We start from the raw sequence: 57,671 nt of genomic DNA, 5'->3' as shown, positions 1-57,671 counted from the left end.
TGATGCTGGGTAAACAAATTCTAATTCTCCAATTTACCAAATCTCAAACGGTTTGTGACATTGGAAATTGTGATTTGTTTAGGATTTGGAAATTGGAGTTTCGAATTTAAATAAGAGGAGGTGTATTATGAATATAGTATTAGCTTTAATGTTTGGGGCTTATTTTTGGGGCTCCAATGTCTATTATGGGGCAGAAACAGATAGAGTAGAATTGACGAAGGGACCGGATTGGATGAAGAGATTTGAATCCTATACTAAGATTAGTGGCAGCAACAGGGAGTGGAATACCGTCTCATATAGTGATTTTATGATAGATACAACTCTATGTTTTTGGTCTTCACCAGCTCATCAGGGTACACCTAAAGTTGCTTCTGATGGTGAAGATTATTTTGTTATATGGAGTGATGAGAGGGTATTGCAAGATGTTTATGGCACACGTGTTTCTGCTGAAGGTGAAGTTCTTGACCCTAACGGGATTAAGGTAGGTGGGACAGGTGCTGTTGGTAACTACCTTGTTGGCATGTTTCCAGTGGTTGGATATGGGGATGGTATTTATTTATGTGTGTACGAAGACTTAGATATTGGGGGGACATGGGTTTGGGATTTATTTGGTGTACGGATACGGGCAAGCGATGGTTTAGTACTTGACACACTCCGCTTTAACATAACAGATTCACCAAATCGTGCTGGAGGTATGGCTCATGTAGCATTTGATGGCACTAATTTTCTTGTTGTATGGCATGATTGTGTTCCTGGTGGAGGAGATGATGAGATTAGAGGTGCAAGAGTGACACCTGAAGGTGTTGTATTAGACTGGCCTAATGGGTTTTTGATTTATAAATCTACTGTGGGTAGAAGTTTTTATTCAGATGTTGCCTTTGATGGCGAAAATTATTTAGTAGTATGGACTGAGGAAAAAAGCAGTTACTGGTCAACTTATGGGACAAGGGTAACACCACAAGCTGAAGTCCTCGACCCACAAGGGTTTGCAATATGTGATATGCCTGGTCAACATACATTTATGCCACGCGTTACATTTGGTGACCCTTATTATTTTGTTGTATGGGAAAGCCTTGGTGAAGATTATGGAGTGAGAGTTAATAAAAAAGCACAAGTGCTTGACTCCTTGCCAATTAGAATCTCACCGACTACATATTATACACCTTTTGCATCTGTTACTTTTGATGGTATAGATTATTTTGTGACTTGGCCAGTCCAGAGTGGTCAATATAAGGGTTGTTATGGGGCAAGGGTAAGTAAAGATGGTATATTACTTGATGCTACACCAATTAAGATAGAAAATGTCACGCCTGCATATGTGACTGAAGTTGCATCAAATGGGTTAAATTCTTTTACAGTCTGGACTGAAGCGCGATATGACTCAAGGGATATATTTGGGGCAAGAGTAAATCAGGCTGGTGTTGTTCTTGACACTAATGGGTTTATTGTATCAACTCAATCAAATATTCAAGAGATGCCAGTAGTTGCCTATGATGGTGTAAATTATTTATCTGCATGGAGTGAGCATCGTAATTCGTGGGATATATATGGTAAAAGAATTACTCAACAAGATGGCTCAATTGGTGACCTTATTCCCATATCAACAAGGAATTGGATTGAATACTGGCCTACAATAGCATTTGCAGATTCAAGTTACTTAGTTGCATGGCATGCTTTTCCATCAAGTTGGGATATTTGGGGTGCAAGGGTTACACCATCAGGAGAAGTGCTTGACCCAAATGGTATTACTATAGGGGCATGGGCAGGTAATCAGGGCTATCCATCAGTTGCATATGGTGGTGTAAATTGGCTTGTAGTATGGGATGATAGTAGAAATGGGAAAGAAGACATTTATGGGGCAAGGGTAAAGAAATCGGGTGCAGTTATGGACATATTTGGTATTCCTATTTCAACTGCACCACTAGAACAATGGTTTCCATCAGTTGCATTTGATGGTGATAATTATTTTATTGTATGGCAAGACTGTAGGACTGGTATTAATTTTGAGATTTACGGTGCACGCTTAACACCGGGTGGCACATTACTTGACCCTGATGGCATCTGCTTGTTCCCCAGCGGATTGGGACGCTCATGTGTGCTACCAAGAATTTGTTTTGGTGGCACTCATTATTTTGTTACCTGGATGGATACAAGGAATGGGAATTGGGATATTTATGGCGGAAGGGTGACTCGTGAAGGGGTAGTACTTGACCCATCGGGTATACCAATTTGTACTAATAGTTCAGCACAAGGGTTTCAGAGCGTAACTTTTGATGGTACTAATTACATTGTTTTATGGGAAGATTGGCGTAGTGGTACTAATTGTGACATATATGGGGCAATCATTGATACAAGTGGTGAAATTATTGAAACAATAGTTGTATCAGATAAACCGGTTACAGAGGTAACACCAGCCATTGCAAATGGTCCTTCTAACAAAGCATTGTTTACTTATTCAAGATATGCCTCTTCACCTTACGAAGTTTTACGGGCTTACGGTAAATACTATCCATTCATTGGAGTTGAGGAGGCTATTTTGGATAAAACTACACTCTTACTCAAAATCACACCAAATCCATTCACCCAAACTACAGTCATCAGTTATCAGTTACCGGTAAAGAGTAAAGTATCGTTAAGGGTTTATGACATTTCAGGTAGATTAGTAAAGACACTGGTTGATGAAGTCAAAGAAGTTGGCTACCACTCTACTGTCTTAGATGCTAAACTCATGAGAGAAGGCATCTATTTCTGTAAATTAGAGTATGGGGGTAGAGTACTCACCCAGAAGATGGTGTTATTACGATAGCAACTCATTTATATGGTAAGCACCTGTGGATGGCTGCAATAACAGATACACCAGCTTATTACTTTCTTTACAAATTTTATTTCCAGTAAAAAGCTTGGTTAGATAATCTATATCTAAAAGAAGCTACTTTCTTATTTTAAATATTTTGTATTTTCATAACTCGCAGGGAATAAAAACTTGACTTTTTAGAATTACAGGATAAATTTTATAAATGAGAAAGAGCCAAATAGGTATATCTTTATTTGATGTTGGGATAGGTGGGTTTGCATATTATATAGCCTTTGTCTTAAGGTTTTCAAGTTTTACTTTTCCAGCTGATTTTCCTATATTTTTAAAAACTCTACCAATTGCAATCCTTATAAAGTTTGTTATATTTAACTACTTTGAACTCCATAAAGGAATCTGGGAATATGCTTCTATCCAAGACTTGATTGATATTCTCAAAGCTGCCACCCTTACTACTTTATCAATAATTTTTGTAATTTTTGCACTATCTCGAGGAGTAGGGTATCCGCGTTCAGTCCCTATTATAGATTGGTTCCTTACTGTAATATTTGTGGGTGGCTCCAGGTTTATTATAAGGATAAGAAAGGAGGCTCTTAAGCCTTCTATTACTCGTTCTAAGCGTGTCTTAATTGTAGGTGCAGGAGATGCAGGGACAATGATTTTAAAGGAGATGAAAAATAATCCAAGTATTGGTTACAATCCAATTGGGTTTGTTGATGATGACCCTTTAAAGCAAGGCAGGGCAATCCACGGAGTTCCTATAATTGGCAAACAAGATAATATTCCAAATCTTGTAAGTAGATATAAGGTACAGGAAATTATTATTGCCATACCATCTGCATCAGGAGACGAGATGCGTAAAATTGTTGAAAAGTGTAAGCTTTCGGGTGTTAACTTTAAGACATTACCTGCACTTGGTGATATAATAAATGGAACTGTATCCATATCACAAATTAAAGATGTAGATGTCACAGATTTACTCAGACGCAAGCCAATAGAGTTAGATACAAAATTTATCTCTCTACATCTATCTGGCAAAAGGATTATGGTTACAGGTGCAGGTGGCTCAATTGGGGCAGAACTTTGTCATCAGATAGCAAAATTTAATCCAAATAAGCTCATATTGGTTGATATAGCGGAGAGTCCGCTTTTCCTTGTTGAGCTCTCGCTTAGACGTAAATTCACGAATTTGGATATAGTCTCATTCTTAGCTGATATAAAAGATACTGCAAGGATTGAGGAAATAATAAAAACTACAGGACCACAAATAATTTACCACGCAGCTGCTTACAAGCATGTACCAGTCTTAGAAAAAAATATAAACGTAATTGAGGGTGTAAAAAATAACATATTGGGTACAAAAAGGCTTGCCGACCTTGCCCTCAAATATACGATAGAAGAATTTGTCATGGTTTCAACAGATAAGGCAGTCAACCCAAAAAACATTATGGGCATCTCTAAACGAATAAATGAGCTTTATATTCAGTCTCTATCAAATGAATCGGGTACAAAATTTGTATCCGTAAGATTTGGTAATGTGCTTGACTCTACTGGTAGCTGTATTCCTATATTTAGGCAGCAAATAAAAGAGAACGAGTCTATCACTATTACACATCCGGATGCAAAAAGGTATTTTATGACTCTACCTGAAGCTGGTCAACTTATTATTCAGGCAGGCGCTATGGGGAATGGGGGTGAAATATTCATATTAAAAATGGGCGACCCAATACCTATCATTGACCTTGCACAAGACCTTATTGCACTGTCCGGCTTACCCAAAGATAAAGCTAAATTCTCATTTATAGGTTTAAGACCGGGTGAGAAAATTGAAGAAGAACTTATCGGAAAAGGTGAAAAAGTTCAATTAACTCACGATGAGAACATACTCGTTGTCAGCTCAGATAATCATATCTCTCACTCTGAGCTCTTAAAGGAGCTCAATGAACTTGAACAGTATGTAACTACACAAAATACAGAACTTGTTATCAAAAAATGTAAGTCCATTATAGATAATTATTCATGAGATTGCTTCGTTAATGCTTGCAATGACATTTTGGAAAGTCGAAAAATGACAAATATAGCAAAGATACTAATACTTATTGGAACATTTCTTATTTTATTTGGGGGAGTAACTCTTATTCTTGGAAAGATTGGATTCAGCAAACTACCCGGGGATATTCGCATACAGCATGAAAATTTCTCATTCTACTTCCCAATTACATCCTGTATATTGTTATCTGCAGTGATTACTTTAATTCTATCTTTATTTTTAAGAAAGTAAACCCATAGAAAAAATGGATGATATTGAATCTTTAGTAAGTGATTGCATCAACGTTGAGGAACACTCGTATCGAAACGGAATCCCTGTAATATGTGGAACATTACTTATAGAGGCAGAGCAGGCATTTAAATTAATAAGTGACAGGCTTAAGGGATTTAATTTACTGCCAGTGTTTAGGAAAAAGGAAGGGAAAATTGAACTCAGAATAGTAGAGCTTCCTAAAATAAGAGAAGAGAAACGATGGGTCAACCTTGTACTCCTAATTGCTACTGTTATCACGACTGTATTTGCAGGTAGTTTCCTTTCAGGTGTTAATCCATTTGAAAATTTGAAATATATCTCGTATGGTATTCCGTTTTCTTTTACCCTGCTTCTAATTCTTGGTTCACATGAACTTGGACACTACTTTGCTTGTAGACATCGTAACATAAGTGCAACCCTACCATACTTTATTCCGGTGCCACCGCCAATTTTTCCACTCGGCACATTTGGGGCTATTATACGAATAAAAGCACCAATATCAGATAAAAAGGGGTTAGTTGAAGTTGGGGCAGCAGGTCCGGTTACTGGGTTTATTATGGCTATCCCAATTACTATAATTGGATTGAAGTTATCAAAATTTATACCAGCCTCTCAAATAAAGGGTGCGATATTCCTTGGTAATTCATTGCTTTTCTGGACACTTACAAAATTGTTTGCTTCACATCCACCTATTGGGTATGAACTATCACTACATCCAATAGCTTTTTCTGGCTGGGTTGGTATGTTTGTGACTGCCATCAACCTTTTACCATTGGGACAACTTGATGGTGGTCATATAAGTTATGCCCTGTTGGGAGAGAGGGTCAAATTTATACCATGGATTATGATTGGGCTAATGCTTGCACTTGGAATTTACTGGCCGGGCTGGTGGATGTGGTCAATACTTATTCTTGTAATTATCGGCATTAAACACCCACCACCACTTAATAGTATCACTCAATTAGACTTACAACATAGAATCATTGGTGTAATAGCATTGTTTATATTTGTTATTACTTTTATACCAGTCCCATTTCGGGTATGATAAAAAATGTTTTAGTTGACAAAAAGCTATCATTGATATAATCTGTTTAAATCAATGAATAATAGAGCACTTTTTTTTGTATTTATTCCTTTTTTGTTCCTCGCGGGATGCAGAAAAGAAAAAGGTAAAGTTTTAGCAAAAGTAGGTAAAACTATTTTTACTGAGGAAGAATTTTACTTAATGATTCCTCCTCAGTATATAAGTATGCTTACCCCTGCTCAGAAAAAGGAGATATTAAAAAATTGGATAGATACCGAACTCTTGTATCAGGAGGCTCTAAAAGAGAAAATAGATAAAGAGTCACAAGTTAAGTCAAGAATTTATGAGATGGGACGCGAAATAATTGCAAATGAATTCCTTGAGCGGTACATAACTAAAATGGGAGGAGTTGATGATTCAGAAGTCATTGCATATTTTGAGCGTCACAAAGAAGAATACAATACAGAGAGACAGGTTGCCCAAATAGTGGTTAGGGATGAGTCTCATGTATATGAAATAATTGAAAAACTTAATGAAGGGAAACCATTCTCAAAACTAGCAGCTCAATATTCAATTGACCCGTCATCAAAAAATGGTGGCTTAGTAGGATATATAAGGCGTGGTGATATGCCAAATTTACCAGAGTTTGAAGATGCTGTATATTCAATCAAGGAAGTTGGAGCTATAAGTGAACCTATTCGGACAGTTTATGGGTACCATATAGTAAAGTTACTTGATATAAGGAAAACAGATAAAGAAGTAGATTACGAAAATATAAAAGATAATATAAGGAATTTGTTAATCCTATCCAAACAAAAGAAAATAGTAAGCGACCTTTTAGTTAAACTTCGTAAGGAAAAAGTAGTAGAGGAAAATTATGGGATACTTGAATAAATCTTTAATAATAGTTTTATGTTTTTTCTTTATTCCGGCTATAGTCGGAACAGAAACTATTGATAGAATAGTAGGAATTGTTGGAAATAAAGTGGTAACTCAATCGGAACTCGACGAGGCTATGCTATTAACTCAACTTACTCCTTCTGACTCACTTAGGTTAAAAATACTTGAGCAGCTAATTGAGCGTAATCTACTATTGATTCAAGCAGAAAATGAGACATTAGAAGTGAGCGATGAAGAACTGTCAGCTACCGTAAGCTCTGCTATGCTTGAATTACGGGGTAGGTTTCTATCAGATGAAGTTTATAAAGATGAACTTAAAAGGACAGGCCTTACAGAGGAAAGTTTGATTGACAGATATAAAAAAGAGGCGAGAGAAAATTTACTTATCCAAAAACTGTTTCAAAAGAAATTTGGTAAAGAGTTAGCAGTTAGTGATATTGAAGCTATCAATTTCTATAATACTTATAAGGATTCAATCCCACCTGAACCAGCAAGCATAAGGTTCTTAGGTATAATTGTTCCTTATAGACTTTCTTCAAAAGCCCAATCCATTGCAGAGAAGAAAGTGAATAAAATCTTAGACCGTATAAAAAGGGGTGAATCATTTGAAAAGCTTGCAAAGAAGTATTCAGATGACAAAGTTACAAGGAGTCATGGAGGTGACTTAGGTAGTTTAAATATAAGAGAGTTAGCCAAAGAGTTCCAAGATGTTGTCTCAAAATTAGATGTTGGTGAAACAAATGTTGTACAGACTGCAGATGCGTATCACATTATAAAATGTGACGAAAAATACGGTGACATACTTCATCTAAGAGACATTGTGATAAGAATATATCCAACTCATTCAGATTCTCAATCTACCAAGCAAACATTAGAGTTAGTAAAAGAGAAGTTGAAACTTGGTGAACCAATTGAAGGATTAGATGTAAAAATTACGGCCAAAGGCGAAGAGTTCATCCCTTTGTATAGTACTCCATTTTCTGTACCCCTCGAGTCAATAAATATAGGTGAAATTTACACTTTTAGCAATCCATACGGATTTGAAGTAATTAAACCTATAGAACTGCAGCCTGAACGTAAACTAAACTTTTATGAGATGAGACAGGAGCTAAAACAATTTATACATCAGAGAAAATTAGTCAAATTTTATAGTAAACTAATATCTGAGCTTAAACAGGAAATATTCGTAAAAGTGATGTTGTAAAAATGCAGGAGGATAAATGCATGCATTTGTTTTTACAATTCACATACTTGTGGCTATCTTTATAATTCTTGCTATCCTAATGCAACAAAGGGAGGGCGGGCTTTCAACTGTTTTTGGTGGCGGTCAATCAATATTTGGAGGAAGGGGGGCAGCTCCATTCCTCACGAAGACAACTATTGTACTCTTTATATTGTTTCTGCTAACCTCGTTTAGTCTCACCTTGATGTCAGGTAAGACTAAACCTCGTTCTGCAATAGAGAGGGCAGTCAAAAAAGGTGAAGTTGCGCCTATTCCTTACGAGGAAGAATAGATGAAGGCAATTGTTGAAATTGCTGGTTTTCAGTACAAAATAAAAGAGAATGATACTATAAAGGTACCCAAACTACATGGCAAAGAAGGAGATAAAGTCAATTTTCCAGTCCTGATGCTACTTGGAAAAGATAAAAATATAATTGGTCAACCTTATGTAAAAGGAGTATTTTGTGAGGCAAAAATTCTTGGACTTAGTAAGGAACCCAAAGTAATTGTATACAAATACAAGTCTAAAAAAAGGTATCGTCGTAAGAAAGGACACCGTCAGCCATATACTATGCTACTGATAGACAAAATAGCCGAAGTCGATAAACCTACATAAAAAGAAGAACCTGCACCTAAGGAATCACTACCGCCAAAGACACTCACAAAAAAGTTTCAGCAAAAGAAGCTTATGCCAAAAGCTAATATGGACAAGAAACGAATTAAGGAATGAATCAAAGAGTTTTTACTATACCCTCTTTGAGCAACTTTTACTTGCAGACTGGGTTTTAAATCAAAAAATCTTATCACTTTCCTAAAATCATCCTAATGGATATCCCTAACAGAGCTATACCAAATATTTTCTTTAAGAAAGGGTCAGAAATATGAGCTGCTATATCAGCTCCCAAAAGACCACCTATAAAGAAGCCTAAACAGGTAAAAGCGGCTATCTTCAAGTTTACATATCCTTTGTTATAGTATACAAGCGCAGCAAGTAATCCAATAGGAGGGACTAATAATGCAAGTGTCGTCCCTTGAGCTTGGTGTTGACTTAACCCAAATAGATATACTAAAGCTGGAACTATTATGATACCACCCCCAATTCCAAGTATTCCAGCAAGTGTACCAGCCACTAAACCGAGTATTACATACGCAATGATATTAAACATTCTTATCCCCCTTTTGTAATTTTGGAATAGCTAAATCCTTCACTCCTTGTTTAGATAGTTTGGCTTCAGGCAAATTTTCCTGTATAAGTTCATGTATGATTTGAGCATATTTAACTTTCTCCCTTACCCAATTAGCTAACATCTTTTCATCAACCCATGGCTTGTAAAGAGCACCGGGTCCAGCTGCACATGCTGGTCCTGGCTCTATTTTAAAATAGCATGGTGCACAGACACGAGCAAACTCTGGACTGTCATAAATACGAATATAGCCACCAAAAGATTCAGTGAGCACAACATGGACATCTATCGGTATATCAACTGCTTTACGGATGGATGCAAATTGTGGTAAGCTAAGGTCAGCTACCGGATTAAAGCTATCTGCCCCAAGTAGTTGCAGCACTTTGCCACCCGCTGCATTGGCGTGTCCGGCATAAATTGAGACTTTAAAAATTACATCCTTAGGTATATCACCTCTTTGTCTCAGTAGATTAAGTAACCACAACTCACCTTCATCTATCACAAGGAAGCCACGAAATCCAATCTCAATGCATCGCATAATATCTGAAATTACTGCCCGTAGCTGGTCTGAGCCCCTAAATCTTAATCCAGAAAAAGCACCTTCAGGTGTAACAAGTTGTCGTCCCGTATCCCAAGCTGAACGTGGTCCGGGAGCGATTATGACTTCCAATTTAGCATCATGAGCAATCTGGGCAAAATCTTTAAGTTCAAATTTATCAAGCAATGTAGCACCCATAACTACTGAGACTGCACGATGTATAGGCACTTTACGCTTGTTCATCTCATCAACAAGAGCTTCAAGTACATTTACACGCTCTACACCTGATATTTCCATACGATACCAGGCACCATCTGGAAAACGCTTGGTGCTGGTAGGCAGGTCATAAGCATCTTTACCAGGAATACCCACCTTTTCCATAAGACTAATTACATCTTTCAACTTGAGGTGATACCTCTTCATCTCGCCCTCCTAATTTTAATTGATAGTGTATGCCTAATTTGGAATTTGTCAAGCCAAAACTAAAAATTGAAAGATACGGTCTTAGCGGAAGTTGGCAACTATGGAGCTTGTTTAGAAACTACTCCCTCATTGCATTGTATTTTGAGATAATTTGTAGATTAGTTCGTGTAGTAATAATTGTGGGTCTGCCTTTCCTGTTTTGATTGCAAGGTCTGTCTCAAATAAATATGAGAATACATTGAGTAAGTCTTCGTTAGACCATAGTTTTGTTTGTTCTTTATATCTTGGTAAGAAATGTTTATGTATTCCAAACGACTCATCCGGTTGTTCTTTTAACTTAAGTAGTTTATCAAAGTGCGTCCGAATGTGCCACACTATTTTGGTGGGCTCTTCACCAAGTTCAAACAGTAATTTAAGCGTTCTATATGCTACCTCACTCTTCTTCTCTCCTATTGCATGTATTAAATCAAATATAGAGCCTGTAAGCTCATGAGATTCAAGTTCTTGTACATCACTCAGACTAATAGTCCTTCTTGGCTCAATAAAATTCATAATCTTTGCAATCTCTGTAGCTAATGAGTAAAGGTCGACACAAAAAATTTGCTGTAAGAATTCAATAGCTTCGTATTCTATATCAAATCCCCTCTCTTTAGTCAAAGATTTAATCCATCCCGGTATCTCATTTTCAAATAATTTCCAGCACTTTAATCTCATAACATGCTCAAATTCAACCTTCTCACTCATCAATATAACGACAGCTGTTTTACTTGGCTTATCAAGCCATTGTTGTAGTGCTTTCCTCACATTTTGTGGTAGTAGGTCGGCGTTTTTAATTATAAGTAGCTTCTTTTTAGACCCAAATGGTGGCACTAACAGCCACGAAATAATATCAATTTGAAAATCTTCACCATAAACAACGAGTTTATCAGTGGCTTCAAATCTTGGGTCTATGAGTTTCGAGTGTATAAGAGCTATTATTTCATCTTTTATAAACTCATTTTCACCTAAAAGTAGGTAGCCGGGTTCAATCTTATTCTCCTTTATTTTTGTGATAAACTTTTGATATTCTTTCAACATTTGTTAGAATATAACACACATTCCATCTTTGTCAAGAGGTATCTCTTAAAACTATAAAGAACTTTTTTTATTTGACATTTATAATTTAAGCACTATATATTAAAACTATGAACAAAATTCTAAGTAAGAGGATACTGGCACCCGGAATAAAACTGTTTGAGATTGATAACCCACTAATTGCAGATAAAATACTACCTGGTCAATTTGTTGTCATCCGGTGTCATGAAAAAGGTGAAAGGTTTCCAATAACAGTAGCTGATGTAAACAAAACAAATCACTCTATTATAATAATATTCCAAGAAGTAGGTAAGTCAACTACTTACTTTGGTACTCTTAAAGAGGAGGACGAAATTCTTGATGTTGTTGGCCCACTTGGTAAACCATCTGAGATTGAATTATTTGGGACTGTTATTTGTATAGGCGGAGGAGTAGGTATTGCTCCTCTTTATCCTATAGTGAAAGCATTAAAAGCAAAAGGTAATAAAGTAATATCTATTATTGGGGCAAAGAGTAAAAACCTATTAATACTTGAAGAGGAAATCCGACAGGCTTCTTCTGAAATTTATATTACTACAGATGACGGTTCTTATGGGATGAAGGGCTTTGTCTCAAATGCACTTAAGAATCTAATCACTACTAGGCTTAAGATAGACCGTGTTGTAGCAATAGGACCAGCAATAATGATGAAAGTAGTCTCTGAATTAACGCGCCCCTATAGAATTAAGACAATAGTAAGCCTAAACCCAATAATGGTAGACGGAACTGGTATGTGTGGTGCATGTCGAGTTGAAGTAGGCGGTGAAACAAAGTTTACATGTGTGGATGGACCAGAATTTGATGCTCATTTAGTCGATTTTGAGTTACTGATGAAACGCCAATCAATATATCTAAAAGAAGAGAAAGAGTCTTTTAATAGATTCAAAGAAATGTTGTAAAGATGCACAAAATTGACTTTAGGGAGGTAAAACTATGAATAAACTTTTAAGTTTATTGGGGATACTTTCTCTCAGCTTATCACTTTTTGGTGGAGAACTAACGGAGACCGTTAGATTCAGTAAAACTGACCTTATATTTAGTAAGTTTAATGAATACGACGTTATCAAGCTGAAAGATGCAGTATACACTACAGAAGTTGGCAATCCTTTGCTTCCATGCTACCAAGTGAGAATTCTTATCCCATCAACAGCCACTGCTACCCGATTGGATGCCATTTTATTTGATAAAGAAAAACTTTACGGTAAGTACACTATTTGCCCAACACAACCACCAAGACCTGTTTCTATTAAAGAGGAAATACCATTTGTGCAACCTAATCCTGAAGTTTACAGTTCACATTCTCCTTATCCTGGAAAACTTGCAGAACTTGTAGGTACTGAGTCTAAAGGTGGATATAGGATTGCTGAAATACTCATCTATCCAGTTCAATATATTCCAGCTGAGCGTTCTCTTATTTTCTATTCAAGTATCGTTTTGAGGTTAAATTACGAAAATCGGCATCCTATAAGTGAGATAACCGAATTTCAGAAAGAAGCTATGGAAAGAACGATCAGGGGGTTAGTTATAAATCCTGAAGTCATAAATATGTACGCTCCATTAGTTAAGGATAAGCAAAATGAAATTAGGTATTGCATAATAACGAGTTCAGATTTTGCATATGAATTTCAAAGGCTTGCTGATTGGAAAACAAAGAAGGGAATTAAGACAAAAGTTGTAGCACTTGATTCAATATATGCTAACTACCCAGGGATAGATAATCCCACAAAGATAAGAAACTTTATTAGAGATGCATACGACAACTTAGGGACCCAGTACTTTTTATTAGGTGGACAGTGTGACTTTGAAAATGGACAAGAGGTTGTGCCAAGAAGAGACGTTTATTGCACATATGAGCCTCCGGATGTTTTCCCTGATTGTGACACTGTACCCTGCGATATGTATTATTCTGCTCTTGATGGCACATGGGATGGCAACGGTAATGGAACCTATGGGGAGATGGACGATGGAGTAGATTTATATTCTGATGTCTTTGTTGGTAGGGCACCTGTAATGAATTTGACTCAGGCACAGACATTTGTAGATAAAGTGCTCACTTACGAAAGAAATCCTCCAATGGGGTATCAAAAGAAAATTTTACTACCAGCAGCGCATCTATTTACCTTAGTTGATTACTGGGGCGATGTAGTAAATAATGCCATAGCAGAGGTTACACCACCAGGTGGATGGGGGATTGCAAAGCTATACGAGTCAAATGGAACACTAAGTAGACAGAGAGTGAGAGATTCACTCAATGCTGGTTTTGCTTTTGTCCATTATGCAGCCCATGGTAGACCTAATGGACTCTGTTGGATGAATGGTGAAACATTCTTTGACTCAGACGATGTTGATGGACTTCACAATGGAGATAAGCTTGGTATCCATAATGCTATTAGTTGTGCCCCAGGGGCAGTAGACTGGGTGCCGGGTGGTGACTGTTTTGCTGAGCATTTGATGAATAATCCCAATGGTGGAAGTATTGCATGCATTATGAATACAAGATTAGGACTCGGTGCTGTCCCAGAATTAGGACCATCAGAGCTTATGGACCTTGAATTTTATAAGAAATTGTTCAATGAAGACCTTTATCATATAGGTGAAGCCCACAATGCGTCTAGGGAGGAATATGCCACTGCTACCCAACCCGTATCAGAGGTACTTTGGAGATATTGTATTTACGAACTTACCCTATTTGGTGACCCAGAGCTACCGGTATGGACTGATGAGCCAAAGAATTTGACTGTTAACTACCAGCCAATAATTTATATTGGACCAAGTAAGTTTGAAGTAGCCTGCTCTTATAATAACAGCCCTGTCTCAAATGCTGTTGTGTGTCTAATGAAGGAAAATGAGCTATATGAAATTGGAACAACTGACCTATTAGGAAGGGTAATATTTAGTATCACTCCAACAACTACAGGAACTTTATATGTTACTGTTACGACACATAATTTCCTGCCATATGAGGGATACACTATAATATCATCACCAGTCTCAGTAGTCATTGAACCCGATACCATCAAAGTAACCAATCCAACCCCCATTTCCATCACATTACGCGACACTCTAAATCAGAGTGTTCCTAATGTTGTAGTGAGAATCTCAGGACTTGGAGTCTCAGAACTTGATACAACAAATACAGTTGGGCAGTGTATAATTAATGTCAATCCACCATATGGTGAGATTCTAAGATGTTATGGATACAAGATAGGCGAAAACTGGAACTTATTCTGGGATTCAATTTGGGTAACTGGAGCTACGGAGTTCACCTCTCCCAATCTATCAACTCAAGTCCCAGAAATAGGACTTGTTGATGTTTTAACTCCTTACTACGAAGGAATTATCACAGGAAGTTGCGAAAATTCTGGCTTTACTATCTTTGCTAAAGGATGTGGAGTTGATACTTCAGCCACTACTATAGGAACAGCGGGTAATTTAGGTGTTACACCTACCAATTGGGGTACATTATGGAGTTACATTGCAAAGACTGGTTATAAGGTGTATAAAGAAGCTTTCTCTGTAATAAAGATTTTTGGAAAATTAGTTGGCACTGTGAAATATAATAACAATCCTATTCCTGGGGTGATAATAAAAGGGTATAGAGCAGGCATAGATACAGCAGCAGTGTATCCAATTTTTATTGACACCTCTGATGCAAGTGGTTGGTATTCGAGTAGAGACTCAATTTCAGTTGACAAATACGATATCTATGCTGTAAGATTTGGCTACCTCCCTTATTTTGCTACCCATATTGTTAAGCATGGTATAGATACTTTTGATATACAGCTACAACCTGCCCCATATGCTCTACTTTATGGGACAGTGACTGACTCAATGACAGGAACCTCTTTAAGTGCTAATATAGAAATCTACCGTGTAGATAATATGGAACTTTATACCACTGCTTACACTGAGCCTGCTACTGGCGTCTATGAAGTTGCACTCCCCTACTTTACCTACAAATTGCATGTGGTATCCCCGCATTATTCTATAATTTATCGTAATGTAACTATTGATAGCGATAGTTTAGAGTTAAATTTTCTTATGTGTAAAACTAATGTCAATATCCTTGTTATCAATGACGACCTTGCAAAGGCTGGAGAATCAGCTACCAGAATAGCAACCCTATTTACAAAATTTGGTTACGATGTTACCCAAGAGCAATCATCAGCTACATCCCCATCTACTTGGGCAGATTACAATTTTATTGTATGGAGTGCCGGTGATGCTGCAGGAGCACTTACAAATTCTGTTCTACGAGATTCATTAAAGAGTCATGTACAAACTGGCAGAAAATTACTAATTGAGGGGGGTGAAATTGGCTACTTAATGTTAGACTTTGACTCCAATTTTGCAAGGACAGTACTTCATGTAGATAGCTGGTATGGAGACACTGCTGGCCCACTTGTGGCACAGAATCTTTCGCATTCTATAGTTACTACTCCAAACAACTTACCATATACTATACCAATATCTTATAGTAATTGGGGTGATGCTGATGTTCTTCGTCCATTAGAAGATGCAACCATTATTTATGGGACTCGTAAGTATAATAGGGCTGTAGGAATATTGGCTTACGAACCAACCCCACAGGTAGGTCAGATTGTATTCTATGCTTTCAATTTAATGGCAATTGATAGCTCAGTTGGAGCACAGTTACTTGAAAATACTGCACACTATCTTGTGCCCCAGGTTGGAATTGAACTAATTGAGAAGTTACCAAAGTTTTTTGACCTATATCCACCATATCCAAACCCATTTGGTAAAAGGACGGTGATTAAATATCAGATACCAGGAACCAAATCACTGGGGTTAGGAGTTAGACCTCAGATAAAAATTTACGACCTTACTGGTAGATTAGTTAAATTATTCCCACTTATCACTAACCACTTATCCACAGGATTCTGCGAACCACTAACCACTGCTGTGTCCTGGGATGGTTGCGATTCTTCAGGTGAGAGAGTTGCGTCTGGAGTATATTTCTGCACTTTGGAGGCTGAACAATTTCGGAGAACAAGAAAAATAATATTACTTCGATAGGAAATGGTTCATAACTTATGTCTACATTTTTGACAAAAATCTACCCCTTTATGGTCTGTATCAAGTAATGAATTTGAGAAATACATAACACATTTGGAATTATTGCAATGCGATAGCCCATATAAATGACCAAGCTCATGAACTGCCTCTTTAAGTGCCCTTTTAAAGAAGAGGTTAGTATCAACTGGGAGACTGTAAAATTCCTGTCTTAGCCGTGTAAGTGATATTATCCCAACCCTCCCTCCTATTGACTCTGCCTCTCCAAATATAAAATTAAGCCCAGGTACATATAAATCTACATCTATTAAACCCAATACTTTCTCATAATTCTTTATACTATCAGAAATAAATTTAACAATGGGAGTTGATAGATATTGTCCCCTCTTAGGATTGTATGCAGATTCAGGTATTTTAAATCCAGAATCAACAATCGCATTTCTTGTAAATCTCGCTTGAAGCGATTCTTTAAGAAAACTAATTACATTCGTATCAACTTCACCCACTGGCACTAATGCAATCGTGCTATTTGTAACTTTAATTTTAGCAGGATAATCTAAAAATAGAAAGCTAATCCCTAAAATCCACATAGGCTATTATTAAATTAATTCCAAAATCTCTTTAATATGCTTGAGGTCGTCCATAGCTTGACCAAATGCATTTTTGCCACACATTATCTTGTCACCAACAACGATAGCTCTCTGTTTAAGAATCACACTTTTGCCACTAAGTGATTGGTATTCAACATCGACTGGATGTTCTGATATCCCCCATAAATAAGGAAAGATTCCTGTTGCCTTTAGGCTATTAAAAAAGTAGTCCTCAGTCTGCTTCATATTAACTTGGATTGCAACTGGTGACCAATTCTTTGGCGCCTTTATTCCGGGTGAAAGTGTATACAAGATACCTGTATCTACCTTTTGTGAATCATCAAATGAATCAAGTAAATCAATTGCAATCAAACTACCACGATACATTGAATGACCGTCAGCTTTCATCATAGAAGTCGCACCCGACTGCCAGCCTGCATAAAGTTGCAGATTAGTGTCAGAGTTAATGTAACTCATATCAGCAGGATGTGTATCATCTATGAGTACCGTATGGCCTTCTGGGATAAGCACCTTAAATAGTGGAAAATTATATCCTCTAAGGGAGATAGAGGTTGGAAAGTCGCCATATTCCATTATAGCCTTATTCATCTCCTTATCAAATTCTTTCCTTATATTAAAATTTTTTTCAATCTCACTTTTGGGTGGCGGTATTGAGCCTGGCGGATAAAAGAATCTTGTCTCTTTAATTGGGGATTGGGATTGGAGATTATAATTTTTTCTATACCAGGTAGCAAAGTCAAGTTCAACATAGTTTAGCGATATGGTTTTAAATTCTTCATATACAGCTCTGGCGTTAGACTTGGCGTTATTTGTGACAATGAATTTGTATTTAATGGGAGACCACCCTAAATAAGATTTAATTTCACTTGCTATCTCTAACTCTTTCCTGCCAGTTAAGAAACTTCCTGACCCAAATATTGCACAGGAAAGTATCTCATCTTCTTTTAGCTCATATAGTGGAACAAATTTGATACTCGTATCTTTTCTTAGCTTCTCCCATAGCAATTGTAGTCTTTGCTGCAACTCATAAGGTGAATAGTTTTTCCATACAGCTTTTGCCAAATCTTTTATAGCATTTACTCTTTTCTCACTTATCGCCTTAATATTCATAATTCATACTATATACTGTCTACTATCTGCTTCTGTTTATATCTCCTCAGTGAGTTCAACAAATCGTTTATAAGGAATAGCAGTCCAGCTCTCTGCCTTTGTAGCCCCTAATGATAGACTTATCATTGATACCTTTGCCGCTACCTCTTCATTTGGTGCTTCATAGATATCGAGAAAGTCATAAGGACCGAGTAATGCGTAGTGAGATATGAACTTCACTCCAGGGCATTTCTCTTTTACCATCCTACGCCACCGCTCCCCAATTGCGGCTCTCTCCTTTATTCGTTTTGTTACTTCAGGAGCTAACTTTGTCATAAGAACAAATGTAGACATAATTCTACCCCCTATTTAAATTTATAATTTACCTTTAGTCCCTTCTCCCCTATATCTTTCCTATAATACATTCCATCAAAATGAATATGCTTTATCTCCCTATATGCTGCTTCTATTGACCCTTTTAATGAGTTACTAACCCCTGTTACACCAAGAACCCTCCCCCCAGAAGTAAAAAGTCTATCTCCCTTTTTTTCAGTCCCTGCATGAAAGATGATTACATCTTGTATCTTATTTAGTCCTGTTATTTCCTTACCCTTTTCATACTTATCCGGATACCCCTCTGATGCTAATACTACACAGGTAGCAAAGTCTTGCTTCCACTTAAGTGATACCGATTTCAGATTACCTTCAATAGTCGCAAGTATTGGTTCCATTATATCACTTTCAAGTAAAGGTAGGACAGGTTGTGTCTCAGGGTCACCAAACCTACAATTAAATTCAAGCACTTTTGTACCTTTCTCAGTAATTATAAGTCCTGCATACAATATCCCTTTATAAACTACACCCTCCTTCTGCAATCCCCATATACAGGGCTCAAAAACTTGCTCAATTACTTTATCAACATCCGTTTTTGACAGCACTGCCGGTGCATAAGCACCAATACCGCCGGTATTCGGCCCTTTATCACCGTCAAGTAGTTTCTTATAGTCTTGACATGGAAGTAGTGGTACGAAATCTTTACCATCAGTAAATGCGATTGCAGAAACTTCCTCACCTTCAAGGTATTCTTCAATAACAACTTGGCTACCTGACCTACCAAATATCTCTTCAACCATTATTTTTTGCAATATCTCAGCAGCTTCTTTTTTATCCTTCACAATGAATGCACCCTTACCAGCTGCTAGTCCAGCTACCTTTATCACAATCGGATATTTAGCAGTTTTTACAAAAGAATTTGCTGTTTCTATATCATTGAATATCTCAAATTCTGCAGTCGGGATTCCAGCTTTTTTCATTAACTCTTTAGCAAACGATTTATCCGATTCTATTGTAGCACCCTCTTTAGTAGGACCAAATGCCCTATTTTTAGGCAGCTCATTAACAAGACCAAGAGCCAGAGGAGCTTCAGGTCCCACTATCACAAGGTCAACATTCTTTGCAAACTTAATAAGTTCACCAATATCTTCAGCCCCTATTTGGATACATTCAGCAATCTCTAAAATACCGCCATTCCCGGGTGCAGAGTAGAGCTCATCCACAAGTGGTGACTTGGAAATCTTCCAAACAATAGCATGCTCCCTGCCACCCCCCCCTACAACAAGTACTTTCATAAATTTGCCTCTACTTTGCTTAAAGTGATAACTTCACCATCACTCACTTTCTTAAACTCACTTGGGTCACCAATGACCTTTCCAACTACACAAACAGCACTCGCCGGTTTAATTGTATTCCCTCTGCTGATAGGTGTAGGGCCAAAGAATATACAAAATGCACGACCATCTGGCCAATAGCCGATGTCTCCTAACTCAACTATGGTTTTGGGGTTCTCAATCTGAGTAGTTACTGGAATAGTGAAATAGATTTCGTCACCCCACGTGTTTACAGTCCCATTGATAGGTAGAGCAGACCAGATAAGTTTGGCTGTCTTAGAGTTGTTAAGCTCACCTATCATTGTAGCCTTTCCTGCTTCTATCTTAATTTTCATTTTACCCATTTGCTATCGCCTGTGCTACTGCTGCCTGTCCTAAAGATATACCCCCATCATTTGGAGGTACATTTAAATGCGTGTAGACAATGAAATTTTCAGTCTCAAGCATGTTTACTACAAGCTCGGTCAAAATCTTGTTCTGGAATACACCTCCAGATAATGCTACTTTGTTTATACTATATTTCTTACGGATTTGCAAGCAAAAACTTTTTGTTATATCAACAATAGTATAGTGGAAGCGTGTAGCTATCTCAGATATGTTGGATTTCGTATTTACTATCTCACGCATCATTTGTGATACATCCACAACACCATCCTTTATTTCATATTTATATGGATGAACTTGACAGCAGTCTTCTAGATTACACACTTGTTCAAGTCTTATCGCACCTTCACCTTCGTATGTATTGAAATCACATAGTCCAAGTAAACTTGAAATGGCATCAAAAAGTCTACCCATACTTGAACTCAACGGACAATTTACACCTTGTTTAATCATTTGAAGTATAAACCTACTGTTTTTCCATCTTTTGATAAATCTTTCGCAATCCTCCCCAAATACATTCCAGAGATAGCTAACAGCCATCCTCCACGGCTCAATCGCCGCCTTATCACCTCCTGGTAGCGGAATATATTTTAAGTGCCCAATTCTATCAAACTTTTTATAATCACAAATTAAGAACTCACCCCCCCACGCTTTACCATCAACTCCATAGCCTACACCATCAAATGCTATCCCAATCACTGGCGGCTCTACTTCATTCTCTACCATACAACTTGCAATATGAGCATAATGATGTTGAACCTGTATCCTGTGTTCTGTATCCTGTATACTATACGCATATTTAGTAGATAAATATTCTGGGTGCAAGTCGTGTACAACGATTTTTGGCTCTATTCCGAACAGTTTCTTGAAGTGCTCAATTGTAGATTTATAAAACTTATATGTCTCAAGATTATTCAAATCGCCTATATGTTGTGATACAAAAGCAAGATTATCTCTCGTTACACAGAAAGTATTCTTTAATTCTGCACCAGTTGCAAGAATACAATGTCCGTTAGTTGGCAGCTTTATCGGTAAAGGAGTCCAGCCTCTTGCCCTACGGAAAATGACAGGTGTGTTATTTATAACTTTAGCAACCGAGTCATCACATCTTGAATAAATATTCCTGTTATGAACGAGTAAGTAATCTGCAATACCCGATAGTTTCGTAATTGCTTCACAGTTATCTATTAACAGTGGCTCATCTTTAAAGTTACCACTTGTATCTACTATAGCCAATAAGTCTTCAGTTATTAAATAGTGTAAAGGAGTGTACGGAAGCATAGCTCCAATATATTCATTTTCAGGTGCTACTGATGGAGCGATAAGATTATTCTTTTTTTTCTTTAATAACACAATTGGCCTTTGAACCGACTTTAATAATCGCTCCTCATCCTTTGACACATAGGCGTATTTTTTTACAAGTCCTACTTCTGCTGACATAACTGCAAATGGCTTAAATTCTCTTGCTTTTGCTTTTCTCAGCCTCGTCACTGCTTCTTTATTTGTTGCATCGCAACATAGATGGAAACCACCTATCCCTTTGACTGCTATAATTTTGCCATGTTTTAGCAACTTAACAGCTAATTTTATTGCTTTATCTCCACATGTAGGATAGGGACTGTCCCCGAATGGGGACTGTCCCCGATTCTGAATTAACTCTACTTGAGGTCCACATTTAGGACAGGCATTTGGCTGTGCATGATACCTGCGGTTCTCAATATCTTTGTATTCGTTTGCGCAGTCCTTACACATTACAAACTCAGCCATCGTTGTCTTACATCTATCGTATGGGATATCGTGTATAATTGTAAACCTAGGACCGCAATTGGTACAGTTTATGAAAGGGTATCTATATCTACGGTCTTTTAGAGTTTGAAGCTCTCGCAAACAATCATCACAAATAGATATATCTGGAGGGATAAGCACAAATTTATCCCGCTCCTTTGTAAAGGTGCGGGATTTACCACTTACCATCTCACTTGGCTCTATTTTAAATCCTTTAACTCCTTTAGCAGGCTTAAACTCGAGTGTTCTGTTTTTGATAGTAGCAAGTGGCGGCGCTTCTTGTAATAAGTGGTCGTAGAAAAGCAGGATGTCTATCTTATTACCTTCAACCCATACTTTTACTCCACCTGAGAAATTTTTTACCCAGCCCGTTAGTGAGAACTTTTTTGCAACCCTGTGTAAGAATGGCCTAAATCCAATCCCTTGCACTACTCCTTCAAGTATTATTTCGGCACCTATTTTTTCTTTTGCCATCAACTTTACAGCCTCTGCAACTGGTTTACTAAGTCTTTCTCCAAACCTACACGACTTGACCTGTATCCCGAGTGTAAAGATTTTAGCTCTACTTTCATCCCTAATCCACTTTACAAAGTAATCTAATGAAAGAGTATGAGTTGATAATCCATAAGAGTCTATTTCATCAGTACTAAATACCTTAATAGTGCCGGGCTCAACTCCAAAGTTGACAGCGTCCACAACTATAATTATATCTGGATTTGCTTTTACTATCGGATATAAATAGTTTTCAGGTACTTCACCACAGTCAAATAATACCATATTTTTGAGCCGAGATTTATCCCGCTCCTTTGTAAAGGGGCGGGATTTACATTTACGCAGTAGCCCTATGAATGTGGGACCGACACCATCATCGCCCTTTAGCTTATTACCAATGCCTATCCACAGGATTCTGGGAACAATAGCAAGCTTTTGGGAGTGCTTTCTATATCTCTTCATAATTACAGCTTTAAATTATACTATAAATTTAGCAATGGGTCAAGTTAAAACGCCTTTTGTTAGATAGAGTACATTTTCAGAAGGGAAATATATAGAAAAGCTTAATAGAGCTAAAAAATTAAAAAACATCCTTTTTAAGCAATCAAGAGAAGCTTGTAAAATAGTCTAATTAATAAGCTATCGCATTAAATACATCTTCTTTGTTGCCGTATAGTCACCCGCTTGTAATCTATAGAAATAGATTCCACTCGCCAGCTTATTACCAGAGTTATCCTTACCATCCCATCTTACAGTATGATAGCTTGCCTCAATTTCCCCACTTACAAGAGTTGCTATTTTCTGACCCAAGAGATTATAAACGGTAATGTTTGCATTGGCATCTTTTGATTGTCTAATGCATATTGAAGAACATAGTAATCAATACCACTTAAGTAATCTGTTGAAGAATGCCAAATAAAGTCAACCATGCCATCGTTTAAGTAAGTACTACAAGTAGAAGAGATTAACTCTACAATTTCAGGGGGAAACGTGTCGACTACCGAAGTATCTGCGGTATAATTAAAAGTAAGATTAGCAGATGTTTACCAGTGAGTTGCTACTGGGACAAGCACAAAATGATTGTAACTACCAGTAACTCTATAGGGTTCGCTAGTGTGACTATTATCTTCTAATGGTATTTCGTATTCATCACTATTTGGTGGGTTATATCCGATAATATAAGTTTTCCAGTAGTAGCCAGCCTGTCCATTGAATGTTATATAGAAAGTATCATTACTGACATTAACAAATTCTATAGTAGATAAGATATAGTCCATATCTTCAAGTGTGTGTGAGCCTGTGTGGATTCCCATTTGTTCCCAGCATCTCCTCATTATTGCTATATCCTTATATTCTTCCAGGAACATCGGCCATATACAACCTGCATACTGGTAATCCCCGCCAAACACAAATGTCGTTATCATAAGTTCAGGGTTTTCCAATGGATCCTCCAAAACGGTGTTGAAATGCCACTGGACATAAAAATTTATGTCATTATAGATTACATCCGCCATCCAAGTAGCAGTGTTTTCAAGCCAAAATCCTGTCTCCCACATACTGTAACTGAACTGACAGGAATGATGAAACTTGTGGGCTACGAAATATTTTTTTCTCATCATCTGTAAGCATGTCACCTATACCCACAAAACTGGTATACGCATCCTCATAGGGATGAGTATCCGGTGCCGTGTCTTCCGGCTGCGCATAACCTGCATCACCTATTCCCTGAATATAAATATCGTAGAGGTCATCGCCTCCATTTCCATAGTCAGGAAGAGGAGGTTCATATCCCAAGTTCGTTACCTGTTCATCCCACACATGTTCGGCATACACAGCTATAGACTCCGCATATGCTGGTGTAACAGAGTCACCCCCACTTGTAGTGTAATGAATTTTGAAATGTGTGGTATTAATAGTATTTTCTGGACCACTGCTAATAACTAAACTCTTCTCCATTTTTATAATTTGTCAAGAAAACTAGGTACTACTCCTTTTATGCTTTTAGTATCTTAGTTAAGAAGCTTTTGCCATTTTTGAGTCTTATTCCAAAGTACTCTCCTATTGTAGCACCAACGTCTGAAAAGCTTTCCCTTATACTAAGATTGACTCCAGGGCAGGGACAAGCCCCGCCCCTACCGGGATTATAAACTAATATTGGAATGTATTCTCTTGAGTGGTCAGTTGACGGTGTAGTCGGGTCATTGCCGTGGTCAGCAGTTATAAATAATATATCATCTGGGGTCAGTTTCTCTAATAGATTTGGTAGCCATTTGTCAAACTCCTCTAACCCTTTTGCAAATCCTTCCTTGTCATTCCTATGTCCCCATATCATATCAAAATCTACTAAGTTAGCAAAGATAAGGCCCTGCTTTGACTCATCCATAACCCTAAGTATCTTATTCATCACATCATGATTATCTTTCATATGAATAGTAGTGGTTATTCCTCTATTCGCAAATATGTAATCTATTTTACCAACTGTAACCACTGGCAATCTTTTATTAGTAAGCAAATCTAATAGGGTCAAATCCGGCGGTGGCAATGAGAAGTCTTTTCGTTCTGGTGTCCGCTTAAATGCACCGGGTTTACCAGTAAATGGACGTGCAATCACCCTCCCAATATCAGGAAACAATTTTCTTGCAGTCTCACACAATTTGTATAGTTCAGTGAGTGTAATTACATCCTTGTGGGCAGCAATCTGGAACACTGAATCTGCTGATGTGTAAATAATTGGATAGCCAGTCCTTATGTGTTTTTCTCCGAGTTCTTCAATAATTTGAGTACCAGATGCAGGCCAGCCCCCAAGTGTCCCGCGTTGTGGGATTGCGGATTGAAACTGTCTAATCATAACTTCTGGGAACCCATTAGGAAATGTAGGGAATGGCTTTTTGAGTATAAGCCCCATGAGCTCCCAATGTCCTGTAGTTGAGTCCTTTCCAGCTGATAGCTCAGCAGCTTTTCCGTAGGAGGCAAGCGGCGATTTTGCAGCAGGTACTCCTTTCACTTTAATTATATTTCCAATACCAAGTGATGCAAGATTAGGCAGGTTGAGACCTCCAATTTCATTTGCCAGATTACCGAGTGTATTACTACCTTTGTCACCATACTTTGAGGCATCTGGGAGTTCACCACAACCAACCCCATCCAATAGAACTAAAATTACCCGCTTCACCATAACTTAATATAACTCACATTTCTTATAGGTCAAGCTTTTTCTTGGGTACAATTTTGCTTGACAAATATTGAATTAGGGAATATTTTTAAAGAGGTGAGTGAGAAATTTTACTATTCAATATCAGAGGTGTCAAAAACAGTGAATTTGCATCCTTATGTATTACGGTATTGGGAACAAGAGTTTAGAGAACTTCGTCCAAAGAAGACAGATGGAGGTAGGAGAGCATATACTTCTAAGGATATAGAGTTGATACTTCTTATAAAAGAATTACTTTATAAAGATAAATACACTATTGAAGGTGCAAGAATGAGACTCAAAGAGATAAAGAAAGGGAATAATGTAAGCAATCTAACTAACGATGTGTTGAAAGAGATTAAAAGTGGACTTAAAGATTTACTTAAGATTTTAAGTTGATTTCGGGGCGTGGCGCAGTCCGGTTTAGCGCACCAGCATGGGGGGCTGGGGGTCGGTGGTTCAAATCCACTCGCCCCGAGAAAAGACACAGAGTTCACAGAGCACGACACAGATAAACACAGAATTTTCGGTTGATGGTTTTCAGTCTAACTCAATGATATGATATGGTTTTACTGGGTGACTGCTTTTTTGTCACATATTACTCCAGAAAAAGTTGCTGTTTTCATCACAGAGAGAATAGCAGACCTTATGTATTTTACTCTCTATAGAAAGCAGAGAAAAACAGTGATGTCAAACATTAAAATGGTCTACAGGCAAATGGAGTCTGCTGAATTAAAAGAGACTGCTTTAAAAATTTACAGAAATTTTGCAAGATTTATTTACGAATTTTTAATTTTACCAAAAATAGATAAAGACAATTTGTTTAATTATCTTGAAATAATAAATAAAGAAAGACTTGATGATGCTGTAAATAGAAAAAGTAGTGGAGTATTGGTTCTTACAGCACATCTCGGTAATTGGGAGCTCGGTGCAGCTATGCTTTCAATTTTAGGGTATTCACCTACAGTGATTGCATTAGCTCAACCTTCCAGATATATAAGGGATTTCTTTACAAAGCGTCGTGAAGCAGTTGGGATGAAAATTGTTTATTTAGGTGAAAAAATGAGGGATGTGATTACAGCTTTGACTCGTAAGGGAGTGGTTGCTACACTTGGTGACCGTACATACTCAGGCGTTGGTATTAAAGCCAAATTCTTCGGAAAGCCAATTTATTTCCCTTATGGAGTTTTTGAGCTTGCATCTCGCACTAACTCTACCATCATTCCTGCATTTTGTGTAAGGGATGTGGACAAGTATCGAGTTTACTTTGAGCCACCTATTAAAAATGGGGTAGAAGAGTGGGCTAAGGTGCTTGAGCAGTATATAAAAAGATATATAACTCAGTGGTTTGTATTTGAGCCATTGTGGGCGTGAGAATTGCTATCATTATTCCTGTGTACAACGAGGAGCAGTATATAGGTGACTTATTACGAGATTTACACTGGAACAAGAGAGATATAATTGTTATAGACGATGGCTCACAAGATAGGAGTGGAGATATTGCAAGTGAGATGGCAGTTTTACTTAAACATAAGCGTAATTTTGGTAAAGGATATGCGCATCGGACAGGATTTGAGTATGCAATAGCTAAAGGGTATGATTATGTGATTACTATGGATGGAGATAGACAGCACGACCCAAAAGAGATTACAAAGTTTACTAATGAAATAAACAAAAATAAAGCTGATATAATAATAGGAACAAGGAGACGCTCACCTTTTAATATGCCACTTATCAGATATCTTACTAACTTAGTAACTTCCTTTGTTGTTTCTTTTCTGGCTCACAAGACAATAAAGGATGCGCAATCCGGATATAGGGCACTCTCTACAAGAGTCCTGAGAGGAGTCCATCTTACTACTTCAAACTTTCAGACTGAATCTGAGATACTCATAAAAGCTGCAAGATTAGGTTATCGTATAGGGAGTGTTCCAATTAGCACAATCTACAGAGAAGAAAAGAGTAAAATGAGACCCTTTATAGATACTGTGAGATTCGTAGTATTAGCAGTCAAATCTATTTTTTATAGATGAGAATCCTCTTAACAAATGATGACGGTGTTCGTTCTAATGGGATAATGACTTTATTTGATACACTCTCAAAAGAACATAAAGTGACAATTGTTGCACCAGCTAAGGAATCAAATGCAACATCACATTCTTTTACTTTAAAAAGGTCGTTAAGGGTAAAGAGATTAAGTCCTAACATAATTAGTGTATACGGTACACCGACCGATTGTGTAATATTAGCGGTCTATAATTTATTAGATGACTTTCCAGAGTTACTTTTTTCTGGAATAAATTCGGGCCCAAATCTTGCTGAGGATGTCACTTACTCTGGAACAGTGGGGGCAGCATTTGAGGGTGCTATTATTGGTATTCCCTCTATTGCTATGTCTTTTTATGGTGATAAGCCATTTGATTTTGATACCGGGGCAGAGTTTGCGTTGAAGTTGGTAAAATTTGTAAAAGAAAATAAGTTCTTAAAAGATATGGTTTTGAATATTAATATCCCATGGAGACCAAGGGGAATTAAAATTACAAAACTTGCTAGGAGAAACTATGAGAATGTTGTAGAAAGAAGGATGGGCAGGTATTTAATTGGGGGGACACCTAAATACTCTGATGAGCCCGGTACAGACCTTGAAGCTTGTAAACAAGGGTATATCTCGGTTACCCCTCTTTGCATTGACTTAACTAATTATGAGGCTATTAAAGAAATTAAAAATTGGGAAAAATTATTTTGAGTCCTTAAGACAGCGGATGGTAGAAGAGCAAATTATAGCCAGAGGTATTAAAGATGAGAGAATAATAGGAGCAATGAGTAAAGTGCCACGCCATTGCTTTGTCCCCGAGTTTTTAAGAGATGAGGCTTACGGCGATTATCCTCTCCCGATAGGCGAGGGACAAACAATTTCTCAACCTTATATGGTAGCGGAGATGACACTTCAGCTTGACCCTAAGCCTGAAGACCGTATACTTGAGGTAGGAACAGGTTCCGGTTACCAATCAGCTATACTTGCTGAACTTGTGCACGAAGTTTTTACAATTGAACGAGTAGATACACTTGCAAGAAAAGCTGAACTTTTGTTACAAAAATTAGGCTATAAAAATATAGTTGTGAAAGTAGGTGATGGAACTCATGGACTTCCAGATTATGCTCCCTATAATGGTATATTAGTAACAGCTGGAGCTCCTCAGACTCCAGAGCCATTATTTGACCAATTAAAGGAAGGCGGTAGACTCATAATTCCTATAGGCAATAAAATAGTTCAAGCTCTTACATTAGTTAGAAAAATTAATGGAAAACCAATTGAGGAGCAACTTTTTGATTGTATGTTTGTCCCACTTGTTGGAGTGCACGGATGGAAAGAATGATATTAAATTTGATATTTGATTTTTATACACGGGGGGTAGCGCAGTCTGGTAGCGCGCTTGGTTCGGGACCAAGAAGGCGCCGGTTCAAATCCGGTCCCCCCGATGAAATAGACTATGATTATTGGGGTTATAGGAGGGTCAAGTTGTCCACATGAGATAGAGAAGCTTGCATTTGAAGTTGGGCACTTAATTGCAAGAAGTGGCAATATGCTTATATGTGGAGGGTTATCAGGAGTTATGGAAGCTGCTTGTAAAGGAGCAAAAAATGGTGGTGGTCTCACTATAGGAGTGCTACCGGGCGATTCAAAGGACAAGTCTAACTTATGGGTTGATATTCCAATAGTAACTGGCATGGGTATAGCAAGAAACATCATAATTGTGCGGTCATCGGATTCAATAATTGCAATAGATGGAGAATATGGGACACTATCAGAACTGGCATTTGCAATTCAGTTAGGAGTCCCGGTTGTAGGTTTAAAGACTTGGGAAATAGATTTGCCTATTGAAAGGGTTAATACTCCAAAAGAGGCAGTAGAGTTAGCTATCAAGTTAGCAAAAAAATAATGTTATCAAGGGCTCATATATGGGTATCAGGACTTGTTCAGGGGGTGTACTATCGGTGGTTTGCCCAAACTAAAGCAAAGGCACTTGGCCTTAATGGGTGGGTTAGAAATCTATGGGATGGAAGGGTTGAAGTTGTATGTGAAGGCGAAAAGGGGCTTATTATGGATTTCATAAAAGAGTTGCGTGTGGGACCGAGAGCTGCTGAAGTTAAAGGAGTTGAGGTTAAATGGGAAGAATACACGGGAGAGTTTAGTGAATTTAGTATAAAATTTTAGAGATGGAAAATATAGAACTTGAGTTAAAAGAACTTATAAGGTCTATTCCTGATTTTCCAAAGAAAGGAATTTTATTTAGGGATATAACTACTCTTATAAAAGACAAGTATGCATTTAAGGAGACAATTGATGCAATATATAGCCACTATAAGGATAAAAAAATAGATAAAGTAGTGTCAACTGAAGCGAGGGGCTATATTTTTGGTGGTGCGCTTGCTTATAAATTAGGATGTGGTATAGTTCCAGTTCGTAAGCCAGGTAAATTGCCAGCTAAAACCATTCGTGAAGAATACGAGCTTGAGTATGGAACTGATGCATTAGAGATACATCGTGATGCGATTAATCCTGGTGATAAAGTTTTAGTATTTGATGACCTATTAGCTACAGGGGGGACAGCGCTTGCTACTTGTAAACTTGTAGAAAAATTATGTGGCAAAATAATAGGTGTAGGTTTCTTAGTTGAACTTACAGAGTTGAGAGCTAGAAATAGATTTAAGGGCTACGAAGTGTTCTCACTAATAAAATATTAGAATGTAAGAGGAAGTGGAATGACCTCATTTATAATCCTTGGTATATTTGTGGTGTTTATAGTCATTTTCTTGTTTTTTATCTCTCGTACCAATCGTGCTATAGATGATTTAAAGAATAATCAGGCACTCAATTTAATGCAACAACAGCTTCAGAGCACAACTATGCAAATCAATACAAGATTGGAGGATACAACAAAGGCAATAAAAGATACGGCTGTTGCAGCACAGCAAGTTTTGGACATAGGTAAAAACATTTCTACTTTACAAGATTTACTTAAACCACCTCAATTTAGGGGTGGACTTGGTGAAACATTTTTAGAACACCTGTTAAACGAGATACTACCGTCCCAATATTATAAGACTCAATATGTTTTCAAAACTGGTGCTAAAGTGGATGCAGTAATTCATTTGGGTGATAAATTAGTTCCAGTTGATTCAAAATTTCCCCTTGGTGCTTTTGAGCCTATGATAAAAAGTACAACTGAAGCAGAACGTGTAGCCTATCGCAGAGGATTTATGAAGGATGTCAAGAAGCATGTTAATGATATTGCAAGTAAATATATACTACCAGATGAAGGCACTTATAACTTTGCATTAATGTATATACCAGCTGAAAATGTATACTATGAGACGATTATCAAGGACACAGACACAGATAGCATATTCTCTTACGCTATAGGGAAAAAAGTTATCCCTGTTTCACCTAGTTCATTTTATGCTTATTTACAGGTAATTATTGAAGGATTGCGTGGTTTCCAAATTGAAAAGAGTGTTCAAAAAGTAATTCAATCAATTTCAAGACTGCGAGGCGATTTTGAGCGATTTAAAGTAGACTTTGATGTACTTCGTACACATCTAAGGAACGCAATGAACAAATTTGATGAAGCGGAGAGGAGATTAGTTCAACTTGGTGATAAACTCACAGCTACAAGTGAACTTCCTGATGATAAGACTAAATCACTTCCTATAGAGTGATAAACCTATACAATACACAAGAAATGTAGGGATATGTCTTTATACCTGCCCTTTCATTTTGGGCAACCGTTCCGCACATAATTATGTGCGGAACCACTACAGTTTTCTTACTACTTCTCTCGCTACATCAAGTGTAGTTGCTGTACCACCTAAATCGTAAGTTTTTACTTGTCCCTCTTTAATTACTTCAGAAATTGCATATTCCAACTTTTTTGCCTTCTCTAATTCACTAAGCCATTCAATCATAAGTTTACAGGCAAGTAGTGTAGCCATTGGGTTTACCTTGTACTGGCCTGCATATTTAGGGGCCGAGCCATGTGTAGGCTCAAACACTGCATAGTTATCGCCAATATTAGCAGTTGAAGCAAATCCAAGCCCACCAACCATCTGTGCACATAAGTCAGAGATTATATCCCCATATAAATTGGGTGCCACAAGGACATCGTAGTTAAGTGGATCCTTTAGTAACCACATACATAAAGAATCTACATTAGCATTGTCAGACCCAATCTCAGGATATTCTTTTGCAACCTCATTAAATATATCAAGAAATAGACCATCAGTTACTCTTACCACATTTGCCTTGTGGACACAGGTCACTTTTTTACGATTGTTCTTTTTTGCATACTCAAATGCTGCCCTGATGATACGTTCGCATCCCCTTTTTGTATTAACTTTTAGTGAAATTGCCGCATCCTTTGGCACCTTATCCATACCTTTTATCTCTAACATCTTATCAGGAATTGGATAAAACTCTATCCCTGCATATAAATCTTCAGTATTCTCTCTAAAGATTACAATATTTATCCCTTCTTTATAGTTTAACGGATTACCAGTAAATGCTTTACACGGTCTAAAGCAGATATATAGGTCAAATAGTTGCCTCATCTTGACAATTGGACTTGAATATACAAAGCCCTTATCTTTAAGGTGAGGTGCTATTTCTTCTTGTGCAACAGATTTTGGCTTAGATGTGATTGCCCCAAATAGACAGCAATTAGTATTTTTCAATAACTCAATAGTACGCTCCGGTAATGGGTTACCTTCTCGTTTCCAAAACTCCCATCCTATATCTCCATAGATATATTCTGCATCAAGTTCAATCTTATCTAACACTATACGTGCAGCTTCTACAACATCGCGTCCAACACCATCTCCGGGTAAGACAGCAATTTTATATTTATGCATAGTGTCATAATATATCGTCAATAGTAATAAGTCAAGTAAAATTTGCTTTATTGAATAATTCGCTTTACAAAACTTGCAACACCTTGATTGACACCGATTTATGAGATTCTTCACTTTGTTCAGAATGACAAGGTCAAAATTGTCTAAAACCAAGTCAGAGGTTGAAAATTAAAGGTGCCAAAAATATCTATTCAACAAAGCAAGTAAAATCAGCGTTCTATGTGTTCTACTTTTTCAGGTAGCGCCCGTTTTTCTTCTATTTCTATTTCTGTTGTTATCCGGGCAGAGAAAGTTAAAAAATTTCTTGTGCAAATCCACCCCCTGGTGTATAATTATTCATGATGTCTTCTTTTCGTTTCTTGTCGGGTTCCGCCCTTTTGTATAATATCACATTTCAGAAAGTAGGGCATCATTTTTTCACACTTTTTTATATTATATTCTTGACATTTATTTCTAAAAGAGTTATTTTTGGTTATAAATCATATACCCTATATATAAATGCTTGATAGAATTCAAGTCGAACGTGAGGCACGTGCTTATATTTCAAGGTGTGAATGGGAGAAGGCAATCTCTCTATATAGGGAGATACTCGATGCCAAAGGTGATGACCCAAATATCTATAACCTTATTGGGGATGTGTATGTAAAGATGGAAGACTCAAATAGTGCTATCTCTGAGTATCTTCGTGCAGTTGAGCTTTACGAGAATGACGGATTGTACGAAAATGGGATAGCAGTTTGTAAGAAGATATTAAGGCTTGGTCTTAACACAACTGAAGTTTACTTTGATTTAGCAAGGCTTTATGCAGAAGTTGGTTTACTAACCGAATCTATAGATTCACTTACAAGTTATGCGAAGCTATCAAAACACAGAAAGGAAGTTAAAAAGAAACCAGAAAAATATAAAAAACTTATCGCTTTGCTTGCAGATGATGAGTCTCTTAAGTCAAAGCTTAAAAGCCTTTATACAGAAATAAACCAAAGAGAAGAGGAGTTAGATAAAATTTTTGGTCTTCTTCCTGCAGAGCCAAAAGTGGTAGTTAAAAAGCCAGAACTTATAAGGGAAACTAAAATTAAGCCAGAGCGTGAGACTCCAATTGCTGAACCCTCACGTCAAGTGATAGATGAGAAAGAAGTACAGTTTTTATTACATGCAATAAATGAAATTAAAGCAAGCGATTTTTCAAAACTTGAGCAAATAGACCATTATAAATTAGGAATTGAATACAGGGCGCTCGGTTTTTACGATGCATCTGTAAGGGAGCTTCAACTTGCCTCAACTATTGACTCCTTTCGGCAAAAGGCTTTATGTGAGCTTGGTTATTGCTTTTTGGAAAAAGGTGAAGCCAAGCTTGCTGTAAATGCATTTAAGCAGGCAATTGAAGAAGGGGGTAAGACTTCAAAGAATTACATTGAGCTTCAGTATGGACTTGGAAGGGCTTACGAGTCACTTGGAGACCATGATAATGCGCTACATGCATTTGAGGAAGTCTATCTTTATAACATTTCATACAAAGATGTTAAGGATAGGTTAAGTAAATTAAGGCAGATGTGAGATGGCAGAGTCTTTTATAGGCACATTACTTGAACTTGGAATTATAACACGTGAACAACTTGATGAGGCTATAAGTCGTCAGTGGAAAGAGGGTGGTGATACGGAAGAGAATTTAGTAAGACTCGGTTATTTTACTGAGGAGAGTTTAATTACGTTACTTTCACGTAAGTTTCACTATCATATACTTGATTTGAACGAGTTAAAGATGAGCCCTGAGGCAATGAAGCTTGTCCCATCTTGGATTGCGAAGCGTTTTTTTATTATACCAGTGAGACAATCAGACACTTCATTAGCTGTAGTGATGACGAATCCATTGGATAGGGAAGCTATGTCAAATTTACGCAAATCAGTTTATCTTGATGTTTTTCCTTTTGTAGCAAAGAAGAGCGACATTGAGAGCGCCCTTACAAAGTATTATGGACCAAGTTTACCAGAAGAAGAGATGCACAAAGCTACTCTGATATCAAAGATGGCTCCTCCAATTCCTTCGCTTCTTAAGAAATACACTTTTGAAAACTTTGTAACAGGTAAGTGCAATGACTTTGCTTATTCTGTAGCTTTATCAGTTGCAAGAACTTATTCAGATGACAGCAATCCATTTTTTATATATTCAGATATAGGATTGGGTAAGACCCATCTTTTAGTTTCTATATGGAATTATATGATTGAAAGACAGCAATCAAGAAAGGTTCTATTTTACTCATCTGATAGATTTGTAGAAGAACTCAGAGCTGCAATTGAGTCAAAGAGGATGGATGAATTTAAAGACCAATATAAAGCAATTGATATACTGCTAATAGACGATATTGGACTTATTGCTGGTGATGAGGTTGCGCAGCAACAGTTCTTTCATATATTTAATGAACTTTTTCAAAACTCTAAGCAAATAGTTGTGACTTCCGATCGCCCCCCAAAGGAGCTTTCAACACTTTCACAGCGTCTTAGGTCAAGGTTTGAGGGTGGCTTAATAGCAGAGATAGAGGCACCAGACCTCGAGACTCGTGTTGCTATACTAAAATTTAAAGCTAAAGGTGCAAAAGTACCTAACGAGATACTGTCTCTAATAGCTGAAAGGGTAACTACTAATGTGAGAGAGCTTGAGGGAGTCTTAAAAGAGGTTATAGCATTTTCAAGATATGAAAAAGAACCAATCACAAAAGAGGTAGTTGAAAAAATATTACAACGGAGATTAGTTTTAAAACCATATACAGAATGAGATTGGAATTACCTAAATTAGGCCTGCCTCGCCGAGTCAAGGCGGGAGTGTTTACATCCAAGTTTAGGTCAGCATTCGGATTCTTGAAGAGGCCTTTAACTCCCAGGCGGGTATGCGTTGGATTAGATATTGGGACACGTTATATAAAACTTGCTCAAGTGAAGAAAACTCAAAAGGGTTATTTACTTGAAAAATATGGAGTAGTAGAATTACCATTTGGTGTAATTGTAGACCGTGAGTTTATGGACCGCGAAACCCTTATTGAAAACATAAGAAACTTAGTTAAGAGTAGCGACCTTAAAGAGACAAAAATCTCACTCATCGTATCCGGCAAGGATGTTATTCTTAAAAGACTTGAGACCAAATTCACTAAACGTAGAGAAGTTCCAACTTTAGTTCAAAAGCTTATCAAAGAAAATATTCCCTTTGACCTTAAAGAAGTTGTTACTGATTATAAGAAATTAAAGGAAGAGAAAGAACGCCTCGAATTTGTACTTACAGGTGCAAAAAATGAGGTCCTTTATCCCCTAATAGATGTTATAAAAGATACTGAACTTTTACCATATAATATTGATATAGCTCCATTTGCACTTCAGTCCGTTTATCAAGTGAATGACTATATAAAAGATGAGGGTGCCTTCCTTTTGGTCAATATTGGGTTTGAACATACATTGATGACAATCGTTAAGAATAGGGGCTATTTCTTTGACGATGATATTCCTATTGGTGTTCGTTCTTTTACTGAGGAAATTCAGAGAGTATGTGGAATTAGTTATGCTGAAGCAGCACGTGTCCTCCATGGTGAGGAAATTAAAGATGTAAAACCAAAGGATGTCTCTAAGGCAATAAGTAGCACTTTAAAAAGGTTATTAAGTAGGGCGGAACGGATACTACCCGAGATTCCAGAGCGGAGCGGAGTTATCTTAGGGGGAGGCGGGGCTGACATTCCCGGAATAAAGGAAGCTTTTGCTGAAAAGTTTAATACTCACTGCGAGATTGGCAATCCATTAAAGTTGATAGAATGTGCCACTGAACCACCTAAATCTCCTCATACTTTTGATATTGCCATTGGCTTAGCTATATCAAAACTTGAGACCCTTGGAGTTAACCTTTTACCATTTGAGGAAAGAATAAAAGAAAGGAATAAAATTATAGAGGCAATTGATACAGGACTCCCATTTTACAGCTCTATTGTTGCTTTAGTAATTCTCAGTCTTATAGGATTTGGTATAGTAAAAAAACAGAATAGGATTGAAGGCGAAATTAAGGATATGGAGCTACAGCAGGCATCAATGACAGATAAAGCAGATTTAGTGCGTAGTTTAATAAGTAAAGAAAATGAGTTATCAACCAAGATAAAAGTTGTACAAGACTTAAGTAAACACAGGTATGCGAGAATTAAATTATTAGACGAGTTAAACCGTTTACTACCACGATACACTTGGCTTGTAGCTTTAAATGAGGAGTCTGTAGATACTTTTGGGATTAACATTTTAATTCGTGGAATTACAACTTCAAACTTTGCAGTATCTGAATTCATGCAAAGACTTGAACAAGTGCCCAATTTTAGCGATGTCAACCTATCTTATACACAGAGGGGCGAAATTTCAGGTATTGAGACAATAGAGTTTGAGATAAAGGCAAGATTTAAAGAATAAGAATAGGGGCAGAAAAGATGATAGCTAAAAGGAAACCAAGGGGTGAGGGTGTGACACTTACAATCAATCCATGAGTGAGAATCTGGGTAGAGCCCTAGAGTGATGACCAAAGGAGTGCAATAAAAATAGATGAGGAAAATAAAAATTTAAGGGTTAATTATAATTGGAATAACGAGGAGACTTACATGAAAGTTTTATTTAGAATTGGGTTTGGAGTTTGCTCAGTTTTGATGTCTTGTCTGTTAGCGCCGAGCGCTGTATTCCCATTTACTTGGGCGGTGTCTGTGACTATAAAAGGAGATAGTATCTCATACATTCTTACTTTTGCAACTGATCCAAATGGAACTGACCTCTATGACCAAGGTTTGGATGTAATTCATCCTCCTGCGCCACCTGGTGAATTTGATGCTTACTTTTATTCTATAGAGGATACCGTTAACCTACCTTATAGTATGGATATAGATGTTAGATCTTCCATAGATACATTTATTCTTTGGGAACTGGTGATAGTTCATAGTGTTATTGACTCACTTTTTTGGAGTCCAGAAGATTTGCCTACTTTTGGCACAGTCACGCTTGCAGATACTATTGATATGAGAAAAGATAGCATAGCTGTATACAGTGGCAACGTAGGATTACCTATTATCTTTTCTACCACCCAGAGACTTTCGGAAGGGAAAAATTCTATTGAGTTCCCAGTATCGTTTACTCTTTATCAGAGCTATCCCAATCCATTTGGTTCAGAAGCTAAAATTAGATTTGCCCTACCTAAAAAGGGAATAGTAAATTTGAAGATTTACGATGCAAGTGGTAGGTTAGTGGAGACACTGGTCAATGGAGAAAAAGAGCTAGGGTATTATACAGTAAAATGGAACGCTAAAGACTATCCGGCTGGCATTTATTTTGCAAAGTTTGAAGCAGGCTATTACACAGTGACAAAGAAATTGATTATGATAAGATGATGTAAAATTTATGCATAAGAATAGGGGGTATTATGTTACGGAAATGGTTTTTTAGTCTTTGTGCTCTTATTATAACTTTTGTAGGGTGCGAGAAGAAGCCACCAACAGTGGCGCCAGCTCCTGTCATAAATATTTTGTCTCTTGTAGCAGAGCCTGATAGCATACCTGCAGATGGGGCAAGTAGTTCAATAATAACTGCAACAGTTAAATATTCGGATGGTAGACCAGCTGATGGGTTAGAAGTTAAGTTTATTACAAGTTTAGGGAAAATAACTACTCCTGATACAACTGACTCTAATGGAGTAGCTACTGCTACTCTTACCAGTGGTACGATTGCTGGTATGGCAAGAGTAGATGCCTCTTGTGGTAACAAACTTAAGTCAATTTATGTTCAATTTACTTCTATAACTGGTGAGGTATACATATATTCCTTAACAGCTGACCCTCCAAGTATTCCAGCAGGCGGTAGTTACACATCAACTATAACTGCAAATGTCAAATACCAGGCTAATAATAATCCGGCACCCGGCTTTGTAATCAATTTTTCAACTGATTTAGGTACGATAACACAGATAGACACTACTGATTCTACTGGTAACGCCTTTGCAATCTTGACAAGTGGAACTACCCCAGGTACAGCCTTTGTTAAGGCTTGGTATAGTCAAACAGTAAGGGATAGTATTCAAGTGGAGTTTACAGTGAGTGATACCGATTTATATATATACTCTATGACAGCAGAGCCTTCAAGTATTCCAGCAGATGGAATCAGTACTTCAATTATAACTGCAAATCTTAGGTATACGAATAATAATCCGGCACCCGGTTTTGTAATTAATTTTTCAACTAATTTGGGCACAATAACACCAGTGGATAGTACCGATTCTGTTGGTAATGCATTTGCAGTCTTAACGAGTAGTGCCGTACCGGGTGTAGCTATAGTTAAAGCTTGGTATAGTCCTATTGTGAAGGATAGTGTTCTTCTTACCTTTACAGTAGTAGGTGATACAGTACCAGCCAGTGTTGTTGTCTATTGGATTGATTACACATCAATCTATGTACATGGGACTGGCTCTAATGAGACTTCCACTATTATTTTTCAGGTTAGGGACCGTGAAGGCAACCCAGTTAGTGGCATAAAGACAGTTGATTTCGCAATTGTAGGTGGTCCGGGTGGTGGTGAATATCTTTGGCCTACTTCTGCATCTACTGAGAGCCTGGCTTTAGTTACTACTCATCTTAACAGTGGCACAATTTCTGGTCCAGTTAGAATCGTAGCTAGTGTACAAGGGACAAGTATCTCATCAAGTCCGGTCAGGATAGTCATACTTGGTGGTCCACCAGTTCAGGAACATTTTTCGCTTGCAACTGAGAAACGCAATCTTTATGCACTATGGTATGCTGGAGTTGAAGATATAATTACAGCCTATGTTGGTGACCAATACGGTAACCCTGTACCGGACAATACCATAGTCTGGTTTACTACACAGTGTGGTATAATTCAGCCAGGTTCAGGTGTTACCTCAAATGGCATCACATCCAATACCCTTATCTCATGTGCACCTTGGCCATTAACTGGTCTATTTTATGTTTATGGCTGGACAATAGATGGGAATGGTAGTACTATTAAGGATTCTGTAAGAGTTCTTTGGTCACATGATACTATGCTTAAACTTTTGCCAGATAGCTTCAACATCCCAAATGCTGGGAATGCAAGTTTCATATATACATTGCGAGATATAAATGGTAATCCACTAACTGGAGGCACAGCTATACAAGTAAGTGCTACAGCGGGTGAGCTGAGGGGTGACATAGATGTTAAGATTCCTGATACCCAGTCCCCGGCTTGGACTCAATTTAGTTTCTCGCTTTGGGATGATGAGCCTGATACAGTAAACTTAAGGAGGTCAAAAATATTAGTTGATGTAACAAGTGATAATGGCAATGCCAGCGCGGCAGTCTATGGTGAGATTTATTAATTACATGGACACGCCATGGCGTGTCCCTACAATGGAGGAAATATGAATATTAAATACTTAATTCCTTATTGTATAGGGGTACTCTTACTTCTAAGTTTACTACTTATTACTGGATGCGAACAGAAGCCACTGGATACAGATAATGCAGTTGTATCTGCCTATATATACGAATATGCAGTACCAACAGACTCTGTGTTTGTAGATTCAGTATGGGAATACACAAAATGGGATTTTTATAACCCAGTTGAGAGTGTACAAGTCTTTGTTGAACCTGACATCGCATCTGCTATTCCTTATAGGGGGCCAGATATTATAGGGTACACTGATTCAACAGGTCTATTTAGTATACCTGTGTATTTAGGACATACACAATGTGGTAGTAGTTATGAGTATGTTTATTATGCTGATGTTAGGGTACTTTGTGTGTATAAAGGTGGAAAATACTACGACTATGGAGGCGGTATAACTCTTGCAAGAGGTAAAGAATTCAGATTATGGCCTATAGCACTTATGTGGTTTGCAGGGGAGTAGGTAAATGACGAGACCGCGTCGCATTTTATTTGCGTGTGTTTTAGTGGTTGTAATATTTTTTGCATTTTTCACTGTTTTATTTAGACCAAGAGCTGCACAAATACGTGAGCTTAACCAAAAGTATGCGCAAGTGTCTAAAGCACTTGAGAGATCAAAGAATTTAATAGAGAGGTATAAGAGTGTGAAAGTGGCTTTTGATTCATTATCTTCTCAATGGGAGATATTTGAAGAGTATTTACCTGAAGAAAAAGAGATGCCTGGATTACTTCGTGGTATGGCTGAAGCCGGTAGACTAAGCAATGTTAGTTTCATCCTATTTAAACCATTAACTCCAGTCCCACGTGAGTTTTACAACGAGAACCCAATTCAAATAAAAGTGAGCGCAGGGTATCATGAGCTTGGTAATTTTTTATCAAGGGTAGCTGGTTTACAAAGGCTTGTAAATGTGGATAAAATTAGACTTATGTCTTCCGGTAAACCAGATAAAACATTAGAAGCAGAGTTTATCGCCACAGCATACAGTGTAACAAAAAAAGGAAGGTGAGACATCAAGATGAAAAATAAAAAACATGCCCGCCTTGACTCAGCGAGGCAGGTATTTAGGATTGTTACAATTTTGTTATTGTTTGTTAGCTCATTACTTTACAGTGGTGAGGTAAAGAAGATTCAGGTCACCACTAACGGTGAGTTGAAGGTTTTTATATTTACCAATGTCTTTAAGTATATAGATTTTATCCTCCATAATCCTGAAAGGATAGTAATAGACTTTGAGAATGCTATTTCTTATTTATCACCTAAAATAAAGGTAAATATCTCGCCTATTCTGTCTATCAGGTCGAGTCAATTTAGACGAGTACTTATCCCTGTTACAAGAGTGGTAATTGACCTTGATAAAGAATCTAAATATTCAATATCTCGGACTGATGAAGGTGTAATAGTTAATTTAGGTATAAGCGTTGCTGAGAAGAAAAAGATAGCTATACTTCCTGAGCCCTTTTTCTACCATTCACGAGGTAAAAGGGACCCATTTAAGCCATGGCTTGGCATCCCTGCTGTTGCCGAGACCCTCCTTGATGTTAGCAAGGCAACAATTGTAGGTATAATGTGGAGTCCAAAAGACAAGTATGCGTTGGCACAGGACCAAACAGGTAAGGGATACATACTCCGTGAAGGCGACCCAGTGAGTGACGGTAAGGTTGAACTTATAAATAAGAACAAAGTAACTTTTGCTATACGCAGTTTTGGTGGTATAAAGAGGATTACACTTAAATTACTGCCAATAGAAGAAAAGAAATAGGAGGGGTAATGAAAAGATATGGAGGAGCACTTTCTTTTAAATCTATTATAATATGCATTCTCATGCTTGGTCTTATTGTTTCTACTTTATCACTTGCACAGCAGGAGAGGGAGCGTCTTATTTCGTTATCATTTGAAAATGCAGATGTAAGGACAGTTTTACGCACTTTTGCAGAGCTCGGCAAAGTAAACATTGTAGCTTCTGAAAAGGTGAGCGGTAGGGTTACCCTTAGACTAGAAGATGTTCCATGGGAACAGGCATTTCAGACAGTTTTACAGGTTCATGGTCTTACGGCAGTTGAGCAAAAGGGGATAATAGGGGTTATAACAATGGAGGAGAGTGAGGAGCAGAAGCGTATTATACCACTTGAGACGAAGATTTTAAGAATAAAGTATGCAAAGGCGAGCAGTATAGAAAATGCTATCTCTCCTATGCTGACAGAGCGTGGAAAGAGCAAAGTAGATGAGCGTACAAATTCGTTAATTATTTGTGACATCCCAACTACTGTAAGCAATATAGAAAGATTTGTGGATAAAATTGATACACCTACTCCTCAAGTTATGATTGAAGCAAAAATAGTTGAAGTTGACTATAAGGCAGCACGGGAACTCGGAATTGAGTGGCGTGCAAAGTTTACAGAGCCAACAGTTGAAACTCATGTAGAGGGTGGAGTAACTGCTCCTATAACTGGTGTAAGCGATATTATTTTTGGCACCCTATTATCTGGTGTTAATCTTGAAGCTAAACTATTAATGCTTGAATCTAAGGATAAGGCGCGTATACTTTCACAACCAAAAGTTGCAGTTATAGATAATGAGGAGGCGATGATTTTATCGGGTAAAAAAATTCCTATAATTACGCTCGATAGAGCAGGTAATCAGATTATACAATTTTATGATGTAGCACTGAAACTTACAGTTAAACCTCATATAAATCCGGAAAACCAAGTTGTATTGGATTTACATCCAGAGGTATCAGATCTTTCATCTGAAGCCACAGTAGCTGGTGGTGTTATTATCCTTTCAAGTGAAGCAAATACAAGTCTAATGGTAAACGATGGCCAGACTGTTGTGATTGGTGGTATAGTTAGAGAAAAGACAGGTGAAGTAATAAGGGGTGTCCCTATTATCTCAAGTATACCACTTATTGGTAGATTGTTTAAATCAAAAAGTAAAACACAGTCAAAATCAGAGCTTCTTGTCTTTGTTACTCCCCATATTATCCCGGTAGAGAAGAAATAAACCGTCTCAGCTGACAGTTAATCAATATTTGTAAATGGTTTACTACGACTCACCTCTATATATTACATTTTATGCTTGACATTTTAAAATATTAGGTTAAATTTTAACAAAATGGTTAAGATAAGGCTTTTTCGTATGGGAAAACGGGGTTCACCATTTTATAGAATAGTTGTCACAGACTCAAGAACTCCAAGAGATGGTAAGTACATAGAGTGTTTAGGTTGGTATGACCCTCGGGGGAAGGAGTTAAAGCTCGACCTTGGTAAAACAAGGGATTGGATAAAGAAAGGGGCTAAGCCCACAGATGCAGTGGCTGAATTAATGAAAAGGAAAGAGGAGGTTACAAATGAAAGAGTTGATTGAACTTATGGCTAAGAGTCTTGTAGACACGCCTGAGAAGGTTAAGGTTACAGAGATAGATGGGGAACGCACCATTGTTTACGAACTTAGAGTAGACAAGTCAGATCTTGGCAAAGTTATTGGCAAGGAAGGTAAGACAGCGAGGGCAATGCGAACAGTGTTAACTGCAGCTTCTATGAAAATAGGTAAGCGTGCAGTACTTGAGATACTTGAGTGATGATAGTTGATATCTTTACTATTTTTCCACAAATGTTTGATAGCCCTTTCTCTTATGGAGTAATTCAAATTGCTAAAGAGAGGGGGCTTGTTAACATTCGGATATGGAATCTTCGCAATTTTAGCAGCGACCCGCATCGTAAAGTAGACGACTACCCATATGGAGGTGGACCAGGGATGATTCTTAAACCGGAGCCTATCTTTAGAGGTGTAAAGTCTGTTAAGAACAGTGATACTAAGGTCGTTCTCCTTTCCCCCGGAGGCGAATTGTATACCCAAAATATGGCTCAAAAATTAGCACACGAGTCCCATCTTGTATTTATATGTGGTAGATATCAAGGTGTAGATGAGCGTGTTCATACCATTGTTGACATTGAACTTTCTATAGGTAATTACATTCTTAGTGGTGGTGAGTTTGCTTGTATGGTAATTGTTGAGTCCATAGTTAGGCTCATCCCGGGGGTTTTGAAGAATCCAGAATCCGTTAATTCTGATTCACTTGGTTTTTTGGATGGCCCGTTATATACAAGACCGAGAGAATTTGATGGTCTAAAGGTGCCAGAGGTTTTACTCTCAGGGGACCATGAAAAAATAAGACGCTGGCGAATTGAAAGAAGGAATAAATGGACTCAATAGATGAAAAAGGTAAACCAATTTCCGCGGGATCCGATGGACAAGATTTCAGACCTGGTGACACAGTTAGGCTACATATAAAAATTAAGGAAGGCGATAAAGTTCGTACTCAAAGATTTGAGGGCATAGTGATAGCAAGGAAAGGCTATGGTTTAAATGAGACATTTACAGTTAGAAAGGTAGTAGATGGGTGTGGTGTAGAGCGTATATTTCCTTTGCATTCACCTAACATTGTAAAGCTTGTATCTGTAAAGAAAGGTAAATGTAGGAGAGCTAAACTCTTTTATCTTAGAGAAAAGGAATGAATCCTGTTCCAAAAGGAAACGGGAGGAAACGGGATGAATAGACGTAACTTTGGGATAGCAGGTGAGACTATGGCTGTAGATTATTTAAAAAATCGTGGTTATGTAATTCTTGAGAGGAACTACAGATTTGGTAAGAATGAGGTTGATATTATATGCGAGAAGATGGGTGTTGTTGTGTTTGTAGAAGTGAAGATAAGGAGTAGTAACGAATTTGGTACCCATATTGAGGCAGTTAATCCTGATAAAGCAAATAAGATTATAAAAGTGGCGCGTCAATACCTTTACTCTCGTGGCCTTTTAGGCAGATGTGAAACGAGATTTGATATTATTGGGATTTCCAAAGGATCCTGTGGACAGGGAGACAAAATTGAACATATTGAAAATGCATTTAGAGAAAATAGCAGCCATTGAGTATATGAAGTGTCCAGTGGACAAAATAAGGCTGAAAATGAGTATATCAGCTTATGTCTTTATAAAAGCGAATGCTGGAAAAGTTGCAGATGTTTTAGTAAAGGTAAAAGATGTTCCCAATATAAAAGAAGCTCACATGGTTATAGGAGTTTATGATGTAGTAGCATTTCTCACCGTTTGAAGAACTTGGAGAGACAGTAGCTGAAAAGATACATGAAATAGATGGTGTAGGTTCTACTGCTACCTGTATAGTAGTTGCGTAAATCTCACATTTACCTATCTCCAGTATTTCCACTTCCCTATCAAGTCTACTGCTGAAAAAAATTGACAGGTTGAATTTTTGTATGTATATTTAAGATAAATGATTGCCAAGGTGCACTCTTCTGCAGTTATCGGCATCAATGCTTACCTTGTTGAAGCTGAAGTAGATATATCACGCGGTATCCCTTCTTACTCAACAGTTGGGCTCCCGGACTCAGCAGTGAAGGAATCTAAAGACCGTATAGAGAGTGCTATAAGGAATTCGGGGTTCAATTTTCCTATTCGTCGTATTACTGTCAATCTTGCACCAGCTGATATAAAAAAAGAGGGCTCAAGTTTTGACCTCCCAATTGCACTTGGAATTTTAGCTGCCCAATCTGTAGTTCCAAAGGATAGCTTTTATAACTTTATTATCCTTGGTGAGCTCTCTTTAAGTGGCGACCTTAGAGGTGTAAGAGGTATTCTTCCAATAGCTATTGCGGCACGTAAGCTTGGATTTAACAAGATAATAGTTCCAGATACTAACAAGAATGAGGCTGCAATAGTGGATGAACTTGAGGTTTATCCTGCTAAAAGTCTTAAAGAGGTAGTTAATTTTATGACACATGAACTCGAAATTCAGCCCTATAAGGTTAGTGTAAACGAATTATTTAAAAAAGAATCACAATACGATGTAGATTTCTCTGATGTACGAGGTCAAGAGGGTGCGAAGCGTGCACTTGAAGTATCAGCTGCAGGTGGACACAATGTTTTAATGATAGGTCCACCTGGTGCTGGTAAGACGATGCTTGCCCGTAGAATACCGACAATACTTCCAGAACTCACTCTTGACGAAGCTCTTGAGACTACTAAAATACATTCAGTAGCTGGGCTTATCCCGCCAGGTAAGGGTATTGTGGCTATAAGACCGTTTAGGCTTCCACATCATACTGTTTCAGATGCTGGCTTAATTGGAGGTGGAACTTATCCGAAACCTGGTGAAATATCACTTGCTCATAATGGAGTCCTATTTCTTGATGAGTTACCAGAGTTTAATAAGAGAACACTTGAAGTAATGAGACAACCAATGGAGGATGAAGAAGTAACAATATCAAGGGTAGCTATGAGGTTGACATTCCCTTCAAGAGTTATGCTTGTAGCTGCTATGAATCCATGTCCGTGTGGCTATTTTAGCGATTTGTATCACAACTGTACCTGTACACCTGCAATGATACAGCGGTATGTGTCAAAAATTTCAGGTCCATTACTTGACCGAATAGATATTCATGTAGAAGTTCCATCTCTTCCTTACCAAGAGCTTGCAAGTAAAGAGTTAGGTGAAGAATCAAAAGAAATAAGAAAAAGGGTAAACAGAGCAAGGGAGATTCAGCTTGAGAGGTATAAGGGTAGGAAAGCCCTCTACTGTAATGCCCAATTATCACAAAAAGATTTAAGGAGGTATTGTGAAATTGATAACTCATCACAAGAGTTATTAAAGCTTGCAATTGAGAAATTTGGCCTATCTGCAAGAGCTTACAGCCGTATACTTAAGGTAAGCCGTACAATAGCAGATTTAGAGTGCTCCTCTAATATAAAGCCTGAGCACATTTCTGAAGCCATCCAATACCGGACACTTGACCGTAAATATTGGCTGAGATAATATTTCATTGAGTTTATTGAGTTTTAAGGCTGAAAATGAAGACTATTTTTGGGATAGGTAATCCGGGGCAAGAATACAAGTTGACAAGGCATAATGTTGGGTTCCAGATTATAGATAGAATTAGCTCCTTGTATCGCATTAAAATGAATCCCGCCCATAAGTTATGTGCGGGATGGCTATGTGGCAAAGGAGATAGTGATGGGAATCCATATGTTCTTATAAAACCGCTCTCTTTTGTAAATGAGTGTGGTATGGTTGCTCGTGAAGTAGTAATAAGATTTGGACTCTCTCTCTCCGATTTTCTTGTAGTGCTTGACGATTTCTCACTTCCTATTGGGAAGACAAGGCTTAAACCTAATGGGTCAAGTGGTGGTCATAATGGACTTAAATCCATAATTTACCACTTAGAGTCAGAAGACTTCCCAAGACTTAGAATCGGGATAGGTCCGGTCACTGGTAGTTCGGTTGATTTTGTTCTATCAAAATTTAAAAGCAGTGAACTCAAGTTATTAGAGGCTACAATTGAGAAAGTAATTCTCTCTATCCAAGTGTTTATAAAAGAAGGCATTAACCGAGCAATGGAAATTTGTAATAAAGATTGATTTATATGATTTGGATTCCCATTATAGTGAGTATTGCGAGTCTCGTAACTGTTGCTATCCTTGTTTGGCTTGCTTTTAGACAACCTGAAGGAACCCCACAAATGAAGCAGCTATCAAAGTGGATACAAGAGGGGGCAAGGACTTTTTTGAAACGTGAGTATATTTGGGTTGGTCCTATTGTATGTGTTATAGCTATTGGCTTCATTGTGGTGCGTCGCTGGGAGGTTGCAGTCTCATTTGTAGTAGGGGCGGTGGCTTCAGCAATTGCAGGTTATCTTGCTATGTCAATTGCAACACGTGGAAATGCAAGAACTACAGAAGCGGCAAAAATTGGCCTTAAACCAGCACTTGCAATATCATTTACAGGAGGAGCAGCTACCGGGCTATGTGTAGTTGGTATAGCGTTGCTCGGACTCTGTATAATATATATTGTATTTAAGGGTAATCCAGTAGATATAAATAGCTATGCCATGGGAGCCTCATTACTTGCCCTATTTGCTCGTGCGGGTGGTGGCATCTTTACAAAAGGTGCAGATATGGGGGCAGACCTCGTAGGCAAGGTAGAGCGTGGAATCCCTGAAGATGACCCAAGAAATCCAGCTGTTATAGCAGATAACGTTGGCGATAATGTAGGTGATATTGCAGGACTAGGAGCAGACCTACTTGAATCATATGTTGAATCTATAATTGCAACAATTACAATAGGAGTGGCTATTGCAGGGATTGGGAGTAGCCCAGTATTCTTACCTCTATATCTTGCAACGTGGGGTATAATTTCATCAATAATAGGAGTGATGGTAGTCCGTACCATAAGGACAAAAGAACCACACCAAGCATTGAATGCAGGCGTTTATGTTGGCGCTTGTCTTATGGTTATAGGCTCAGTAATTATAATAAGGAAAACTAATCTTTCATTTGGATTGTTCTGGGCAGTGATTGCTGGCTTATTTGCAGGACTTGTAATTGGATGGGTATCTGAGTTTTATACATCATCAAGGTTCAAGCCTACAAGGGAATTGGCAAAAGCCTCAATAACAGGACCGGCTGTCACTGTAGTTTCTGGAATTGCACTAGGTATGGGAAGTACACTTATACCTGGAGTTATTATTGCAGCTGCCACTCTTATTGCATTCTTATATGGTGGATTATATGGGGTTGCACTTGCAGGATTGGGAATGCTCTCTATACTTGGGATTACTTTAGCTGTTGATTCATATGGGCCTGTCGCAGATAATGCAGGTGGAATTGCAGTGATGGCTGGACTTGGACCAGAAGTTAGGAAAATTACAGATAAGCTTGATGCTTGTGGAAACACAACTGCAGCTATTGGTAAAGGGTTTGCAATTGGGAGCGCTGCTCTTGCAGCACTTGGCCTTATTATAGCTTATCTTGCCACAGTTAAGCAAGAGATACTCATATCATTTAAGGAGCCTTATCAAACTGTATGGTTTATTGTGGGTTTACTCATTGGAGGTATAATACCTTATTTATTCTCATCACTCGTAGCATCAGGAGTCTCAAAAGTAGCATTTAAAATCATAGAGGAAGTGAGACGTCAATTTCGTGAAATAAATGGGTTAATGGAAGGGACTGCTACCCCTGAATCTTCTAAGTGTGTTGATATAGCAGCGAGTGGAGCACTCAAGTATATAACAATTCCTGGGATTATAGCAATTATTGTGCCTGTAGGAGTTGGCTTTTGTCTTGGTAAAGTGGCACTTGCAGGAGTATTAATTGGGGCACTCGTTGTCGGTCTACAAGTTGGGATTCAGACAGCAAATACTGGGGCAGCTCTTGATAATGCTAAAAAGTATATAGAGGAAGGTAATTTTGGCGGTAAGGGTTCAGACGCACACAAGGCTGCAGTGATAGGAGATACAGTGGGTGACCCAATGAAAGATGCAATGGGACCTTGTATAAATATCTTGATAAAGTTGATGGCTGTCATTTCGCTTGTCCTCGCTCCTTTCCTCATTTAATTGCAGGACTAAAGACAATTTTGCAAACCTAAAGGTTTGCCCTACATTTGGGGCTCTTTTAGCTCTTCTTCTTTCTCAATATCTTCGTTTGTTTTTCCTTTTGTTAGGATGTAAAGTGTTATTATTACTCCAATAGGAAGTAAAAGCCCAATTCCAATAACAGTGAGTCCTTGGAATATTTGAAAATGATAGGCAAATCGATTGATATTATAGATTATAAAAAATGCTGATACCCATATAAAACCAAAGTTTGCAAATGAGTTAGATGAATGGAACAACCCAAGTCCACTGATACGGCACTTAGTGAATGGGAACCATAGATTTGTGCCCATAACACCGAGCATATCCACAAGGATATGCAAGAAAAAGCTAAGAAATGAAATTGCCCAGTAAATTAAGCCAAATGGGAGAGTAAATAAAGAGAGTAATAGTCCAACTGTTATTGAGTGACTCCACCTGCGGTGCCATGGTAGAAAAATTACTTCAACCCCATGTTTACTTTGCTTAAATTTAAATGATGGACCATCAAAAATGTTTACAGTTGTACGTTTATAAATATTGGGAGAAAGTTTTGTGCTAAACTGGGCTACACCTTCCTTTGGAGACTTTGGAGTCCAGACAGCAGCTCCTGATGTCGTAACCTTAGGGCCAACTCTCACTTTAACTTCACTTTGCTCATGGTCAAATTCAACCTCATACTGTTGCCACAAATCTATACCAAGTCTAAGGGTATGCAGTTTTACTTGTTTTGCCATCCCACTATCAGTATTATCAATTGCAGATGCAATGATTTTGGCTACTTTGCTCGGGTTATCAGGGTCGAGGTCAATCTCACAATCAAATTTATTAAAGAACTTTGTAAACTTAAAGTCAATGGTATCAGGGAGTATCCCATAGAGACCACCAAGTAGTAATATAAGCGAGTTATCATCAATCGTAAGTCCGAGTACCTTTTTAAAGAAAGTTGCACCCGCAATACCAACTAAAAAATGAGTTAACCCTTTCATATCAAGCCTAAGAATTTTGCAAAACTTGGTCCAATACCGGTAAGATTCAAGCAAATTGGTACTAATATGACTCCTAAACAATTTAGTCTCCTTGAATTAAATAGGATTGGTATTAATCCTATACCCGTACTCACTCCTGCAATTATTAACCCCATTGGACCTGTCATTACAAGAACTAATGCAATTATTGTTATAAGACCTGCCCATGATATTCTTTTGTAGGTATATTTATCAATAAGACTTGCAATTCTTTTTGCAAAATAGTCAAGCAAGAAGAATGCAAGAATTGCCCCAAGTAAGCAGCCAGCTATTAAGTGGTAAAAGTCACACCATCTTGAAGGCGTGTATCTTATACTTGCCATCCATGCAAGCCCACCCCTTCTCATACTGAGTCCCGGGACTAAAAACAACATAAATGCACCTACATAATAAGTGGTCTTTGATACCCCTTGTGAGATAATGAAAATCCTATCATCTCTTTGAGCAGTGGCATGCCCGGCGAGTAAGCCACCAACTCCACCTGTCACCCCCGGCACTATTGCAGCAAAAAGACCGCCAAACATACCTGAAAACAAGGACTGTAATAAATGGGATGGCTTAACATCCATAGATTTCACTATGTTCTGAGTAGGTATGTCTCTTCCCAATAAAATGTTCATAGTCACCCATGGAATAGCAAATAGACCTATAAATGCGGGCATCAAATTTTGAAATCCACGCTCAACAGGTGTTATCGGTTTATAAAATAATATCATACCAATAAACCCTGATAGGCAAAAAGTAAGTATACCTGCACCGAGCGACTTCCATGCATCAATAAATTTATATCCGGGTCTTCCTCTGTCCCCTCCTTTGGGCCACTCGGAGATTAGTACATAAACTATAACTGCACCAATAACCCAGCCACTGTTCTTGTATAAGATAACCCTTAATAAAGGGACAACCTTTATAAGTAGGGGAATGAGTGGAATAATAGCAAAAATGGCAAGCAAACTACCAATCCCTGAGAGCAGGCAGGCTTCATGTCCTCTCCCCTGCAACATATACCTATGTCCTGGGAGAACAAGGAATGCAGCTGACTCATCAGGTGCACCCAGAAATATAGAAGGGATAGTATTTACAATAGAAAACCCAATAATCATACCAAGCATAATAGAAGTAAGCCATAAGGGGTCAATGAAGGTAGAAATAGTCAAGAAGGCTATAATGTTATAGATGTGAAGTGCCGGAATTAATGAAAATAGTGATGATGTAAGAACACCAATAAGAACAAAGATGATAATGGTCACACTATATTTTTAATCTCATCCAATGCCTCCGGATAATCGGACAGAAATCGTTGCTCAATCCAGATTCTTACCTCAGCCTCTTCTCCTGCTTTTGTAGTGATTAGTGACCAAACATTTACATTGTGCCTAGAAAATAGCTCCAAAATCTTTGAAATAATTCCCGGTCGTTTATTGAGTCCCGGACCACGGAGAACCACAGTAGCAAGCTCCTCAACATAAAGACCAGGATAAAGTAAACCTCTGGCTTGTACATCTTTAGCAATTCCACCTAAAAGATAACTTGCTGTAGGTAAGTCATCTTTACTCACTTCTATAAGTATATCAATCCTTTCTTTTCCGGGAGCACTAAATCCCATAAATGATTCAACATTTATGTTCTTTGAGGCAAGGATTCCACAAATCTCAGCCCCTATCCCTGGTCGGTTTATTACTGAGGTCAACAAAATAAATGGAGCTGTTTCCTCCACCCATACTTTTACTGGAACTTTATCCTCCTTGCCACCACTTCTATTTCCTCTCTGTAAATTTTCACTATTCCTACGCATTCTATCCCCCTTCCAGGCCAGATAGTAGGCTTTTCACCCCAGTTTACTACTTTTATTTCACCAGTTTGGTCAGCAACCAAAATAATGAGACCTCCCTTCACTTTACTATAGGACTTAACCCTACCACTTAGCCTGACTATTTGCCCAACTTTACTCCACGATATTTCATCAATTGGAGTAATTGCTATTTTTGAGTGTACCCATACTCTATCAGATGCACTGATAATAAGGCTTGGCTCATCTTCTTTAATTTGGATAGAGCCTGCAACATACACCGAATCACCAAGTTCTGGTGTCGGAAATATGTCTTCAGCTACAGCTCCATAAGCTCTTACAAATAGTTCACCTGTCTCATCTGATACAGGAAATGAAAGATATCTTTCACCAGTGTGGGGTTCACCTGATACTATACCTTTGATACCCACAGTTGCAAAGTTCATACTTGGGGTAATGTTTTTTATTTCTATTGTTGTAATTTCTATAACTTTTGCTACTAAATAAAGGCAGATAACACCAAGCACAGCTACTGAAAGTGCAGTATATTTGATCAACTTAAGTGATAACCTCTTCTTTATATGTGCCCCACAATAATTGCAAATTTCTATTGATCCAATATATTTACCACAAGATGGACACTCACCCCCCTTTATTAAAAGAAAAAGAGGCTGTTTAGCATTCATAGTGCTGTTTTTGTCTTTCTGTGTCATTCTGTAGCTATTTTTTTAACCAGCCTCCAAGAATTTAAGTTTGTCCTGATAACTCCGCCTTATTGTCTCAGCCAATACACGATTCTCTGGACTCTGTAATTCAGGGTCCTCTTTTATAATTTTAAATGCAAGCTCCCTTGTTTGCAAAAGTAGCTGTGTATTATAGATAGAATTAGCAAACCTAATCTCTGGCAGTCCATGCTGTTGGATACCAAGAAATTCACCTGGTCCCCTAAGTTCAAGGTCTTTTTCAGCAAGTTTGAATCCATCATTCTCAAACTCAATAGTTTTAAGCCTCTCTTTTGCTGTATCAGATATTCCTCTTGGTGATACAATGATACAGTAAGACTGCTCTGCCCCCCTACCAATCCTACCACGTAGCTGATGCAGTTGGGCAATCCCAAACCGCTCCGCATGCTCAATAACCATGCAGGTAGCGTTTGGAATATCAATACCAACTTCAATCACTGGTGTTGCTACCAGAACACTTAACTTGCCAGCTCTAAAGTCGCTCATCACTCGTTCTTTTTCTTCACTCTTCAGCCTTCCGTGCAATAGACCAATTTCGTAATGTTTGAAGACACTCACCTTCAGTTTTTCATAACACTCTTGAGCTGCTTTTAGGTCAAGTTTCTCAGATTCGTCAATAATTGGATAAACAATATAACACTGTCTTCCTTTATTGAGTTCCTGTTTAATAAATGACCAAACTTCGTCAATTTTGTCATCAGTTACCCACCTTGTGATAATTGGTTTCCTGCCTGGTGGCAGTTCATCAATCACAGATATATCAAGGTCACCATAAATTGTAAGCGAGAGTGACCTCGGTATGGGAGTGGCAGTCATCACAAGGACATCGGGCGACTTTCCCTTTTTGATTAGCTTTGTACGTTGCATAACTCCAAACTTGTGCTGTTCATCAATCACAACAAAGCCAAGCTTCTTGAATTTAATTGGCTCTTCAATCAAAGCATGTGTGCCTACAATTACCTGGGCTTCACCATTCTTAAGCTCTTCTTGCAACTTCCTCTTATCAATCTGTGACTGACTACCAATTAATAGTCTAATATTAACGCCAATTTTTGGCAAGTACTCTTTAAGGCAAAAATAGTGCTGCTCAGCAAGTATCTCAGTTGGTGCCATAAGGACAGCTTGATAGCCAGATTCAACTGCCTTTAACATTGCAAGAATAGCAATGATTGTCTTACCAGACCCTACATCACCTTGAAGTAGACGGTTCATCCGATAACTACTCTCCATATCATCACTAAGTATCTCCCAGCATACTCGACGCTGTGCATTGGTAAGTTTAAAATTAGGATTTTCAGTAGTCAATAGGTCAAAAAATTTCCTAGCAAGTACACTCCCTTTTTTAAATTTTATTCCATTGGTTTGCAGCCGTTTTTTACGCAGTGCAAGCAAAATTTGAAGCCAGAATAGTTCTTCAAATTTTAATCTTTCGTGTGCAGATTTAGCAAGTCCAAGTTCAGCTGGAAAATGCAAGTTACGGATAGTAGATTCTCTTGATAGGAAGTTATGTTGCTCAAGAATATAAGATGGAAGCGTCTCGGGTATATACACATTGTTAATCAGTGCCTCCTTTACTATTTTCCTTATATATGTGTGAGTCATTCCTTGTGTAAGTGGGTAAATAGGCAAAAATTTGGACTCATCAGTTGTAGAAAAACTAACTCTTGGGTTCACAAATTGAAGACCTTGTCCAAATAAAGAGACTTGACCCTCAACTTTAATCAGTTCGTTCCATTTAAACTTAGAAGTTGCTTTAGGAGAATAGTTGAAAAAGCAGCAGCTGAGCACCCCCGTACCATCAGATACACGAACGATAAAAATCTTACCCTTACTCGTAATTCTATTACCTGTCTCAATAATCCTGCCCAAAACACATGCATCTTCACCTAATCTTAAATCCTTTATAAAAGATTTCCTAACATATCCACGAGGGATGAGGGTTAATAGGTCCTCTGTTTTCTCTATTCCAAGCTTCTTAAATAAAATAGCCATCCTAGGACCTACCCCTTTCAGATACTGGACAGGAGTATCAACTGAATACTTCATCTCTCAAATCTCTATAAATGTCATTGCGAGTGTTAGCGAAGCAATCTCGTGTTTTTAACTAACTTCTTTACTTCTTTAGCAAGTATCCTGTAGATTTCTAAGACCTCGGGAGCCATCTCCTTAAGTGCTCTGAATTCATCCTTGATTACTGTGGTATTCCCCCTTTCAATTGGGCCTGTTAGCGATTTCTTTATTCCAAATCTCTTCGCATTTCGTAATGTAGTGCTTGCAAGAGATAAAATTATCGGTTCAGAATTTTTGATACCGCTAATTCTAAGTACTTCGCTCCCTGTATTAAGGAGAGTCAAAACATAGGAGGCACCAAAATTGAGTGCTGCATGATAAAGTGACTTATTGTCCGATGAGATTACAATTGGTATACCCCCAATTGAGCGTACAAGTTTTTTACCAATTTCAACATCACCGTCAATCCCAAAATAGGTATTCTTAGGAAGCTCATCTCCTGCAAATGATGCTATTGGATGTATTGAGACACTGTGCTTTGCACCTAAAATGCTAGCTGGCAGTGTTCCTGAAGTATGGACAAGGATAGCTTCAGGTGTTAGGATAGGTCTAATTTTACGAGTGATAGCTTCAATTGAGGAATCCGGGACTGCAATAAGTATGAGGTCGGAAATCTTAACAATATCTTTGGGATTATCCGACCAATAGTTGCATTGAGTAATACGCATACATTTGGTAGCATCCTTCCTATTTCTTGACACAACTCCCACAATCTCATAGCCTGCACGCTTAAATGCTCCCCCTAATGCAGTACCCACTCTCCCAGGCCCAACTATACCTGTCCTCATAACTCATTCCAAATCCACCTGAGGTGGATTTAGTATCAATAATATCGTATATTGACAAAATGTCAATTTATTTTTCATATTTTATATTTATACCTTAAACTAATCTATCCCTGGTTTACCCTCTGCTTTATTGAATTATGGAAAAATAAAAACCAATCTATTGGTTTCACCCCATACCATGGAAGAACTACAAATTTATTGGAGTTTTAATAAAAAAGGCAGACAATAGAGACTTTGGACTCCTAATGCCTGCCTTTATAAGTTGGCTTTACTTCACTAACACTAACTTCTGTGTGAGTACTTTACCCGCACACTCTAATCTGCAGAAATATATGCCATTGTTTACCACTTTTGTATCCCAAGTAGCAGAGTAGCACCCTGCTTTTTTAGCCTCATCAACCAGCGTTTCTATCAATCGGCCTGAAATATCATAAATCCTAAGCGATACTCTATTAGCAGATGGCAATTGGTAATTGATAACTGTTGATAGACCAAATGGATTTGGATAGCTCTGTAATAATAGCTCATTTATTTTGCCCATAGAAACTTCCTCTACTCCTGCAGAACTCCACTTAAAATAGCCATCTACTGTATCAAATGGTATAGCAACCATACCAGTATCCAAAAGCCATGTATCAGGGTTTGATATTTCTATTGGTGAATCATGCGCACCAACCACTTTCCATGTGATATAGGCAAGAGTTCCACTACCTGTTGCTCCGGATGACTCTCCTATTAAAGTAGCTGTAAAGGCTATCGCATTTTTAATTCCAAAAGGGTCCTCAGCACATGCCCACGTAGTAGGACCTACGCTCGATAGGAAAGGACCCTCTTTAACATTATTAGGATGTACTTCTAACACCGTAGTGTCAAAAGTTATAAGAACTTCATATGAATAAAGAGGGTGTTCATTAGTTATACCACTCACACAAATTGAATCTTTAAAACTATCACCCACTGCTATTCCTTCCTGCTCAGCACAAATAGTTTCGGGCTTAACTGACATTATTACTCCTTTTGGCACATTGGATTTAGAGTTCAGAAGAGTGGGTATTTCTGGAATTATAGCATTGTCTAATAATTTCCCAGCGCCAAAATACCTACATATAAAGGTTATGTCCCTTCCGTCTATTTTCTTATTTTTATCTATATCAGCACGTGGAACCCACTTTAACCCTAATGCCGCTGCCAATTCGGGTGTATTACCAAAGAGCCTGCATGCAGTAGTTATATCCAGACCATCAATCTTTCCATCTTCATATATATCTCCAACACGTATAGGTGCCCAAATATTGACGGAATGCTCACCTTCCTCATAAGTGAAATATAGCTTGGTATAGTGACATGGGAATTCTTCTATACTTAAAGAGTCTGGAACACCACCATCAACTTTTACTGTGAGTCTACCAAGTGCTTGGCTTCCATGCAGTAAATCCCATGGGACTATGACCTCACTCCACCCAAGTGGGCTTTCTGCTTTAATAGTGAAGCTTATTTCTTTATCCCAATTATTATAATTGAGTGTACATGGCTTAGCGGTCACAATTTCATCCTTAGTAGTTATAAATGTATTATAAGCCTCACAAATAATGGTGTAGAATTCGTGAGTCGGTGCTACTCTAAATGTATACTTTGGTGTTGTCTTTATATATCCAGATAAATCTTTTGCTTTTATATAGTAAGAGATAACTGTATGAAGAGGCTGTCCTGGTATC

Annotated in this window: 58 protein-coding genes and 2 tRNA genes; 39 read left to right on the top strand and 21 right to left on the bottom strand. The window is 37.9% G+C overall.

What is annotated here, in order from left to right:
• Nucleotides 1-127: 127 nt before the first annotated feature.
• From QMD71_03860 to rplU, 8 genes are all read left to right on the top strand, one after another.
• Nucleotides 128-2,806 carry a T9SS type A sorting domain-containing protein gene (locus QMD71_03860; protein MDI6839981.1) on the top strand — a complete coding sequence of 893 codons (2,679 nt, stop codon included), beginning with the start codon at nt 128-130 and terminating at the stop codon, nt 2,804-2,806.
• A gap of 211 nt (nt 2,807-3,017) precedes the next feature.
• Nucleotides 3,018-4,835, top strand: coding sequence for a nucleoside-diphosphate sugar epimerase/dehydratase (locus QMD71_03855; protein ID MDI6839980.1), 1,818 nt, complete (start codon nt 3,018-3,020; stop codon nt 4,833-4,835).
• Nucleotides 4,836-4,880: 45 nt separating this feature from the next.
• The gene (locus QMD71_03850; protein MDI6839979.1) at nt 4,881-5,093 is read left to right on the top strand and encodes a DUF2905 domain-containing protein; all 213 of its coding nucleotides are present in this window, start codon (nt 4,881-4,883) and stop codon (nt 5,091-5,093) included.
• Nucleotides 5,094-5,106: 13 nt separating this feature from the next.
• On the top strand, nt 5,107-6,159 hold the full coding sequence (locus QMD71_03845; GenBank protein ID MDI6839978.1) for a site-2 protease family protein: 1,053 nt from the start codon (nt 5,107-5,109) through the stop codon (nt 6,157-6,159).
• Between the two features lie 54 nt (nt 6,160-6,213).
• On the top strand, nt 6,214-7,032 hold the full coding sequence (locus QMD71_03840) for a peptidylprolyl isomerase (GenBank protein MDI6839977.1): 819 nt from the start codon (nt 6,214-6,216) through the stop codon (nt 7,030-7,032).
• Nucleotides 7,016-8,242, top strand: coding sequence for a peptidylprolyl isomerase (locus QMD71_03835; protein ID MDI6839976.1), 1,227 nt, complete (start codon nt 7,016-7,018; stop codon nt 8,240-8,242). The genes QMD71_03840 and QMD71_03835 overlap by 17 nt, the downstream gene beginning before the upstream one ends.
• 16 nt (nt 8,243-8,258) lie before the next feature.
• Nucleotides 8,259-8,552: a preprotein translocase subunit SecG gene (secG, locus tag QMD71_03830; GenBank protein MDI6839975.1), complete on the top strand. Its 294-nt coding sequence runs from the start codon at nt 8,259-8,261 to the stop codon at nt 8,550-8,552.
• On the top strand, nt 8,553-8,876 hold the full coding sequence (gene rplU, locus QMD71_03825; GenBank protein ID MDI6839974.1) for a 50S ribosomal protein L21: 324 nt from the start codon (nt 8,553-8,555) through the stop codon (nt 8,874-8,876). It abuts the gene before it with no gap.
• 187 nt (nt 8,877-9,063) lie between these two features.
• Here rplU and QMD71_03820 read toward each other — a convergent pair whose 3' ends face one another.
• The 3 genes from QMD71_03820 to holA all read right to left on the bottom strand — a co-directional run bounded on the left by QMD71_03820 (nt 9,064) and on the right by holA (nt 11,482).
• Nucleotides 9,064-9,426, bottom strand: a complete 363-nt coding sequence (locus tag QMD71_03820) for a sulfite exporter TauE/SafE family protein (GenBank protein MDI6839973.1) — start codon at nt 9,424-9,426, stop codon at nt 9,064-9,066.
• Nucleotides 9,419-10,405, bottom strand: a complete 987-nt coding sequence (locus QMD71_03815) for a hypothetical protein (GenBank protein ID MDI6839972.1) — start codon at nt 10,403-10,405, stop codon at nt 9,419-9,421. The genes QMD71_03820 and QMD71_03815 overlap by 8 nt, the downstream gene beginning before the upstream one ends.
• Before the next feature lie 126 nt (nt 10,406-10,531).
• Nucleotides 10,532-11,482: a DNA polymerase III subunit delta gene (gene holA, locus QMD71_03810; protein MDI6839971.1), complete on the bottom strand. Its 951-nt coding sequence runs from the start codon at nt 11,480-11,482 to the stop codon at nt 10,532-10,534.
• Nucleotides 11,483-11,589: 107 nt separating this feature from the next.
• Between holA and QMD71_03805 the strand changes: the two genes are divergently transcribed.
• Together QMD71_03805 and QMD71_03800 are read left to right on the top strand one after the other, a co-directional pair.
• Nucleotides 11,590-12,417 carry a sulfide/dihydroorotate dehydrogenase-like FAD/NAD-binding protein gene (locus QMD71_03805; GenBank protein MDI6839970.1) on the top strand — a complete coding sequence of 276 codons (828 nt, stop codon included), beginning with the start codon at nt 11,590-11,592 and terminating at the stop codon, nt 12,415-12,417.
• A gap of 34 nt (nt 12,418-12,451) precedes the next feature.
• On the top strand, nt 12,452-16,555 hold the full coding sequence (locus QMD71_03800) for a C25 family cysteine peptidase (protein MDI6839969.1): 4,104 nt from the start codon (nt 12,452-12,454) through the stop codon (nt 16,553-16,555).
• Nucleotides 16,556-16,563: 8 nt separating this feature from the next.
• Here QMD71_03800 and QMD71_03795 read toward each other — a convergent pair whose 3' ends face one another.
• From QMD71_03795 to QMD71_03750, 10 genes are all read right to left on the bottom strand, one after another.
• Complete coding sequence (locus QMD71_03795) at nt 16,564-17,142, bottom strand: archaemetzincin family Zn-dependent metalloprotease (GenBank protein MDI6839968.1); 579 nt, start codon at nt 17,140-17,142, stop codon at nt 16,564-16,566.
• Nucleotides 17,143-17,151: 9 nt separating this feature from the next.
• Entirely contained in the window at nt 17,152-18,273 is a 1,122-nt protein-coding gene (locus tag QMD71_03790; protein MDI6839967.1) for a hypothetical protein, read from the bottom strand.
• 36 nt (nt 18,274-18,309) lie between these two features.
• On the bottom strand, nt 18,310-18,606 hold the full coding sequence (locus tag QMD71_03785; GenBank protein MDI6839966.1) for a GYD domain-containing protein: 297 nt from the start codon (nt 18,604-18,606) through the stop codon (nt 18,310-18,312).
• Between the two features lie 11 nt (nt 18,607-18,617).
• Nucleotides 18,618-19,880 (bottom strand): phosphoribosylamine--glycine ligase, encoded by a 1,263-nt coding sequence (purD, locus tag QMD71_03780; GenBank protein ID MDI6839965.1) that lies wholly within the window; start codon nt 19,878-19,880, stop codon nt 18,618-18,620.
• Entirely contained in the window at nt 19,877-20,254 is a 378-nt protein-coding gene (locus QMD71_03775; GenBank protein MDI6839964.1) for a cyclophilin-like fold protein, read from the bottom strand. The genes purD and QMD71_03775 overlap by 4 nt, the downstream gene beginning before the upstream one ends.
• A gap of 1 nt (nt 20,255) precedes the next feature.
• Nucleotides 20,256-23,042, bottom strand: a complete 2,787-nt coding sequence (hypF, locus tag QMD71_03770) for a carbamoyltransferase HypF (protein ID MDI6839963.1) — start codon at nt 23,040-23,042, stop codon at nt 20,256-20,258.
• Between the two features lie 177 nt (nt 23,043-23,219).
• Complete coding sequence (locus QMD71_03765; GenBank protein MDI6839962.1) at nt 23,220-23,438, bottom strand: FlgD immunoglobulin-like domain containing protein; 219 nt, start codon at nt 23,436-23,438, stop codon at nt 23,220-23,222.
• A gap of 185 nt (nt 23,439-23,623) precedes the next feature.
• Nucleotides 23,624-24,136, bottom strand: a complete 513-nt coding sequence (locus QMD71_03760; protein ID MDI6839961.1) for a hypothetical protein — start codon at nt 24,134-24,136, stop codon at nt 23,624-23,626.
• Nucleotides 24,111-24,536 (bottom strand): hypothetical protein, encoded by a 426-nt coding sequence (locus QMD71_03755; GenBank protein ID MDI6839960.1) that lies wholly within the window; start codon nt 24,534-24,536, stop codon nt 24,111-24,113. Before QMD71_03755 ends, QMD71_03760 begins: the two co-directional genes overlap by 26 nt.
• A 37-nt stretch (nt 24,537-24,573) precedes the next feature.
• On the bottom strand, nt 24,574-25,755 hold the full coding sequence (locus QMD71_03750) for a phosphopentomutase (protein MDI6839959.1): 1,182 nt from the start codon (nt 25,753-25,755) through the stop codon (nt 24,574-24,576).
• A 93-nt stretch (nt 25,756-25,848) separates the two neighbouring features.
• On the opposite strand from QMD71_03750, the gene QMD71_03745 reads away from it, so the two are divergent.
• From QMD71_03745 to QMD71_03695, 11 genes are all read left to right on the top strand, one after another.
• The gene (locus QMD71_03745; protein ID MDI6839958.1) at nt 25,849-26,169 is read left to right on the top strand and encodes a MerR family transcriptional regulator; all 321 of its coding nucleotides are present in this window, start codon (nt 25,849-25,851) and stop codon (nt 26,167-26,169) included.
• Nucleotides 26,170-26,172: 3 nt separating this feature from the next.
• Nucleotides 26,173-26,248, top strand: a tRNA-Pro gene (locus QMD71_03740).
• Between the two features lie 80 nt (nt 26,249-26,328).
• The gene (locus tag QMD71_03735) at nt 26,329-27,144 is read left to right on the top strand and encodes a lysophospholipid acyltransferase family protein (GenBank protein ID MDI6839957.1); all 816 of its coding nucleotides are present in this window, start codon (nt 26,329-26,331) and stop codon (nt 27,142-27,144) included.
• Nucleotides 27,135-27,803, top strand: coding sequence for a glycosyltransferase family 2 protein (locus QMD71_03730; protein ID MDI6839956.1), 669 nt, complete (start codon nt 27,135-27,137; stop codon nt 27,801-27,803). Before QMD71_03735 ends, QMD71_03730 begins: the two co-directional genes overlap by 10 nt.
• Nucleotides 27,800-28,516 carry a 5'/3'-nucleotidase SurE gene (gene surE, locus QMD71_03725; protein ID MDI6839955.1) on the top strand — a complete coding sequence of 239 codons (717 nt, stop codon included), beginning with the start codon at nt 27,800-27,802 and terminating at the stop codon, nt 28,514-28,516. The genes QMD71_03730 and surE overlap by 4 nt, the downstream gene beginning before the upstream one ends.
• Nucleotides 28,473-29,147, top strand: coding sequence for a protein-L-isoaspartate(D-aspartate) O-methyltransferase (locus QMD71_03720; protein MDI6839954.1), 675 nt, complete (start codon nt 28,473-28,475; stop codon nt 29,145-29,147). Before surE ends, QMD71_03720 begins: the two co-directional genes overlap by 44 nt.
• 29 nt (nt 29,148-29,176) lie before the next feature.
• Nucleotides 29,177-29,250 (top strand) — tRNA-Pro (locus QMD71_03715).
• A gap of 11 nt (nt 29,251-29,261) precedes the next feature.
• Entirely contained in the window at nt 29,262-29,711 is a 450-nt protein-coding gene (locus tag QMD71_03710; GenBank protein ID MDI6839953.1) for a TIGR00725 family protein, read from the top strand.
• Complete coding sequence (locus tag QMD71_03705) at nt 29,711-29,986, top strand: acylphosphatase (GenBank protein MDI6839952.1); 276 nt, start codon at nt 29,711-29,713, stop codon at nt 29,984-29,986. Before QMD71_03710 ends, QMD71_03705 begins: the two co-directional genes overlap by 1 nt.
• A 2-nt stretch (nt 29,987-29,988) precedes the next feature.
• Nucleotides 29,989-30,516 carry an adenine phosphoribosyltransferase gene (locus QMD71_03700; protein ID MDI6839951.1) on the top strand — a complete coding sequence of 176 codons (528 nt, stop codon included), beginning with the start codon at nt 29,989-29,991 and terminating at the stop codon, nt 30,514-30,516.
• 18 nt (nt 30,517-30,534) lie between these two features.
• The gene (locus QMD71_03695) at nt 30,535-31,491 is read left to right on the top strand and encodes a DNA recombination protein RmuC (GenBank protein ID MDI6839950.1); all 957 of its coding nucleotides are present in this window, start codon (nt 30,535-30,537) and stop codon (nt 31,489-31,491) included.
• A 96-nt stretch (nt 31,492-31,587) separates the two neighbouring features.
• Here QMD71_03695 and QMD71_03690 read toward each other — a convergent pair whose 3' ends face one another.
• Nucleotides 31,588-32,679, bottom strand: a complete 1,092-nt coding sequence (locus tag QMD71_03690; protein MDI6839949.1) for an isocitrate/isopropylmalate dehydrogenase family protein — start codon at nt 32,677-32,679, stop codon at nt 31,588-31,590.
• A gap of 498 nt (nt 32,680-33,177) precedes the next feature.
• Between QMD71_03690 and QMD71_03685 the strand changes: the two genes are divergently transcribed.
• From QMD71_03685 to QMD71_03600, 18 genes are all read left to right on the top strand, one after another.
• Nucleotides 33,178-34,233: a tetratricopeptide repeat protein gene (locus QMD71_03685; protein MDI6839948.1), complete on the top strand. Its 1,056-nt coding sequence runs from the start codon at nt 33,178-33,180 to the stop codon at nt 34,231-34,233.
• A 1-nt stretch (nt 34,234) separates the two neighbouring features.
• Nucleotides 34,235-35,449 (top strand): DnaA/Hda family protein, encoded by a 1,215-nt coding sequence (locus QMD71_03680; protein MDI6839947.1) that lies wholly within the window; start codon nt 34,235-34,237, stop codon nt 35,447-35,449.
• Entirely contained in the window at nt 35,446-37,107 is a 1,662-nt protein-coding gene (gene pilM / locus QMD71_03675; protein ID MDI6839946.1) for a type IV pilus assembly protein PilM, read from the top strand. Before QMD71_03680 ends, pilM begins: the two co-directional genes overlap by 4 nt.
• A gap of 185 nt (nt 37,108-37,292) precedes the next feature.
• On the top strand, nt 37,293-38,069 hold the full coding sequence (locus tag QMD71_03670) for a T9SS type A sorting domain-containing protein (GenBank protein ID MDI6839945.1): 777 nt from the start codon (nt 37,293-37,295) through the stop codon (nt 38,067-38,069).
• Between the two features lie 32 nt (nt 38,070-38,101).
• Nucleotides 38,102-40,045 carry an invasin domain 3-containing protein gene (locus QMD71_03665; GenBank protein MDI6839944.1) on the top strand — a complete coding sequence of 648 codons (1,944 nt, stop codon included), beginning with the start codon at nt 38,102-38,104 and terminating at the stop codon, nt 40,043-40,045.
• A gap of 42 nt (nt 40,046-40,087) precedes the next feature.
• Nucleotides 40,088-40,576 (top strand): hypothetical protein, encoded by a 489-nt coding sequence (locus tag QMD71_03660; protein ID MDI6839943.1) that lies wholly within the window; start codon nt 40,088-40,090, stop codon nt 40,574-40,576.
• A gap of 4 nt (nt 40,577-40,580) precedes the next feature.
• The gene (gene pilO, locus QMD71_03655; GenBank protein ID MDI6839942.1) at nt 40,581-41,120 is read left to right on the top strand and encodes a type 4a pilus biogenesis protein PilO; all 540 of its coding nucleotides are present in this window, start codon (nt 40,581-40,583) and stop codon (nt 41,118-41,120) included.
• A 9-nt stretch (nt 41,121-41,129) separates the two neighbouring features.
• Complete coding sequence (locus QMD71_03650) at nt 41,130-41,873, top strand: AMIN domain-containing protein (protein ID MDI6839941.1); 744 nt, start codon at nt 41,130-41,132, stop codon at nt 41,871-41,873.
• A gap of 8 nt (nt 41,874-41,881) precedes the next feature.
• Nucleotides 41,882-43,114 carry a secretin N-terminal domain-containing protein gene (locus QMD71_03645; protein ID MDI6839940.1) on the top strand — a complete coding sequence of 411 codons (1,233 nt, stop codon included), beginning with the start codon at nt 41,882-41,884 and terminating at the stop codon, nt 43,112-43,114.
• Between the two features lie 111 nt (nt 43,115-43,225).
• Nucleotides 43,226-43,477, top strand: coding sequence for a 30S ribosomal protein S16 (gene rpsP / locus QMD71_03640; protein ID MDI6839939.1), 252 nt, complete (start codon nt 43,226-43,228; stop codon nt 43,475-43,477).
• A complete protein-coding gene (locus QMD71_03635; GenBank protein MDI6839938.1) occupies nt 43,461-43,691 on the top strand; it encodes a KH domain-containing protein in 231 nt (76 codons plus the stop codon). Before rpsP ends, QMD71_03635 begins: the two co-directional genes overlap by 17 nt.
• A complete protein-coding gene (gene trmD, locus QMD71_03630) occupies nt 43,691-44,326 on the top strand; it encodes a tRNA (guanosine(37)-N1)-methyltransferase TrmD (protein MDI6839937.1) in 636 nt (211 codons plus the stop codon). Before QMD71_03635 ends, trmD begins: the two co-directional genes overlap by 1 nt.
• Nucleotides 44,314-44,628, top strand: a complete 315-nt coding sequence (gene rplS / locus QMD71_03625) for a 50S ribosomal protein L19 (protein ID MDI6839936.1) — start codon at nt 44,314-44,316, stop codon at nt 44,626-44,628. Before trmD ends, rplS begins: the two co-directional genes overlap by 13 nt.
• Before the next feature lie 33 nt (nt 44,629-44,661).
• Nucleotides 44,662-45,039, top strand: coding sequence for a YraN family protein (locus tag QMD71_03620; GenBank protein ID MDI6839935.1), 378 nt, complete (start codon nt 44,662-44,664; stop codon nt 45,037-45,039).
• A gap of 4 nt (nt 45,040-45,043) precedes the next feature.
• On the top strand, nt 45,044-45,220 hold the full coding sequence (locus QMD71_03615; GenBank protein MDI6839934.1) for a hypothetical protein: 177 nt from the start codon (nt 45,044-45,046) through the stop codon (nt 45,218-45,220).
• Between the two features lie 180 nt (nt 45,221-45,400).
• Entirely contained in the window at nt 45,401-46,939 is a 1,539-nt protein-coding gene (locus tag QMD71_03610; protein MDI6839933.1) for a YifB family Mg chelatase-like AAA ATPase, read from the top strand.
• Between the two features lie 35 nt (nt 46,940-46,974).
• On the top strand, nt 46,975-47,541 hold the full coding sequence (pth, locus tag QMD71_03605; GenBank protein MDI6839932.1) for an aminoacyl-tRNA hydrolase: 567 nt from the start codon (nt 46,975-46,977) through the stop codon (nt 47,539-47,541).
• Between the two features lie 5 nt (nt 47,542-47,546).
• Complete coding sequence (locus tag QMD71_03600) at nt 47,547-49,520, top strand: sodium-translocating pyrophosphatase (protein MDI6839931.1); 1,974 nt, start codon at nt 47,547-47,549, stop codon at nt 49,518-49,520.
• Between the two features lie 41 nt (nt 49,521-49,561).
• Here the strand turns inward: QMD71_03600 and QMD71_03595 are convergent, their stop codons facing one another.
• The 7 genes from QMD71_03595 to QMD71_03565 all read right to left on the bottom strand — a co-directional run.
• Nucleotides 49,562-50,527, bottom strand: coding sequence for a metal-dependent hydrolase (locus tag QMD71_03595; protein MDI6839930.1), 966 nt, complete (start codon nt 50,525-50,527; stop codon nt 49,562-49,564).
• A complete protein-coding gene (locus QMD71_03590) occupies nt 50,524-51,816 on the bottom strand; it encodes a tripartite tricarboxylate transporter permease (protein ID MDI6839929.1) in 1,293 nt (430 codons plus the stop codon). The genes QMD71_03595 and QMD71_03590 overlap by 4 nt, the downstream gene beginning before the upstream one ends.
• Complete coding sequence (locus QMD71_03585; protein MDI6839928.1) at nt 51,813-52,361, bottom strand: hypothetical protein; 549 nt, start codon at nt 52,359-52,361, stop codon at nt 51,813-51,815. Before QMD71_03585 ends, QMD71_03590 begins: the two co-directional genes overlap by 4 nt.
• Complete coding sequence (locus QMD71_03580) at nt 52,292-53,041, bottom strand: OB-fold nucleic acid binding domain-containing protein (protein MDI6839927.1); 750 nt, start codon at nt 53,039-53,041, stop codon at nt 52,292-52,294. The genes QMD71_03585 and QMD71_03580 overlap by 70 nt, the downstream gene beginning before the upstream one ends.
• A gap of 42 nt (nt 53,042-53,083) precedes the next feature.
• Nucleotides 53,084-55,144, bottom strand: a complete 2,061-nt coding sequence (gene recG / locus QMD71_03575) for an ATP-dependent DNA helicase RecG (protein ID MDI6839926.1) — start codon at nt 55,142-55,144, stop codon at nt 53,084-53,086.
• A 32-nt stretch (nt 55,145-55,176) separates the two neighbouring features.
• Nucleotides 55,177-55,956 carry a DUF2520 domain-containing protein gene (locus QMD71_03570; protein MDI6839925.1) on the bottom strand — a complete coding sequence of 260 codons (780 nt, stop codon included), beginning with the start codon at nt 55,954-55,956 and terminating at the stop codon, nt 55,177-55,179.
• A 268-nt stretch (nt 55,957-56,224) separates the two neighbouring features.
• Nucleotides 56,225-57,671 (bottom strand): T9SS type A sorting domain-containing protein (locus QMD71_03565; GenBank protein ID MDI6839924.1); only part of this gene is annotated, 1,447 nt, incomplete at its 5' end.

It is taken from the genome of bacterium (assembly GCA_030018315.1).
GTDB lineage: Bacteria > Hydrothermota > UBA3073 > JACQXS01 > JAGMCI01 > JASEGA01.
Note: the sequence above shows the minus strand (reverse complement) of the source record. Positions and strands in the feature narration are given on the sequence as shown.

What these genes read in the sequence shown, in the direction of transcription:
- secG (MDI6839975.1), top strand. Translation starts at nt 8,259, where the DNA reads ATGCATGCATTTGTTTTTACAATTCACATACTTGTGGCTATCTTTATA.
- QMD71_03855 (MDI6839980.1), top strand. Translation starts at nt 3,018, where the DNA reads ATGAGAAAGAGCCAAATAGGTATATCTTTATTTGATGTTGGGATAGGT.
- QMD71_03750 (MDI6839959.1), bottom strand. Translation starts at nt 25,755, where the DNA reads ATGGTGAAGCGGGTAATTTTAGTTCTATTGGATGGGGTTGGTTGTGGT.
- QMD71_03700 (MDI6839951.1), top strand. Translation starts at nt 29,989, where the DNA reads ATGGAAAATATAGAACTTGAGTTAAAAGAACTTATAAGGTCTATTCCT.
- QMD71_03845 (MDI6839978.1), top strand. Translation starts at nt 5,107, where the DNA reads ATGGATGATATTGAATCTTTAGTAAGTGATTGCATCAACGTTGAGGAA.
- QMD71_03795 (MDI6839968.1), bottom strand. Translation starts at nt 17,142, where the DNA reads ATGTGGATTTTAGGGATTAGCTTTCTATTTTTAGATTATCCTGCTAAA.
- QMD71_03580 (MDI6839927.1), bottom strand. Translation starts at nt 53,041, where the DNA reads ATGAATGCTAAACAGCCTCTTTTTCTTTTAATAAAGGGGGGTGAGTGT.
- trmD (MDI6839937.1), top strand. Translation starts at nt 43,691, where the DNA reads ATGATAGTTGATATCTTTACTATTTTTCCACAAATGTTTGATAGCCCT.
- QMD71_03670 (MDI6839945.1), top strand. Translation starts at nt 37,293, where the DNA reads ATGAAAGTTTTATTTAGAATTGGGTTTGGAGTTTGCTCAGTTTTGATG.
- QMD71_03835 (MDI6839976.1), top strand. Translation starts at nt 7,016, where the DNA reads ATGGGATACTTGAATAAATCTTTAATAATAGTTTTATGTTTTTTCTTT.
- rplU (MDI6839974.1), top strand. Translation starts at nt 8,553, where the DNA reads ATGAAGGCAATTGTTGAAATTGCTGGTTTTCAGTACAAAATAAAAGAG.
- QMD71_03850 (MDI6839979.1), top strand. Translation starts at nt 4,881, where the DNA reads ATGACAAATATAGCAAAGATACTAATACTTATTGGAACATTTCTTATT.
- QMD71_03570 (MDI6839925.1), bottom strand. Translation starts at nt 55,956, where the DNA reads ATGAGGACAGGTATAGTTGGGCCTGGGAGAGTGGGTACTGCATTAGGG.
- QMD71_03665 (MDI6839944.1), top strand. Translation starts at nt 38,102, where the DNA reads ATGTTACGGAAATGGTTTTTTAGTCTTTGTGCTCTTATTATAACTTTT.
- QMD71_03595 (MDI6839930.1), bottom strand. Translation starts at nt 50,527, where the DNA reads ATGAAAGGGTTAACTCATTTTTTAGTTGGTATTGCGGGTGCAACTTTC.
- QMD71_03820 (MDI6839973.1), bottom strand. Translation starts at nt 9,426, where the DNA reads ATGTTTAATATCATTGCGTATGTAATACTCGGTTTAGTGGCTGGTACA.
- surE (MDI6839955.1), top strand. Translation starts at nt 27,800, where the DNA reads ATGAGAATCCTCTTAACAAATGATGACGGTGTTCGTTCTAATGGGATA.
- QMD71_03635 (MDI6839938.1), top strand. Translation starts at nt 43,461, where the DNA reads ATGAAAGAGTTGATTGAACTTATGGCTAAGAGTCTTGTAGACACGCCT.
- QMD71_03800 (MDI6839969.1), top strand. Translation starts at nt 12,452, where the DNA reads ATGAATAAACTTTTAAGTTTATTGGGGATACTTTCTCTCAGCTTATCA.
- rplS (MDI6839936.1), top strand. Translation starts at nt 44,314, where the DNA reads ATGGACTCAATAGATGAAAAAGGTAAACCAATTTCCGCGGGATCCGAT.
- QMD71_03760 (MDI6839961.1), bottom strand. Translation starts at nt 24,136, where the DNA reads ATGTGGGAGACAGGATTTTGGCTTGAAAACACTGCTACTTGGATGGCG.
- QMD71_03775 (MDI6839964.1), bottom strand. Translation starts at nt 20,254, where the DNA reads ATGAAAATTAAGATAGAAGCAGGAAAGGCTACAATGATAGGTGAGCTT.
- QMD71_03620 (MDI6839935.1), top strand. Translation starts at nt 44,662, where the DNA reads ATGAATAGACGTAACTTTGGGATAGCAGGTGAGACTATGGCTGTAGAT.
- QMD71_03805 (MDI6839970.1), top strand. Translation starts at nt 11,590, where the DNA reads ATGAACAAAATTCTAAGTAAGAGGATACTGGCACCCGGAATAAAACTG.
- recG (MDI6839926.1), bottom strand. Translation starts at nt 55,144, where the DNA reads ATGAAGTATTCAGTTGATACTCCTGTCCAGTATCTGAAAGGGGTAGGT.
- pilO (MDI6839942.1), top strand. Translation starts at nt 40,581, where the DNA reads ATGACGAGACCGCGTCGCATTTTATTTGCGTGTGTTTTAGTGGTTGTA.
- QMD71_03785 (MDI6839966.1), bottom strand. Translation starts at nt 18,606, where the DNA reads ATGTCTACATTTGTTCTTATGACAAAGTTAGCTCCTGAAGTAACAAAA.
- pilM (MDI6839946.1), top strand. Translation starts at nt 35,446, where the DNA reads ATGAGATTGGAATTACCTAAATTAGGCCTGCCTCGCCGAGTCAAGGCG.
- rpsP (MDI6839939.1), top strand. Translation starts at nt 43,226, where the DNA reads ATGGTTAAGATAAGGCTTTTTCGTATGGGAAAACGGGGTTCACCATTT.
- QMD71_03650 (MDI6839941.1), top strand. Translation starts at nt 41,130, where the DNA reads ATGAAAAATAAAAAACATGCCCGCCTTGACTCAGCGAGGCAGGTATTT.
- QMD71_03585 (MDI6839928.1), bottom strand. Translation starts at nt 52,361, where the DNA reads ATGCGTAGGAATAGTGAAAATTTACAGAGAGGAAATAGAAGTGGTGGC.
- QMD71_03735 (MDI6839957.1), top strand. Translation starts at nt 26,329, where the DNA reads ATGATATGGTTTTACTGGGTGACTGCTTTTTTGTCACATATTACTCCA.
- purD (MDI6839965.1), bottom strand. Translation starts at nt 19,880, where the DNA reads ATGAAAGTACTTGTTGTAGGGGGGGGTGGCAGGGAGCATGCTATTGTT.
- QMD71_03840 (MDI6839977.1), top strand. Translation starts at nt 6,214, where the DNA reads ATGAATAATAGAGCACTTTTTTTTGTATTTATTCCTTTTTTGTTCCTC.
- hypF (MDI6839963.1), bottom strand. Translation starts at nt 23,042, where the DNA reads ATGAAGAGATATAGAAAGCACTCCCAAAAGCTTGCTATTGTTCCCAGA.
- QMD71_03685 (MDI6839948.1), top strand. Translation starts at nt 33,178, where the DNA reads ATGCTTGATAGAATTCAAGTCGAACGTGAGGCACGTGCTTATATTTCA.
- QMD71_03615 (MDI6839934.1), top strand. Translation starts at nt 45,044, where the DNA reads ATGAAGTGTCCAGTGGACAAAATAAGGCTGAAAATGAGTATATCAGCT.
- QMD71_03720 (MDI6839954.1), top strand. Translation starts at nt 28,473, where the DNA reads ATGAGGCTATTAAAGAAATTAAAAATTGGGAAAAATTATTTTGAGTCC.
- QMD71_03710 (MDI6839953.1), top strand. Translation starts at nt 29,262, where the DNA reads ATGATTATTGGGGTTATAGGAGGGTCAAGTTGTCCACATGAGATAGAG.
- QMD71_03815 (MDI6839972.1), bottom strand. Translation starts at nt 10,405, where the DNA reads ATGAAGAGGTATCACCTCAAGTTGAAAGATGTAATTAGTCTTATGGAA.
- QMD71_03755 (MDI6839960.1), bottom strand. Translation starts at nt 24,536, where the DNA reads ATGGAGAAGAGTTTAGTTATTAGCAGTGGTCCAGAAAATACTATTAAT.
- QMD71_03690 (MDI6839949.1), bottom strand. Translation starts at nt 32,679, where the DNA reads ATGCATAAATATAAAATTGCTGTCTTACCCGGAGATGGTGTTGGACGC.
- QMD71_03610 (MDI6839933.1), top strand. Translation starts at nt 45,401, where the DNA reads ATGATTGCCAAGGTGCACTCTTCTGCAGTTATCGGCATCAATGCTTAC.
- QMD71_03695 (MDI6839950.1), top strand. Translation starts at nt 30,535, where the DNA reads ATGACCTCATTTATAATCCTTGGTATATTTGTGGTGTTTATAGTCATT.
- holA (MDI6839971.1), bottom strand. Translation starts at nt 11,482, where the DNA reads ATGTTGAAAGAATATCAAAAGTTTATCACAAAAATAAAGGAGAATAAG.
- pth (MDI6839932.1), top strand. Translation starts at nt 46,975, where the DNA reads ATGAAGACTATTTTTGGGATAGGTAATCCGGGGCAAGAATACAAGTTG.
- QMD71_03680 (MDI6839947.1), top strand. Translation starts at nt 34,235, where the DNA reads ATGGCAGAGTCTTTTATAGGCACATTACTTGAACTTGGAATTATAACA.
- QMD71_03790 (MDI6839967.1), bottom strand. Translation starts at nt 18,273, where the DNA reads ATGAATATTAAGGCGATAAGTGAGAAAAGAGTAAATGCTATAAAAGAT.
- QMD71_03660 (MDI6839943.1), top strand. Translation starts at nt 40,088, where the DNA reads ATGAATATTAAATACTTAATTCCTTATTGTATAGGGGTACTCTTACTT.
- QMD71_03860 (MDI6839981.1), top strand. Translation starts at nt 128, where the DNA reads ATGAATATAGTATTAGCTTTAATGTTTGGGGCTTATTTTTGGGGCTCC.
- QMD71_03645 (MDI6839940.1), top strand. Translation starts at nt 41,882, where the DNA reads ATGAAAAGATATGGAGGAGCACTTTCTTTTAAATCTATTATAATATGC.
- QMD71_03705 (MDI6839952.1), top strand. Translation starts at nt 29,711, where the DNA reads ATGTTATCAAGGGCTCATATATGGGTATCAGGACTTGTTCAGGGGGTG.
- QMD71_03600 (MDI6839931.1), top strand. Translation starts at nt 47,547, where the DNA reads ATGATTTGGATTCCCATTATAGTGAGTATTGCGAGTCTCGTAACTGTT.